This window comes from Streptococcus sp. 1453 (genome assembly GCF_013276955.1).
In the GTDB taxonomy this organism is placed as follows: domain Bacteria; phylum Bacillota; class Bacilli; order Lactobacillales; family Streptococcaceae; genus Streptococcus.
The window spans coordinates 344,857-399,863 of record NZ_VMLZ01000005.1 but is presented as its reverse complement, the minus strand read 5'-3'; the positions used below and the strand labels follow the sequence as shown (position 1 = coordinate 399,863).

General features: G+C 41.5%; 60 protein-coding genes and 1 pseudogene (2 of these 61 only partly in view). 40 read left to right on the top strand and 21 right to left on the bottom strand.

The window, feature by feature from the left end; translation table 11 throughout:
* From HW098_RS05470 to HW098_RS05460, 3 genes are all read left to right on the top strand, one after another.
* Positions 1 to 566, top strand: partial view of an OFA family MFS transporter gene (locus HW098_RS05470; RefSeq protein WP_176139504.1) — the end only. The gene continues 628 nt to the left of window position 1, outside the view; only the last 566 of its 1,194 coding nucleotides appear in the window; its start codon lies off the left edge, out of view; the stop codon is at positions 564 to 566.
* A 195-nt stretch (positions 567 to 761) separates the two neighbouring features.
* Entirely contained in the window at positions 762 to 1,748 is a 987-nt protein-coding gene (locus HW098_RS05465; RefSeq protein WP_176139503.1) for a rhodanese-related sulfurtransferase, read from the top strand.
* A gap of 227 nt (positions 1,749 to 1,975) precedes the next feature.
* Positions 1,976 to 2,836, top strand: coding sequence for a DUF4299 family protein (locus HW098_RS05460; RefSeq protein ID WP_176139502.1), 861 nt, complete (start codon positions 1,976 to 1,978; stop codon positions 2,834 to 2,836).
* Positions 2,837 to 3,011: 175 nt separating this feature from the next.
* On the opposite strand, the gene HW098_RS05455 is transcribed toward HW098_RS05460, so the two are convergent.
* The 5 genes from HW098_RS05455 to HW098_RS05435 all read right to left on the bottom strand — a co-directional run bounded on the left by HW098_RS05455 (position 3,012) and on the right by HW098_RS05435 (position 7,255).
* Complete coding sequence (locus HW098_RS05455) at positions 3,012 to 4,076, bottom strand: DUF6574 domain-containing protein (RefSeq protein ID WP_176139501.1); 1,065 nt, start codon at positions 4,074 to 4,076, stop codon at positions 3,012 to 3,014.
* Positions 4,077 to 4,138: 62 nt separating this feature from the next.
* Entirely contained in the window at positions 4,139 to 5,050 is a 912-nt protein-coding gene (locus HW098_RS05450; protein ID WP_176139500.1) for a DUF4097 domain-containing protein, read from the bottom strand.
* Complete coding sequence (locus tag HW098_RS05445) at positions 5,043 to 5,636, bottom strand: DUF1700 domain-containing protein (protein ID WP_176139499.1); 594 nt, start codon at positions 5,634 to 5,636, stop codon at positions 5,043 to 5,045. The genes HW098_RS05450 and HW098_RS05445 overlap by 8 nt, the downstream gene beginning before the upstream one ends.
* A complete protein-coding gene (locus HW098_RS05440; RefSeq protein ID WP_000273854.1) occupies positions 5,623 to 5,949 on the bottom strand; it encodes a PadR family transcriptional regulator in 327 nt (108 codons plus the stop codon). The genes HW098_RS05445 and HW098_RS05440 overlap by 14 nt, the downstream gene beginning before the upstream one ends.
* Before the next feature lie 139 nt (positions 5,950 to 6,088).
* Positions 6,089 to 7,255 carry an MFS transporter gene (locus HW098_RS05435; protein ID WP_176139498.1) on the bottom strand — a complete coding sequence of 389 codons (1,167 nt, stop codon included), beginning with the start codon at positions 7,253 to 7,255 and terminating at the stop codon, positions 6,089 to 6,091.
* Between the two features lie 57 nt (positions 7,256 to 7,312).
* Between HW098_RS05435 and HW098_RS10815 the strand changes: the two are divergent.
* The 3 genes and pseudogenes from HW098_RS10815 to HW098_RS05425 all read left to right on the top strand — a co-directional run.
* Positions 7,313 to 7,460 (top strand): annotated as a pseudogene (locus HW098_RS10815) (glycosyltransferase family 2 protein); the annotation flags it as partial.
* Positions 7,440 to 8,240: a glycosyltransferase gene (locus tag HW098_RS05430; protein WP_191995513.1), complete on the top strand. Its 801-nt coding sequence runs from the start codon at positions 7,440 to 7,442 to the stop codon at positions 8,238 to 8,240. The pseudogene HW098_RS10815 and the gene HW098_RS05430, both read left to right, overlap by 21 nt.
* Before the next feature lie 85 nt (positions 8,241 to 8,325).
* Positions 8,326 to 10,176 (top strand): nucleoside-diphosphate sugar epimerase/dehydratase, encoded by a 1,851-nt coding sequence (locus tag HW098_RS05425; RefSeq protein ID WP_176139496.1) that lies wholly within the window; start codon positions 8,326 to 8,328, stop codon positions 10,174 to 10,176.
* Between the two features lie 106 nt (positions 10,177 to 10,282).
* On the opposite strand, the gene HW098_RS05420 is transcribed toward HW098_RS05425, so the two are convergent.
* Genes HW098_RS05420 through sdaAB form a run of 3 tightly spaced genes read right to left on the bottom strand, consistent with a single transcriptional unit; the run spans position 10,283 to position 12,489 of the window.
* The gene (locus HW098_RS05420; RefSeq protein ID WP_176139495.1) at positions 10,283 to 10,915 is read right to left on the bottom strand and encodes an HAD family hydrolase; all 633 of its coding nucleotides are present in this window, start codon (positions 10,913 to 10,915) and stop codon (positions 10,283 to 10,285) included.
* A 21-nt stretch (positions 10,916 to 10,936) separates the two neighbouring features.
* Positions 10,937 to 11,809 carry an L-serine ammonia-lyase, iron-sulfur-dependent, subunit alpha gene (sdaAA, locus tag HW098_RS05415; protein WP_000500050.1) on the bottom strand — a complete coding sequence of 291 codons (873 nt, stop codon included), beginning with the start codon at positions 11,807 to 11,809 and terminating at the stop codon, positions 10,937 to 10,939.
* Positions 11,810 to 11,817: 8 nt separating this feature from the next.
* Positions 11,818 to 12,489: an L-serine ammonia-lyase, iron-sulfur-dependent subunit beta gene (gene sdaAB / locus HW098_RS05410; protein WP_000838912.1), complete on the bottom strand. Its 672-nt coding sequence runs from the start codon at positions 12,487 to 12,489 to the stop codon at positions 11,818 to 11,820.
* Positions 12,490 to 12,730: 241 nt separating this feature from the next.
* On the opposite strand from sdaAB, the gene HW098_RS05405 reads away from it, so the two are divergent.
* From HW098_RS05405 to mnmG, 11 genes are all read left to right on the top strand, one after another.
* Complete coding sequence (locus HW098_RS05405) at positions 12,731 to 13,351, top strand: LysM domain-containing protein (protein WP_176139494.1); 621 nt, start codon at positions 12,731 to 12,733, stop codon at positions 13,349 to 13,351.
* A gap of 137 nt (positions 13,352 to 13,488) precedes the next feature.
* Positions 13,489 to 14,346 carry a helix-turn-helix transcriptional regulator gene (locus HW098_RS05400; protein WP_176139493.1) on the top strand — a complete coding sequence of 286 codons (858 nt, stop codon included), beginning with the start codon at positions 13,489 to 13,491 and terminating at the stop codon, positions 14,344 to 14,346.
* Positions 14,347 to 14,676: 330 nt separating this feature from the next.
* Positions 14,677 to 15,264 (top strand): hypothetical protein, encoded by a 588-nt coding sequence (locus tag HW098_RS05395; protein WP_176139492.1) that lies wholly within the window; start codon positions 14,677 to 14,679, stop codon positions 15,262 to 15,264.
* Positions 15,265 to 15,549: 285 nt separating this feature from the next.
* Positions 15,550 to 17,658: a bacteriocin-associated integral membrane family protein gene (locus HW098_RS05390; RefSeq protein ID WP_176139491.1), complete on the top strand. Its 2,109-nt coding sequence runs from the start codon at positions 15,550 to 15,552 to the stop codon at positions 17,656 to 17,658.
* Positions 17,655 to 18,296 carry an ABC transporter ATP-binding protein gene (locus HW098_RS05385; protein WP_176139490.1) on the top strand — a complete coding sequence of 214 codons (642 nt, stop codon included), beginning with the start codon at positions 17,655 to 17,657 and terminating at the stop codon, positions 18,294 to 18,296. Before HW098_RS05390 ends, HW098_RS05385 begins: the two co-directional genes overlap by 4 nt.
* Positions 18,297 to 18,502: 206 nt before the next feature.
* Positions 18,503 to 19,309, top strand: coding sequence for an ABC transporter substrate-binding protein (locus HW098_RS05380; RefSeq protein WP_001038480.1), 807 nt, complete (start codon positions 18,503 to 18,505; stop codon positions 19,307 to 19,309).
* 16 nt (positions 19,310 to 19,325) lie between these two features.
* Entirely contained in the window at positions 19,326 to 20,522 is a 1,197-nt protein-coding gene (locus HW098_RS05375) for an argininosuccinate synthase (protein WP_176139489.1), read from the top strand.
* Positions 20,523 to 20,550: 28 nt separating this feature from the next.
* Positions 20,551 to 21,945 (top strand): argininosuccinate lyase, encoded by a 1,395-nt coding sequence (gene argH, locus HW098_RS05370; protein ID WP_176139488.1) that lies wholly within the window; start codon positions 20,551 to 20,553, stop codon positions 21,943 to 21,945.
* Positions 21,946 to 22,101: 156 nt separating this feature from the next.
* Complete coding sequence (gene mnmA, locus HW098_RS05365) at positions 22,102 to 23,223, top strand: tRNA 2-thiouridine(34) synthase MnmA (RefSeq protein ID WP_176139487.1); 1,122 nt, start codon at positions 22,102 to 22,104, stop codon at positions 23,221 to 23,223.
* A 140-nt stretch (positions 23,224 to 23,363) separates the two neighbouring features.
* Complete coding sequence (locus tag HW098_RS05360; RefSeq protein ID WP_176139486.1) at positions 23,364 to 23,819, top strand: NUDIX hydrolase; 456 nt, start codon at positions 23,364 to 23,366, stop codon at positions 23,817 to 23,819.
* 9 nt (positions 23,820 to 23,828) lie between these two features.
* Positions 23,829 to 25,742 (top strand): tRNA uridine-5-carboxymethylaminomethyl(34) synthesis enzyme MnmG, encoded by a 1,914-nt coding sequence (gene mnmG / locus HW098_RS05355; RefSeq protein ID WP_176139485.1) that lies wholly within the window; start codon positions 23,829 to 23,831, stop codon positions 25,740 to 25,742.
* Positions 25,743 to 25,938: 196 nt separating this feature from the next.
* Here the strand turns inward: mnmG and HW098_RS05350 are convergent, their stop codons facing one another.
* Together HW098_RS05350 and HW098_RS05345 are read right to left on the bottom strand one after the other, a co-directional pair.
* Complete coding sequence (locus HW098_RS05350; protein ID WP_176139484.1) at positions 25,939 to 27,618, bottom strand: ribonuclease J; 1,680 nt, start codon at positions 27,616 to 27,618, stop codon at positions 25,939 to 25,941.
* A 1-nt stretch (position 27,619) separates the two neighbouring features.
* On the bottom strand, positions 27,620 to 27,853 hold the full coding sequence (locus HW098_RS05345; RefSeq protein ID WP_000639575.1) for a DNA-dependent RNA polymerase subunit epsilon: 234 nt from the start codon (positions 27,851 to 27,853) through the stop codon (positions 27,620 to 27,622).
* Positions 27,854 to 28,132: 279 nt separating this feature from the next.
* Here HW098_RS05345 and HW098_RS05340 point away from each other — a divergent pair, with 279 nt between their 5' ends.
* Positions 28,133 to 28,348 carry a hypothetical protein gene (locus HW098_RS05340; protein ID WP_000282478.1) on the top strand — a complete coding sequence of 72 codons (216 nt, stop codon included), beginning with the start codon at positions 28,133 to 28,135 and terminating at the stop codon, positions 28,346 to 28,348.
* Positions 28,349 to 28,671: 323 nt separating this feature from the next.
* On the opposite strand, the gene cibB is transcribed toward HW098_RS05340, so the two are convergent.
* Both cibB and cibA read right to left on the bottom strand, forming a co-directional pair.
* A complete protein-coding gene (gene cibB, locus HW098_RS05335) occupies positions 28,672 to 28,824 on the bottom strand; it encodes a fratricide two-peptide bacteriocin subunit CibB (protein ID WP_000974044.1) in 153 nt (50 codons plus the stop codon).
* 1 nt (position 28,825) lies between these two features.
* Complete coding sequence (gene cibA, locus HW098_RS05330; protein ID WP_000180841.1) at positions 28,826 to 29,011, bottom strand: fratricide two-peptide bacteriocin subunit CibA; 186 nt, start codon at positions 29,009 to 29,011, stop codon at positions 28,826 to 28,828.
* A gap of 177 nt (positions 29,012 to 29,188) precedes the next feature.
* Between cibA and tsaB the strand changes: the two genes are divergently transcribed.
* The 9 genes from tsaB to HW098_RS05285 all read left to right on the top strand — a co-directional run bounded on the left by tsaB (position 29,189) and on the right by HW098_RS05285 (position 35,811).
* The gene (gene tsaB, locus HW098_RS05325; RefSeq protein WP_176139483.1) at positions 29,189 to 29,872 is read left to right on the top strand and encodes a tRNA (adenosine(37)-N6)-threonylcarbamoyltransferase complex dimerization subunit type 1 TsaB; all 684 of its coding nucleotides are present in this window, start codon (positions 29,189 to 29,191) and stop codon (positions 29,870 to 29,872) included.
* A complete protein-coding gene (gene rimI / locus HW098_RS05320) occupies positions 29,869 to 30,306 on the top strand; it encodes a ribosomal protein S18-alanine N-acetyltransferase (protein ID WP_176139482.1) in 438 nt (145 codons plus the stop codon). The genes tsaB and rimI overlap by 4 nt, the downstream gene beginning before the upstream one ends.
* Entirely contained in the window at positions 30,296 to 31,306 is a 1,011-nt protein-coding gene (gene tsaD / locus HW098_RS05315) for a tRNA (adenosine(37)-N6)-threonylcarbamoyltransferase complex transferase subunit TsaD (protein WP_061665024.1), read from the top strand. The genes rimI and tsaD overlap by 11 nt, the downstream gene beginning before the upstream one ends.
* 103 nt (positions 31,307 to 31,409) lie before the next feature.
* Positions 31,410 to 32,273 carry an XRE/MutR family transcriptional regulator gene (locus HW098_RS05310; protein WP_061665023.1) on the top strand — a complete coding sequence of 288 codons (864 nt, stop codon included), beginning with the start codon at positions 31,410 to 31,412 and terminating at the stop codon, positions 32,271 to 32,273.
* A gap of 365 nt (positions 32,274 to 32,638) precedes the next feature.
* On the top strand, positions 32,639 to 32,980 hold the full coding sequence (locus HW098_RS05305; protein WP_050242651.1) for a hypothetical protein: 342 nt from the start codon (positions 32,639 to 32,641) through the stop codon (positions 32,978 to 32,980).
* A 13-nt stretch (positions 32,981 to 32,993) separates the two neighbouring features.
* Positions 32,994 to 33,278 carry a bacteriocin immunity protein gene (locus tag HW098_RS05300; protein WP_050242650.1) on the top strand — a complete coding sequence of 95 codons (285 nt, stop codon included), beginning with the start codon at positions 32,994 to 32,996 and terminating at the stop codon, positions 33,276 to 33,278.
* A gap of 139 nt (positions 33,279 to 33,417) precedes the next feature.
* Positions 33,418 to 34,644, top strand: a complete 1,227-nt coding sequence (locus HW098_RS05295; RefSeq protein ID WP_176139481.1) for an MFS transporter — start codon at positions 33,418 to 33,420, stop codon at positions 34,642 to 34,644.
* A gap of 158 nt (positions 34,645 to 34,802) precedes the next feature.
* A complete protein-coding gene (locus HW098_RS05290) occupies positions 34,803 to 35,498 on the top strand; it encodes an AzlC family ABC transporter permease (protein ID WP_176139480.1) in 696 nt (231 codons plus the stop codon).
* Positions 35,488 to 35,811 carry an AzlD domain-containing protein gene (locus HW098_RS05285; RefSeq protein WP_004263021.1) on the top strand — a complete coding sequence of 108 codons (324 nt, stop codon included), beginning with the start codon at positions 35,488 to 35,490 and terminating at the stop codon, positions 35,809 to 35,811. The genes HW098_RS05290 and HW098_RS05285 overlap by 11 nt, the downstream gene beginning before the upstream one ends.
* 39 nt (positions 35,812 to 35,850) lie before the next feature.
* On the opposite strand, the gene HW098_RS10740 is transcribed toward HW098_RS05285, so the two are convergent.
* Positions 35,851 to 35,973, bottom strand: coding sequence for a hypothetical protein (locus HW098_RS10740; protein ID WP_041171571.1), 123 nt, complete (start codon positions 35,971 to 35,973; stop codon positions 35,851 to 35,853).
* Positions 35,974 to 36,067: 94 nt separating this feature from the next.
* Between HW098_RS10740 and HW098_RS05280 the strand changes: the two genes are divergently transcribed.
* The 5 genes from HW098_RS05280 (at position 36,068) to HW098_RS05260 (ending at position 41,124) form a co-directional block, all read left to right on the top strand.
* The gene (locus tag HW098_RS05280; protein WP_061477697.1) at positions 36,068 to 36,898 is read left to right on the top strand and encodes an amino acid ABC transporter substrate-binding protein; all 831 of its coding nucleotides are present in this window, start codon (positions 36,068 to 36,070) and stop codon (positions 36,896 to 36,898) included.
* 153 nt (positions 36,899 to 37,051) lie between these two features.
* Positions 37,052 to 37,906: a MetQ/NlpA family ABC transporter substrate-binding protein gene (locus HW098_RS05275; RefSeq protein WP_000694521.1), complete on the top strand. Its 855-nt coding sequence runs from the start codon at positions 37,052 to 37,054 to the stop codon at positions 37,904 to 37,906.
* Positions 37,907 to 38,002: 96 nt separating this feature from the next.
* Entirely contained in the window at positions 38,003 to 39,376 is a 1,374-nt protein-coding gene (locus HW098_RS05270; protein ID WP_176139479.1) for a M20/M25/M40 family metallo-hydrolase, read from the top strand.
* On the top strand, positions 39,369 to 40,430 hold the full coding sequence (locus HW098_RS05265; RefSeq protein ID WP_176139478.1) for a methionine ABC transporter ATP-binding protein: 1,062 nt from the start codon (positions 39,369 to 39,371) through the stop codon (positions 40,428 to 40,430). The genes HW098_RS05270 and HW098_RS05265 overlap by 8 nt, the downstream gene beginning before the upstream one ends.
* Position 40,431: 1 nt before the next feature.
* Complete coding sequence (locus tag HW098_RS05260) at positions 40,432 to 41,124, top strand: methionine ABC transporter permease (protein WP_176139477.1); 693 nt, start codon at positions 40,432 to 40,434, stop codon at positions 41,122 to 41,124.
* A 28-nt stretch (positions 41,125 to 41,152) separates the two neighbouring features.
* Here the strand turns inward: HW098_RS05260 and HW098_RS05255 are convergent, their stop codons facing one another.
* Positions 41,153 to 41,722 carry an MptD family putative ECF transporter S component gene (locus tag HW098_RS05255; protein ID WP_176139476.1) on the bottom strand — a complete coding sequence of 190 codons (570 nt, stop codon included), beginning with the start codon at positions 41,720 to 41,722 and terminating at the stop codon, positions 41,153 to 41,155.
* Between the two features lie 134 nt (positions 41,723 to 41,856).
* Here HW098_RS05255 and HW098_RS05250 point away from each other — a divergent pair, with 134 nt between their 5' ends.
* From HW098_RS05250 to nrdI, 5 genes are all read left to right on the top strand, one after another.
* Complete coding sequence (locus HW098_RS05250; protein ID WP_000532359.1) at positions 41,857 to 42,471, top strand: DUF624 domain-containing protein; 615 nt, start codon at positions 41,857 to 41,859, stop codon at positions 42,469 to 42,471.
* Positions 42,449 to 44,119 carry a sensor histidine kinase gene (locus HW098_RS05245; RefSeq protein WP_345789772.1) on the top strand — a complete coding sequence of 557 codons (1,671 nt, stop codon included), beginning with the start codon at positions 42,449 to 42,451 and terminating at the stop codon, positions 44,117 to 44,119. The genes HW098_RS05250 and HW098_RS05245 overlap by 23 nt, the downstream gene beginning before the upstream one ends.
* Positions 44,120 to 44,130: 11 nt before the next feature.
* Complete coding sequence (locus HW098_RS05240; RefSeq protein ID WP_176139475.1) at positions 44,131 to 45,417, top strand: response regulator transcription factor; 1,287 nt, start codon at positions 44,131 to 44,133, stop codon at positions 45,415 to 45,417.
* A gap of 60 nt (positions 45,418 to 45,477) precedes the next feature.
* Positions 45,478 to 46,011, top strand: coding sequence for an ABC transporter permease (locus HW098_RS05235; RefSeq protein WP_176139474.1), 534 nt, complete (start codon positions 45,478 to 45,480; stop codon positions 46,009 to 46,011).
* A gap of 77 nt (positions 46,012 to 46,088) precedes the next feature.
* The gene (nrdI, locus tag HW098_RS05230) at positions 46,089 to 46,559 is read left to right on the top strand and encodes a class Ib ribonucleoside-diphosphate reductase assembly flavoprotein NrdI (RefSeq protein ID WP_176139473.1); all 471 of its coding nucleotides are present in this window, start codon (positions 46,089 to 46,091) and stop codon (positions 46,557 to 46,559) included.
* A gap of 285 nt (positions 46,560 to 46,844) precedes the next feature.
* On the opposite strand, the gene HW098_RS05225 is transcribed toward nrdI, so the two are convergent.
* The 3 genes from HW098_RS05225 to HW098_RS05215 form a co-directional block, all read right to left on the bottom strand.
* Positions 46,845 to 48,107 carry an NRAMP family divalent metal transporter gene (locus tag HW098_RS05225; protein ID WP_050221585.1) on the bottom strand — a complete coding sequence of 421 codons (1,263 nt, stop codon included), beginning with the start codon at positions 48,105 to 48,107 and terminating at the stop codon, positions 46,845 to 46,847.
* A 215-nt stretch (positions 48,108 to 48,322) separates the two neighbouring features.
* Positions 48,323 to 48,781: a DUF3021 domain-containing protein gene (locus HW098_RS05220; RefSeq protein WP_176139472.1), complete on the bottom strand. Its 459-nt coding sequence runs from the start codon at positions 48,779 to 48,781 to the stop codon at positions 48,323 to 48,325.
* Positions 48,778 to 49,218: a LytTR family DNA-binding domain-containing protein gene (locus HW098_RS05215; RefSeq protein ID WP_176139471.1), complete on the bottom strand. Its 441-nt coding sequence runs from the start codon at positions 49,216 to 49,218 to the stop codon at positions 48,778 to 48,780. The genes HW098_RS05220 and HW098_RS05215 overlap by 4 nt, the downstream gene beginning before the upstream one ends.
* Positions 49,219 to 49,528: 310 nt before the next feature.
* On the opposite strand from HW098_RS05215, the gene mutL reads away from it, so the two are divergent.
* From mutL to HW098_RS05200, 3 genes are read left to right on the top strand one after another with little or no spacing between them, the layout of a single operon-like run.
* The gene (gene mutL / locus HW098_RS05210) at positions 49,529 to 51,478 is read left to right on the top strand and encodes a DNA mismatch repair endonuclease MutL (protein WP_176139470.1); all 1,950 of its coding nucleotides are present in this window, start codon (positions 49,529 to 49,531) and stop codon (positions 51,476 to 51,478) included.
* A gap of 15 nt (positions 51,479 to 51,493) precedes the next feature.
* Positions 51,494 to 52,087: a Holliday junction branch migration protein RuvA gene (gene ruvA / locus HW098_RS05205; protein ID WP_176139469.1), complete on the top strand. Its 594-nt coding sequence runs from the start codon at positions 51,494 to 51,496 to the stop codon at positions 52,085 to 52,087.
* Positions 52,088 to 52,096: 9 nt separating this feature from the next.
* Positions 52,097 to 52,660 (top strand): DNA-3-methyladenine glycosylase I, encoded by a 564-nt coding sequence (locus HW098_RS05200; protein WP_176139468.1) that lies wholly within the window; start codon positions 52,097 to 52,099, stop codon positions 52,658 to 52,660.
* Positions 52,661 to 52,743: 83 nt separating this feature from the next.
* Here HW098_RS05200 and HW098_RS05195 read toward each other — a convergent pair whose 3' ends face one another.
* From HW098_RS05195 to HW098_RS05180, 4 genes are all read right to left on the bottom strand, one after another.
* Positions 52,744 to 53,007 carry a SemiSWEET family transporter gene (locus HW098_RS05195; RefSeq protein WP_000166114.1) on the bottom strand — a complete coding sequence of 88 codons (264 nt, stop codon included), beginning with the start codon at positions 53,005 to 53,007 and terminating at the stop codon, positions 52,744 to 52,746.
* Between the two features lie 105 nt (positions 53,008 to 53,112).
* On the bottom strand, positions 53,113 to 54,147 hold the full coding sequence (locus HW098_RS05190; RefSeq protein WP_176139467.1) for a S66 peptidase family protein: 1,035 nt from the start codon (positions 54,145 to 54,147) through the stop codon (positions 53,113 to 53,115).
* A gap of 142 nt (positions 54,148 to 54,289) precedes the next feature.
* The gene (locus HW098_RS05185) at positions 54,290 to 54,967 is read right to left on the bottom strand and encodes a DUF1129 domain-containing protein (RefSeq protein WP_176139466.1); all 678 of its coding nucleotides are present in this window, start codon (positions 54,965 to 54,967) and stop codon (positions 54,290 to 54,292) included.
* Positions 54,968 to 54,978: 11 nt separating this feature from the next.
* Positions 54,979 to 55,007 carry the 3' portion of a magnesium transporter CorA family protein gene (locus HW098_RS05180; protein ID WP_000815623.1) on the bottom strand. The gene runs 916 nt beyond the window's last position, so 29 of the gene's 945 nt are visible here — the last part of the coding sequence; its start codon lies beyond the right edge, outside the window — the gene reads right to left on this strand; the stop codon is at positions 54,979 to 54,981.

Here is a 55,007-nt window from a genome sequence, read left to right as displayed (position 1 = left end):
TTCGTGATGGAAATTACTGGCTTCTATGGTTGATTTACGTTCTCGGTGCTACTGGTGGAATGATGATTATCGGTACTGCAGCATCAATTTCTGACCAGTATAAACTTGTAGGAGAAGCTACACTATTCGTTATGCTGGTATCTATCGCTAATACATTTGGTCGTATCTTCTGGGGTACGGTATCTGATAAGATTGGTCGCTATCCTACTGTTATTGCCATGTTTGGAGCGGTTGCTACTGGTTTGTTGCTCACAGCCTTATTCAAAGGTCCTGGAAGCATCTTGGCCATTCTTGGAATTATGATGGTTGCCTTGTCATTTGGAGGTTTCCTAGGTTCATTCCCAGGAATTACTGCTGAAAACTGGGGAGTTACATACGTAGGGACAAACTATGGATGGATGTTTACTGCTTATGGCGTAGCTGCTATTGCTGGTCCTCAGTTAGGAGCACGTCTTGCACAGGCAAACCAAGGAGATTATACAATGGCCTTCTTTATCGTTATCGGCATGGCTATCCTTGGTATTTTACTCCAACTGTTCTATATGGCTAAAGCTAAAAAAGTTTAAAAATGAATCCTTGGAAAATCCAAGGATTTTTTAAAATATGATTGATACTAAGTGTAGTGTACAAGAAATTTTTTTCTAAATTGAAATATAGCAATTTCCAGTCAAATAAATTGCATTCGTTTTCTCAAGCAGGTATACTAGTATGGATAAATAAAAAATTTAGAAAATTTAAGAATAGAAAAGAGAACAAATCTTATGGCAAAAGATATTCGTGTCTTACTTTACTACCTTTATACTCCAATTGAAAATGCAGAGCAATTTGCTGCAGACCACTTGGCTTTCTGTAAATCAATCGGCCTTAAAGGCCGTATCCTAGTCGCTGACGAGGGAATTAACGGAACAGTTTCAGGTGACTATGAAACAACTCAAAAATACATGGACTACGTTCACAGCCTACCAGGTATGGAAAATCTCTGGTTCAAGATTGACGAAGAAAGTGAACAAGCCTTCAAGAAGATGTTTGTTCGCTACAAGAAAGAAATTGTCCACCTTGGTTTGGAAGACAACGACTTTGACAATGACATCAACCCACTTGAAACAACAGGTGCCTACTTGTCTCCAAAAGAGTTCAAAGAAGCGCTTCTTGATAAAGATACCGTTGTCCTTGACACACGTAACGATTACGAGTACGACCTAGGACATTTCCGTGGGGCTATCCGCCCGGACATCCGCAACTTCCGTGAATTGCCACAATGGGTTCGTGATAACAAGGAAAAATTCATGGACAAGCGTGTCGTGGTTTACTGTACAGGTGGTGTTCGCTGTGAGAAATTCTCAGGCTGGATGGTTCGTGAAGGTTACAAAGATGTCGGCCAATTGCACGGAGGAATCGCAACTTACGGTAAGGACCCAGAAGTCCAAGGTGAGCTTTGGGATGGAAAAATGTACGTATTTGACGAGCGTATCGCCGTTGATGTCAACCATGTCAACCCAACTATCGTAGGGAAAGACTGGTTTGATGGAACACCATGTGAACGTTATGTCAACTGTGGAAATCCATTCTGTAACCGTCGTATCTTGACATCAGAAGAAAATGAAGACAAGTACCTTCGTGGATGCTCACACGAGTGCCGTGTTCACCCACGTAACCGCTATGTTTCAGAAAATGAATTGACACAAGCAGAAGTGATCGAGCGCCTAGCCGCTATCGGTGAAAGCTTGGATCAAGCAGCTACTGTATAAGATCAAACAGTCCTTAGGGGCTGTTTTTCTATGCTTTGTACTCAAAAATCTAATACTCAATGAAAATCAAAGAGCAAACTAGGAAGCTAGCCGCAGGCTGTACTTGAGTACGGCAAGGCGAAGCTGACGCGGTTTGAATTTGATTTTCGAAGAGTATAAAGTTTGTTTTTGTATCTTTCAGAAAAATAAGGTATACTGTATGTAAACGATTTCAAAGGAGCCCAGTTATGGCGAAAACATTTTTTATTCCAAATAAACAGAGCATTTTAGGAGAACAGGAGATTTTGACTGCCAAGTCGATCTTGGCCTTGCTAGACGGTTTGGAGTCGCATAGTTATGATGCAGTCTATCTCCGTCAGCCTCTTAACCGTCTCGAATATATCGAGTGTGCGATAGTGGGGCAATCACAATTTCTCTTTAAAGTTAGCTATGCTGATGATCAAAAGGCTTACCGTGTCGATCTTCCTGACCTACTCACGAAGACAGACTGGGAGATCATCAAGTCATTTTTAGAAGCCCTGCTTGCTTACACAGGAACTGAGATTGAAGGACTAGATGGTTTTGATTTTGAAGCTTATTTCCAAGAAAGTATTCAAGCCCATCTGGCTGATAGTGCAGCCCGTTTTACGATTTGCCAAGGAATTTTTAATCCTGTTTTCTTTAGTCATGGGGACTTGAAAAGCTTTTTAGAGGAAGACGGCTTGGCTCAGTTTGAAGCGCGTGTGCGTGCGGTTCAAGAGACAGATGCCTACTTTGCAAGAGTTTCCTTCTATCAGGATGGAGAAGGCCAAGTGCACGGTGTTTACCATCTGGCTCAAGGAGTCAAGACTGTTTTGCCGAGAAAACCATTTGTTCCTGTAGCCTATATGGAGCAATTGCTGGATAAGGAAGTCCAGTGGGAGATCGACTTGGTTCAAATTACAGGAGATGGCTCTAAACCAGAAGACTATGAAGCCATTGCTCGCTTGGAATATGCACAATTCCTAGAGTTACTACCATTAGCATCTTACCACCAACTAGACGCCAATCAATTAGAAATACAACCCATCTTAGACAAAGATTTTAAAACATTAGCACAAGAAAAGTAAAGCAGAAGCAGGTCAATCGACTTGCTTTTTTACATATAAAAAATCCTGCCATGGATGACAGGATTGCTACTCAATGAAAATCAAAGAGCAAACTAGGAAGCTAGCCGCAGGCTGTACTTGAGTACGGTAAGGCGAAGCTGACGTGGTTTGAAGAGATTTTCGAAGAGTATGAAGTTTAAAGAAAGGCTAAGATACGAAGATAATCCCCAATCAGTGCGACTTCAGCTACAAAGAAGAGGAGGATGATCACTCCGTTCACAAGGACAGACAAGAATAACTGATAGAAGGAGTCGGTTTCACTTGCTTGACTTGGTCTTGTAATGATATGGAGACTGGCAAGCAGAATGATTCCAATGCTAATCACACACAAGAGGGCTGTAAATCGTAGGCTGTCAAAGAAGGCAAAGAAACTAGCAATAGCGGTGAGGAAGATTGGAATTGCCAAGAGTTGACTATATTGTTGGAGAACCTTTTCCAGCGTCCAGTCCTTTTCTTGGTAGATAAATCGTCTCACGACGAAACTACCCAAGAGGAATGAAAAGAAGAAGAGTGTTGTCGCTACTAGGATAGAGATGATAGAAAAGAGAGTTAAAGGTGCTAGTTGCTCAGGGAAGTGGCTGTTTATAGTTGCTATATGTCCATAGTAGGCTTGTTTGATGTGGTAGATACTGAAGAAAAAGGAAGATGCAGAAAATAGAATGAGCAAGAGAAAGGCTGTGTAGCTGTGTGTGCTACTTGTTTCAAGCTTGCTTGTAGGAGATTTGATCGCTTCCACTAGCCAAGACCAAAAATCAAGTACTTGCTCTTTCCAGTTATCCGTAGATTTTGGAGCTTGGTCGGGAATATAAGGACTTTCTAAGGATTTACTGAGAAGAAAAGGCTCTTTCAAGATTGTTTTTTGCTGAGGAAGTGCTTCTTGACTCTCTTCAGTTATAGTGACTTTTTCTGTTTCTTTAGAAAGGTCTTGCTCTTCTTCAGTAGAATTAGATGCCTTCTTTTCTTCTATTTCTGTTCTCGCTTCACTGTCTTCAGGAGTTTCCATTTTCTCTTCTTGCTGGCTTTCCAGTTCGACTTCAGCTTGAGAGACTTCCTCCTCTACTTGAGTATTTTTTTCAATTGGTGTATCGAGATCGGCTATCGTTTCTTCAGCCTTGTCTGCAACCTCTTGAGCTTGCTTTTCAGGCTTGTTCTTGCTTGTTGTTTTTACAAAATCATTACTTTCAAACCATTCTTGTTTCATGGTAGAACCTCCTTTTTAGTTAGATAAATATGCTTCTATAGTAGCAGATGTAAGCGTTTTTGTCAACGTCTGCTTGGTGTGGATATTAGCTCAATATCATCATCAGATCTCGCAATGAGTTGATCCTTGACATCGGTTTTTTCAGTTTTGTAAGGGTTGCTTAATTCCGTACCTCTTGATTCAGGCTCTTCTCTTGTGAATTGGAAGATAGAACCGTAGCTACTTGAGATGTCCAAGTTAATTCGTTGGCTTTCTTTCTGGTCTAGGATGATTCGGAAATAATCTTTGGCAGTCAGTTTAACCTTACCATGGACTTGGATATTTTCAGCGTGGAAGTGATTTTCTGTTGATTCTAGCTGACTATCTGTTAGATCTGTATCAAAGATATTAACGATATTGGGGGTTGTGAGTTTACTGTTTTTGATACGGCTTCCTTCAATTCGGAGGATATAGCCGTTTGTATTGAGGGTCGCATTTTCAAGGCTAGCATTTATGATGGTGGTTTGTCCGCGATTGGCTGAGATGTTGATCCCTTTTAGAGTTCTCCCTTTCGGTAGTCCGATGATGACATCATTAAAACGATTAGATGAACTACTTACAATATGGAGAATCCCATCAATTCCAGAAGAGATAAATGGACTTTCAGACAGTTTCTTATCAGTGAGACTCAGAGTTCTATCGTTCTGATTGGTGATAAGATCATGGTGAGCAGAAAGTGATGGATGGTAAGAAATGTGGATTTGATCATCGAAAGAGTCTGTGATGGTCAGCGCGTGTTGGTGGAGAGTAATCTCTAGGTTTTCGACTTCCTTGCCAAAGGTCAGCTCTTCCATCCGACTATCATAGACAGGCTCCTTGGACATGGCAAGTAGGCTCTTAATCCCGTCAGATTGGATACCTACAAAAAGCAGGATAAATCCGATAACGGTAGTCACCACACCAAAAATGAGAAATCCTTTTGTCAATTTACGCATGCTGGTCACCTCTCTTTCCTTTTTTGAGAACAAATTGCACCAGGCGAACAATGAGTAGACCGAAGAAACGAGCTACATAGGAGATACCTAGTAAGACTAGTGAAGAAGCACCGATGGCTAGTAAACCAGAACCGAAAATCAAGATAAAGGCTGATTTGGCTTGGGCTAAGACAGTGAAACTTTCAACTAAAAATAGGAATCCGCCAATGATACCCAGTATGGAAATCGCAAAGAAAGCCAGAATGACAGTCAAGGCTGCCACAAGGATTGCGAACAGGGTCACGAGGATGGCGATTCCCAGAGGAATGCCGATGGGTGCTGCAAGGAGGGCTAACAAGGCGATATGTAAAATTTGTCGGTTATTTTTTTGAGCGGGTGCTTCATTGATTTTTTTATCGAGAAGATTGGAGAGGACTTCGTGAGCCGCTTCTTTGGGAGTTCCCAAGCTAGCGATGAGTTCTTCTTCTCCTTCGACTCCAGCATCGTCAAAGAGTTCTCTGAAATAGTCCATGGCTTCGATACGGTCAGCTTCAGGTAGTTTCTTGAGATAGAGTTCTAGCTGAGTCAGGTATTCAGTTCTTGTCATGGCGGATACTCCCTTCTATGATGCCATTGATGGTGTCTGTATAGAGTGCCCATTCATCTTTTAGGGTCAAGAGCTGCTCTATACCACCATTTGTCAAGGAGTAGTATTTGCGCATGCGACCTTGGAACTCTCTAGAATAGGTTGTCAGAAAGCTATTGCCCTCCAATTTTTTGAGAATGGGATAGAGTGTGGATTCTTTGATATTAGCGATCAGCTTAATGGTCTGGCTAATCTCATAACCATAAGAATCTCCTTTTTCCAGTACGGCCAAGATGAGAAATTCAATCAAGGCAGAGGATGTTGGAAAGTACATGAGAAACCTCCTTTTCTAATGTGTAGGATTTTTATATATAATTTTTCTACACATACATTGTACATCTAAAAGAAAGCCCTGTCAAGAGAAATGTGTAAAATTTTTATATATAAAAAAACTTCTAGGAAAAACTAGAAGTTTAGAGAATTTTATCAGCTCTGTCTACTGTAAAGAGGGCTACAGTCATCAGAATATCGACGAGCAAGAGGGCAGCTACAGCTGGTACCCAAGAGTGGAAAAGGTCAAAACTGTAACCAAAGAGGGTTGGTCCAAAGGCTGCTAGGATATAGCCTCCTGTTTGAGATAGACCGGACAATTGGGCTGTCTTTTCAGGAGCGCTTGTCTTGAGTGAAAAATTGACCATGAGATAAGGGAAGAGGGCGCTGGTTGCGGTTCCGATGAGGAGATGGATGGCAAGCCAGTAAAAGAAATTACCGATTGGGAAAAAGAGCATGGAAATGCCGACCACACCAGCTAGTGAAACCAGAGTGAGCATGAGCTGACGGTTGCGAGTAGACAAGCTGGTTGTTAGGCTGGGGATGGTCATTGAAAAAGGAATGCTAATCAGCGAGAAGATAGAAGTTAGCAAGCCAGCTTCGTGACTGGATAGACCTGCATGAATAGCCATGGTAGGTAGCCAGGTCATAGCGGTGTAAAAGATCAAGGATTGAAAACCTGCAAAGATAATAATTGCCCAGACCTGTTTATTATGCATGACCTTTGTTTGGCTTTTTTGTTTGGTTTGAGGAGCCAGTCTGTGATTATAGCGGTGATTAGGCAGCCAAACCAAAAAAGTTGCTAGACAGAGCAGGGTGAGGAGGATGATAAGTCCTTTCCAAGAACTGGCTTGTGTAATGGGCACAGCCAGATAGGAGGCCAGAGCCGTTGCAATCCCCATAGAGGTTACATATAAGGTGGTCAGAAAACCAATCTTCTTTGGTTGATTGGCTTGGATGAGACTAGGAAGCAGCACATTGATGACTGCGATACTTGCCCCAACCATCAAGGTTCCTAGATAGAGCAGGGGCAGATTGATTAGTCGAATAAGTGAGCCAATGGTCAAGAAGAAGAGGCTGTAGGTAAAGAGATGCTCCAAGCCGATTTTCTGAGCTAGTCGGGTAGAAAAGAGTGAGAAGAGGGTAAACATGAGGAGAGGAAGGCTGGTCAAGACACCAAGTGAACTAACTTCTACCCCCAGCCCTTGCGAAATATCTCCCAAAATAATGGGTAGAACAGTAAAAGGAGTCCGCAAGGAAACACCAATCAGGATAATACCTGGAACAAAAAAGAGTGATTGTTTTTTCATATAATACCTCTTCTAACTGATTTTAATAACAGCTTATTTTAAGGCTTTTTCACTATAATGTCAAGTAAGGTTTCTGGCTTTCAAGATAAAAATGGGAAAGTCTTGAAAATTATGATAAAATAGTGGAAGGAAATCTATACATTGGAGAAAAACTGTGTCTGAAAAGCAAAAAATCAGCGTATTGATGTCGGTCTATATCAAGGAAAATCCGACATTTTTAAAGGATGCTATTAAGAGTGTTCAAAATCAGACCCTGAAACCGAGCGAGTTGGTTCTAGTTGAGGATGGGCCTTTGACACCTGAGCTCTATCAGGTGTTAGACCAGGTGGAGGCTGAGTCTGAAATTCCAGTGAAACGCTGTCCTCTTGAGCAGAATCAAGGTTTGGGTCTGGCTCTTCGACAGGGTGTTTTGCAGTGTCAGTACGATATTATTGCCCGTATGGATACGGATGATATAGCTGTTCCAGATCGTTTTGAGAAACAGGTTCAGCTAATGGAGAAGGACAATCTCGACTTATTAGGTGGACATATTGCAGAATTTATTGATAATCCTGATGAGATTGTTTCTTACCGTCGTGTTCCAACTCAGCATGCAGATATTGTAGCTTATCAAAGGATGAGAAGTGCCTTTAACCACATGACTGTCATGTTCAAGAAGGACATGGTTCTCAAGGCAGGCAACTATGAAGATGGCCTTTATATGGAGGATGACCTCCTCTGGCTCAACATGATTGCTGCAGGAGCCAAGACTGGAAATCTGGATCAAATCTTGTGTAAGGTTCGTGTCGGAGCAGGGATGTTTGAGCGTCGTGGGGGACTGCGTTATCTCAAACTCTATCGTCAGGCTCGTCAACGAATGCTGAAGAGAGGGCAGATTTCTTACATGGAGTATGCCAAGAGTGTTGCGATTCAGATGGTTGTTGCTCTTTGTCCAGGATTTGTCCGACAGTTTATTTTTATGAAACTGTTACGAAAAAGCAATTAAAAGATTGTAGCAAATCGTAAACTAGAGAAAAAGTGTTATAATAACAATGTAATCATCCAGCTCTTTTAAGGAGGAGTAAATTTCTATGAATAAAAAACTCACAGATTATGTGATTGATCTGGTGGAAATTTTAAATAAACAACAAAAACAAGTCTTCTGGGGCATATTTGATATTTTCAGTATGGTGGTTTCCATCATTGTATCTTATATCTTATTTTACGGACTAATTAACCCAGCACCTGTTGACTACATTATCTATACGAGTTTGGCCTTCTTGTTCTATCAATTGATGATTGGATTTTGGGGGTTGAACGCTAGTATTAGTCGTTACAGCAAGATTACGGATTTTATGAAAATCTTTTTTGGCGTGACTGCCAGCAGTGTCTTATCATATAGTATTTGCTATGCCTTCTTGCCACTCTTCTCCATCCGTTTCATCATTCTCTTTATCTTGTTGAGTACCTTCTTGATTTTATTGCCACGGATTACTTGGCAGTTAATCTACTCCAGACGCAAAAAAGGCAGTGGTGATGGAGAGCACCGTCGGACCTTCTTGATTGGTGCTGGTGATGGTGGGGCCCTCTTTATGGATAGTTACCAACATCCAACCAGTGAATTAGAACTGGTCGGTATTTTGGATAAGGACGCTAAGAAAAAGGGCCAAAAACTTGGTGGTATCCCTGTTTTGGGTTCATATGATGATCTGCCGGAATTAGCCAAACGCCACCAAATCGAGCGTGTCATCGTTGCGATTCCGTCACTTGACCCGTCAGAATATGAACGTATCTTGCAGATGTGTAATAAGCTGGGTGTCAAATGTTACAAGATGCCTAAAGTTGAAACTGTTGTTCAAGGACTTCACCAAGCAGGTGGAGGCTTCCAGAAGATTGATATCACAGACCTTTTGGGTCGTCAGGAAATTCGTCTTGACGAATCGCGTCTGGGCGCAGAACTGACAGGTAAGACAATCTTGGTTACAGGTGCTGGAGGTTCAATCGGTTCTGAAATCTGTCGCCAAGTTAGTCGCTTCAATCCTGAACGCATCGTCTTGCTTGGTCATGGGGAAAACTCAATCTACCTTGTTTATCATGAATTGATTCGTAAGTTCCAAGGGATTGATTATGTACCTGTGATTGCTGACATTCAAGACTACGGCCGTCTCTTGCAAGTCTTTGAGCAGTACAGGCCAGCTATTGTTTATCATGCAGCTGCCCACAAACACGTTCCTATGATGGAGCGCAATCCAAAAGAAGCCTTCAAAAACAATATTCGTGGAACCTACAATGTTGCTAAGGCTGTTGATGAAGCCAAAGTACCTAAGATGGTTATGATTTCGACAGATAAGGCGGTTAATCCACCAAATGTTATGGGAGCAACCAAGCGCGTGGCTGAGTTGATTGTCACTGGCTTTAACCAACGTAGCCAATCGACTTACTGTGCGGTTCGTTTTGGGAATGTTCTTGGTAGCCGTGGTAGTGTGATTCCAGTCTTTGAACGTCAGATTGCTGAAGGTGGGCCTGTAACGGTGACAGACTTCCGCATGACCCGTTACTTTATGACCATTCCAGAAGCTAGCCGTTTGGTTATCCATGCTGGTGCTTATGCCAAGGATGGAGAAGTCTTTATCCTTGATATGGGGAAACCAGTCAAAATTTATGACTTGGCTAAGAAAATGGTGCTTCTAAGTGGACACACTGAGAGCGAAATTCCAATTGTTGAAGTTGGAATCCGTCCAGGTGAAAAACTCTACGAAGAACTCTTAGTATCAACTGAACTTGTTGATAACCAGGTTATGGATAAGATTTTCGTTGGTAAGGTTAATGTCATGCCTTTAGAATCCATCAATCAAAAGATTGAAGAGTTCCGAACTCTCAGTGGAGATGAATTGAAGCAAGCCATTATCGCCTTTGCCAATCAAACAACCCACGTTGAATAAAAAAGAAAAACGCATATTATCAAGTCTTGAAACCTTGGTAGTATGCGTTTTGTTATGTATAGATTGCCTCATTTTCTTCTGAAATAGGGTTGTCGCTCAGTCTATGTTATTGAAAATACTCTAAAACTTCTATGGGTTTGTGAGCGATATAATCAGGATGATAGTTTAGTAGATCTGCTTGCTCCCCAAATCCCCAAGTGACGGCCAATTTCTGAATGCCTGTTTCTTGAGCTCCCAGCATATCAAACTTGGTATCTCCGATGATGATGGCTTGTTCCGGTGCTAGTTGATGTGTCTGCAAGGCTTGGCGAATGACATCTGCCTTATGGGGTGCTTCAGGGCTGGAACCATAAATGCCATCAAAGAAATGATGGATTCCCAAGTTTTTAGTCATGTCTTGAGCGGTGGGTGTATTCTTTGTAGTGGTGATATAAAGAGGGTAATTGCTCGATAACTTCTCTAGCAAGTCTACAATCTGAGGAAAGAGTTGAGCTTCATGGATGCCTTTTGCCTTGTAGTAAGAACGGTATATCTGCACGGCTTCAGAGATTAGTTCTTTGGGAAGGCAGGTCGCAAAACTACTTTCAAGAGGCGGTCCCATAAAACTACGAATCGTTTTGGCATCAGGGCTAGGCACCCCCAGCTCCTTAAAGGTATGGGTAAAGGCATTGTGAATCCCGATAGAACTGTCAACAAGGGTTCCATCTAGGTCGAAAAAGATAGCTGAGATAGAGGTCATGATTTCTCCTATTTGATAAGCTTATTCTCCGAAAATTTCTTTTTGGAGGCGTCGACCAGTTGGGGTAGCAGCGAGTCCACCTTCAGCTGTTTCACGAAAGGCAGTTGGCATGCTTGCTCCTACTTGGTACATGGCATCGATAACTTCATCCACAGGGATTTTAGATTCGATCCCTGCCAGGGCCATGTCTGCTGCGATAAAGGCAAAGCTGGCTCCCATGGCATTGCGCTTTACACAGGGAACTTCGACCAAGCCGGCAACAGGGTCACAGATGAGGCCAAGCATATTTTTAATGACAAAGGCAATGGCCTGACTGGCCTGATAAGGTGTTCCACCCGCAGCTAGAGTCAAGGCAGCAGCACTCATAGCAGAGGCCGAACCAACCTCGGCCTGACAGCCACCTTCAGCACCTGAGATAGAGGCATTGTTTGCGATGACTAGTCCAAAGGCACCGGCAGCAAAGAGGAAATCCAGCTGTTGCTCGTGGCTGAGGTCTAATTTTTCAATAGCAGCAGTGAGAACGGAGGGCAAACAGCCTGCGCTTCCTGCTGTCGGAGTGGCACAGACCAAGCCCATTTTGGCATTGTGTTCATTGACTGCGATGGCATTTCGGGCAGCCGAGAGAATCGTATAATCTGACAGAGTTTTTCCGTTTTTAATGTAGTGATCCAATTTGGCAGCATCTCCACCTGTCAGGCCACTACGAGATTTATTTTCATTGAGGCCAAGTTGGACAGAGGCTTTCATGACTTCCAGATTGCGTTCCATGAGAAGGAAGACTTCTTCACGTTCGCGACCGGTCAATTCAAACTCTGTTGTAATCATGAGTTCTGCGACATTTCCTTGAAAGTCCAGTTCTGCCTGCTCGACCAATTCTTTGATAGAATAAAACATGCTTCCTCCTATTTAAAGAAATTGACATTGTGGAGATGAGGGATTTTTCGAATTTCTTCGATAGCCTCATCACAGTTGCGACTATCAACTTCGATAATCATAATGGCTTTTTCACCAGCTTTTTCACGAGTAACATTCATCTGAGCGATATTGATACCATAGCGTGAAAGAGCCTCCGTTACGAGGGCAATCATACCTGGAATATCTTGATGAACAATGATGATAGTCGGTGTATTCATATTGAGAGAGACGGCAAAGCCATTGAGTTCGGTTACCTGAATATTTCCTCCACCGATAGAAATACCAGTCACGCTGATGGTCTTGTGGGCATTTTTGACGGTAATTTTAGTAGTATTAGGATGCGGAGCATTGCTGTCTTTCTGAATGGTCCAGACAATCTTAATACCACGCTTGTGGGCAATTTCCAGGCTGTTTGGGATTTCAGGATCATCTGTATCCATGCCCAAAATACCTGCAACAAGGGCTAGGTCTGTCCCGTGACCACGATAGGTCTTGGCAAATGAGTTAAAAAGTTGGAATTCGACTTCTGTCGGAGTATCATCAAAAATGGAAGAGACAATCTTCCCAATACGAACAGCACCAGCGGTATGACTACTAGATGGGCCAATCATAACTGGTCCGATGATATCAAAGACAGATTGAAAACGAAGTGATTTCATCAGTTTCCCCTTATAAAAATTCTTATCTCTATTATATCAAAGAATGAAGGTCTTGACTTTAATTGTGGATGAAAACCTTTCTAATACCTCAAATAGCATAAAAATAGTATCTTTTATGACAAAAAACACATTATTTAGGGAAATAAAAAATAATTTTGTAATATTTCTACATAAAAGTGTCAAGAAACGGTAATATTTAAAGGGTATGATAGAACTATAGAAAGAAGGAGAATTTTCAAATATGAAATCAACAACTAAAAAGATTAAAACAACTCTTGCAGGAGTAGCTGCCTTGTTTGCAGTATTTGCTCCATCATTTGTATCTGCTCAAGAATCATCAACTTACACTGTTAAAGAAGGTGATACACTTTCAGAAATCGCTGAAACTCACAACACAACTGTTGAGAAATTGGCAGAAAACAACCACATTGACAACATTCATTTGATTTATGTTGGTCAAGAGTTGGTTATCGATGGCCCTGTAGCGCCAGCAGCACCAGCTTCAACGACTTATGAAGCTCCAGCAGCCCAAGACGAGGCTGTTTCAGCTCCAGTGGCAGAAACTACAGAGGTAGAGGAAGAAGCTCCAGTAGTAAGCGAAACAGTAGCAGAAGAAACGGTTGCTTCAACTGTCAGCGGATCTGAAGCAGAAGCCAAAGAATGGATCGCTCAAAAAGAATCAGGCGGTAGCTACACAGCTACAAACGGACGTTATATCGGACGTTACCAATTGACAGATTCATACTTGAACGGTGACTACTCAGCTGAAAACCAAGAACGTGTAGCAGATGCCTACGTTGCAGGACGTTACGGTTCATGGACAGCCGCTAAAAACTTCTGGCTTAACAACGGCTGGTATTAAGAAATAGGGAAGGAGCTTTGAATGGCTCTTTTTTCTTACATTTTGAGAAGTCTGTTCACTCTTTGTAGACAATACGACATAATTTTCTTAAAAAAGTAGTATAATGTTTTTATAGAATATAAATAGTGGTGGTTAGCATGCATGCATTATTAGCAACAAGATTAAAAAATAAGCGAAAAGAGCTGGGCTGGTCGCAAAAAGAATTGGCAGAAGGAATTTGCCAACAAACTCAGATAAGTCGTATGGAACAAGGTAAATATATGCCAGGAGCAGATTTGTTATATAAATTATCTGAAAAAATGGGCTTAAATATGGACTATTTCTTTTCAGGAGAAATTTCGAAAGAGTTTCTAGGCTTATCTGCTTTCAAGAGGTTGTCTGAAACATTGTTGGAAAATCAAGATTATGCCTCTTTGAAATATGCTTTTGAGGGAGAAAGAAAGCAACAGACTTCTTTATCTTTTGATGAAAAGATTTATCTGGACTGGATAGATGCCATTCTAACCTATCAATGTGAACATCAATTAAAACTAGCTATTTCAAAAATAGAGGACATCCTCAGTAGGATTAGTATTGATAAAGTGGATTATTTGTATATTTTGAATACCCTGCTGATTTTCTTAGGCTATGATGAGGATAAGGAGAAATTTGAGCGACTATATGATCAGGTTTTCGTAGCCCTTTCAAAAATCGATACCAGTGTGCGTGAACAAATTGAGTTGTATATCAAAATAAAATACAATTATTGTTACCACCTTTGGAAACAGGAGGAGATGGATAAGTCCAGAGCGCTATTATTGGAGATGATTGAATTTTGTAACAAGTATCATAGTAGCTTTAGGCTAGCCGATTTATATTGTTTGTTGGGAAATGTAACAGAAAATCTTGATATTTCTGTTGCTAAGGACTATTATATAAAAGCTAAGGTGCTCTATCTAATTGAAAATAATGAAGTTATGGCACTCAAGGTAGAACAATATCTGATGGATAAGTAGTCAGAGAATGTATAAGGATAGCAGAAGCTATCTTTTTTATGTGCAGAATATAACTATAATTCTTCTTTTTGAAAACATTTAGATTATTACTTAAATTACTTGACAGTTTATATATGTTGATTTATAATATAGGTAAAGCAAGAATTTTGTAAGCGTTAATAAATACAGTGCCCTTAACTTTGTATTCAGCAAAGAATTATGATGTAGCTAGAAAAGAAAGAATTCTAGCTTGATATAATGTTACCAGTCTTATTTAAAGTTATTATGGAACTATTTTCAAAATAAATAGGCCTCTGTTTTAGGCAGAAGCGTGAATCAGGAGGTTAAGTGATGAACTACAATGTAAAATATCTCTTATCAGGAATATTTATTATAGTCTTTATATATTTTCTAGTCTGGATGCGTTATTTTAATCAGAAGAAGGAAGAAGCGCATTCGGATGTGTCTTTTGAAACGAGGTTAGATAGTGAGGTCAAGGACTTATATAAACAACTAGGATTGGGTGAGGAGCCTCATTATTTCTTAGCCTATCGCTACCTACATCCCTGGTTTGATTTGGCGATTTTACCACCAACAGTTGAAATTTTCTTAACTAAAATAGCGCTGGTGATGGTAACTCCAGATGAACTACTGATAAGAAATCTTGGGAATGGGATGACTTTCACAAGTGAGCATCATCGTGATTTGCGGCAAGGACTTATCCGCATTCCAAAATCAGAGATGAAAGAATTTGAGATTCGTAACTGGAAAAAATTTTTTGTATTTGGCGATTTTTTGACAATTAAAACAAGCCAACATAGCTATTATTTACAGGTTAGAGATGATGGACTTCAAAAAGGAAGTCTTTCTACCAAACATTTCTCAGACTTGAAACGACAAGATTTTCTCGGATTATTGACAGATAAAAGGACATTCTGAGAGACAATTGCCCTAGAGGCTTATTGTAAACTTTACAAATAAGCCGTAAATACTAGAATCCATTCAGAAAGGCAATTCCTATGAAAAATAAAATTTTAATCATTGTCTATCTTTTAGCCTCGCTAATCATCAGTTTTATAATCTTTTCACTTTTGCATATTGATTTTAAATGGTGGACAACTTTGGCTATAAGTGCAGGATTTATTTACACCTACTTAAAATTTAGTAAAAAATAAAAAGTACCTGCACCTATCTCGCTTTCGTCTCTTCACGGGAGGTATCTCTATGAAAAAAATCAGTCATCTTTGTATGCTCCTGCTCTTGCTGTGTACTACGTTTTTTGTCCTGAATGTAAATGTTACACGTGAAATAGTGCGGATTCAGGAGATGGGCAAGACAACCTATTCATTTGACTTGTACTTGAAAGATGTCACTAAACCGACAGAAACGATTCTCCAATTTTTTGAAGAGGTTGCAAATCAAGACAAGGTCTCTATTATCAAAGTAGATAATGGCGATGAAGCCGTCAAGGCTGGTGTTTTTAATAAGGAAACCTTCCCCTATCAGGAGTTCGGTCTGACTTCTCTTGATTTTTCAAAGAATGAGAAGGGAGTCTACAGCAACCAGGATCTTCCCAATAATCTAGGAACCATTCCCACCTTTTTAAAGGTGAAACTCATTCGACTCCAGACCTTCCAATCCTATATTGAGGATAAATCCCATACTGTAAATGGGCGCTACATGATTACCTCCAGCAAAGAGATAGATCGCGATACCATTCTACAAAAGTGGAGTGATTTTTTCCAGATAGATAAGACGATTTTATTAGAACCCACTTACCGAAGTCAGGTTGGAGTGCTAAATCAAGAGTTGTTACTATCTATCATTATCTTTATCTTGGCAATCTTGCTTGTGATTTTAATGACAGTTTATCAGCCGATGATGGAGATGAAACGAGTGGGGGTTCAAAAGTTACTTGGTTTCCAAAGCAGGGCGATTTTAGCTGGTTTTGTAAAGACTAATTTTTATCTTCTCTTGGGTGGAAGTCTTATCATTGACTTGGGACTATTTTTAGTGCTGGACTACAGACCAAAACTTCTGTTCCCAAGTTTACTCTTATCCCAATTTCTGCTTTTACAGTTGTATTTATTCATCAGTTGGCTGACCTACCTGATGATTCAGAAAATGACAGTCAGTTCCATGTTGAAGGGTTTTTCATCTGTCAAACTTGGTCTTATCTTCAATTATGTGATGAAAATAGGGACAACTATTTTACTGACGGCCTTACTGATTGGGGTGGGCAGAAGTTTAGAACAAGAAAACAAAGAACTTGCTTATCAGCAACAGTGGGTAAGTCAAGGTAATTACCTGACCTTAGAAACCTTCAAACTCAATGATAATCTGTGGCAAGAAGAGCTAGCAGGGTCAGGGAAATCTACAGATTATTTCTATCGATTTTATCAGGATTTGGTAGAAAAAACGCAGGCGGGCTATGTGCAGAGTAGCAGTCTTCCTGTAAAAAATTTTGTCCAATCAGAACAGATTCAGCAATATCAGTTAACAGATACGGTGGATGTTTACTATGCCAATCGCAATTTTCTAAAGAGCAAGGGATTCAAGCTACCAGATACCGGTATTAAAAAAGTTATTTTGATGCCAGCAAGTACGAAAGGTGAAGAAGATAAAAATCAGCTCTTGGGGAAGTTAATTGCCTTTCATTCGATGAAGTATGAAGAGCAGCAAAAACGAACGATAGAGGAGATGGATGTCGAGATTGCCTATTATGAAGGAGATTGGTCATTTTTCCCATATAGTGATAAGCGAAAGGAAAATCTCTCCAATCCAATTATTAGCTTGGTCAATGATTCTGATATGATGTGGGATGAGAAAGCCTCCCTGTCAACAACTGGCTTAAATAATCCGATGAAAATTGAAAATACGGTTCAACATCAAAAAGAGATTACAGAGTTAGTTGAGAAATTGTCAGATGGAAATTATTTAAAATTTTCATCGATTCAAGCAATTCAAGAGGGGATAGTTGATACCTATCGGGATTCTGTTCGTAATTTTAACGTTCTTTTTGCCTTATTTGCTCTTCTCAGTATGATTGTCTCCTACTTTTTACTCGTTACTACTTTCTTGTTGAAGCGCAGGGATATTATCACCAAGAAGTTTATGGGGTGGAAACTGGTCGATCGCTACCGTCCTCTCCTCGTTCTGCTCTTGCTGGGCTATAGTCTCCCTCTTCTAGTATTGATTTTCTTTGCCCATGCGCTCTTACCACTCCTGCTGTTTGCAGGCTTTACATGTTTGGATATACTATTTGTGCTAATCTTGGCTTCTAGGATGGAGAAAAGAAGTTTAGTAGAGTTATTGAAAGGGGGCATCTTATGATTGAGTTGGAAAATATTACCAAAGCCATTGGGGGAAAAGTGATTTTGGATCACTTGTCTCTCAGGATTGATCAGGGGGATTTGGTAGCTATTGTTGGCAAGAGTGGTAGTGGTAAGTCGACCTTGTTAAATTTATTAGGTTTGATAGATGGTGATTATAGCGGACGGTATGAGATTTTTGACCAGACAAATCTAGCGGTTAATTCTGCCAAGTCACAAACAATAATCCGTGAACATATCTCTTACCTATTTCAAAATTTTGCCCTGATTGATGATGAAACGGTCGAGTACAATCTTATGCTGGCGCTGAAATATGTAAAATTGTCTAAGAAAGACAAGCTCAAAAAGGTGGAAGAGATTTTAGAGAGAGTAGGTTTGTCAGCTACTTTGCACCAAAAGGTCTCTGAGTTATCTGGTGGCGAACAACAACGAATTGCAGTTGCTAGAGCCATATTAAAACCCAGCCAGCTGATTTTAGCCGATGAACCAACAGGTTCGCTGGATCCTGAAAATAGAGATTTGGTCTTGAAGTTTCTCTTAGAGATGAATCGCGAGGGGAAAACAGTTATTATTGTGACCCACGATGCTTATGTAGCCCAACAATGTCATCGGATCATTGAATTGGGCGAGGGAAAATGAGTTCGTTCAGCTTCATTTGACTGACTGAATACTCATGTTTTCCAGAGAGAAATAGCATAAATACGCCTAGGAATGACATTTTTATGTAATATTTCTAGGTTTTTTTGTTTTAAATTGAAAAAAATTACAATTTAGGCTTGACAAATGATGAGTATAGGAGTATTATTTATACAAATAAAAAGAATAAACATAAAGGAGGCTTTGTTATGAATAAGATGAAGAAGGTGTTGATGACGATGTTTGGTTTAGTGATGCTCCCCCTACTATTTGCTTGTAGTAACAATCAATCGGCTGGAATTGAAGCCATCAAGTCCAAAGGAAAATTAGTTGTAGCCCTCAATCCAGATTTTGCTCCATTTGAATACCAAAAAGTGGTTGATGGGAAAAATCAGATTGTGGGTTCAGATATCGAATTAGCCAAGGCTATCGCAACAGAACTAGGTGTCGAATTGGAACTATCTCCCATGAGTTTTGACAATGTACTGGCTAGTGTTCAATCAGGAAAAGCCGATCTTGCCATATCTGGTGTTTCTAAGACAGATGAACGGAGCAAGGTGTTCGATTTTTCAACTCCCTACTATACTTCAAAAAATAAGCTCATTGTCAAAAAATCTGACTTAGCCACTTATCAGTCTGTAAACGACTTGGCGCAGAAAAAGGTTGGGGCGCAGAAAGGTTCGATTCAAGAGACGATGGCGAAAGATTTGCTACAAAATTCTTCCCTCGTATCTCTGCCTAAAAATGGGAATTTAATCACAGATTTAAAATCAGGACAAGTGGATGCCGTTATTTTTGAAGAACCAGTTGCCAAGGGATTTGTGGAAAATAATCCTGATTTAGCAATCGCAGACCTCAATTTTGAAAAAGAGCAAGATGATTCCTACGCGGTCGCCATGAAAAAAGATAGCAAGGAATTGAAAGAGGCAGTCGATAAAACCATTCAAAAGTTGAAGGAGTCTGGGGAATTAGACAAACTCATTGAGGATGCCTTTAAAGCATCCATTGAAAAATAGAAAGAAGGAAAAGAACATGAGTAAAGAAAAAGTAATTTTGGCCTATTCTGGCGGTTTAGACACATCAGTTGCTATTACCTGGTTAAAGAAAGACTATGATGTTGTTGCAGTTTGTATGGATGTGGGTGAAGGGAAAGACTTAGATTTCATCCATGATAAGGCTCTCAAGGTTGGGGCAGTCGAATCTTATGTCATTGATGTTAAGGACGAATTTGCTACAGATTATGTGCTAGTAGCTCTCCAGTCACATGCCTATTATGAACAAAAGTACCCCTTGGTATCTGCCTTGAGCCGCCCTCTTATTTCTAAAAAATTGGTTGAAATAGCGCATCAGACAGGAGCGACTACAATTGCTCATGGTTGTACAGGTAAGGGGAATGACCAAGTGCGTTTTGAAGTATCGATTGCAGCCTTGGATCCCAATTTAAAAGTGATTGCACCAGTTCGTGAATGGAAATGGTCTCGGGAGGAAGAAATTCATTATGCCAAGGAAAATGGGGTACCTGTTCCTGCTGACCTTGACAATCCCTACTCTGTCGACCAAAATCTTTGGGGACGTGCCAATGAGTGTGGTATTTTGGAAAATCCATGGAATCAGGCTCCAGAAGAAGCCTTTGGCATCACAACTTCTCCAGAGCAAGCTCCAGATATGCCAGAATACATTGAGATTGAGTTTAGTGAAGGCGTTCCAGTTTCCCTCAATGGAGAAGAGCTAAAATTGGCAGATTTGATTCAAAAACTCAATGAAATAGCTGGAAAACATGGGGTCGGACGGATTGACCATGTGGAAAATCGTTTGGTTGGGATTAAATCAAGAGAAATCTATGAATGCCCAGGGGCGGTGACCCTGCTGACAGCTCATAAGGAAATTGAGGACTTGACGCTTGTGAGAGAAGTGGCTCATTTTAAACCAATTATAGAAAATGAATTATCAAATCTCATTTATAATGCTTTGTGGTTTAGCCCGGCTACACAAGCCTTGATTGCTTATATTAAAGAGACTCAAAAAGTTGTCAATGGAACTGCAAAAGTTAAACTCTATAAGGGGAGCGCTCAGGTCGTGGCTCGGAAATCACCAAATTCTCTTTACGATGAAAATTTGGCGACGTATACCAGTGCAGATACCTTTGACCAAGATGCAGCTGTTGGCTTTATTAAGTTGTGGGGACTTCCAACCAAGGTTCATTCTGAGGTTCAAAAAAGCGCCAAATAGGACGATTGGATAGAGAGGTGGATGTGATATGGCTAAGAATACAAAATTATGGGGTGGTCGCTTTGAAGGTACTGTCGAAGACTGGGTAGAACGCTTTGGTGCGAGTATATCTTTTGACCAGAAATTAGCTAAATTTGATGTGATTGGTTCTTTAGCCCACGTTCAGATGTTGGGTCAGACGGGCATTTTGAGTTTGAAGGAGTCAGAAAAGATTCAAGCAGGCTTGAAAGAGCTCCTAGAAGAGCTAGAGGCAGGTCAACTTGACTTTGATATTGCAAACGAAGATATTCATATGAATATGGAAGTGTTGCTGACAGAAAAAATTGGTCCCCTTGCAGGGAAGCTACATACGGCTCGTTCTAGAAATGACCAAGTTGCGACAGATATGCACTTGTATCTCAAGGAACAACTAGGCCATGTTCTAGATAAACTGGCTCATCTCAAGGGTGTTTTATTAGACTTGGCGGAAAATCATGTGGAGACGATCATGCCGGGCTATACCCATCTGCAACATGCCCAGCCTATTAGTTTTGCCCACCATCTGATGGCTTACTACAATATGTTTCAAAGAGACAGTGAACGTTTTGAATTCAACCAGAAGCATACAGACTTATGCCCTCTAGGTGCAGCAGCTTTGGCAGGGACGACTTTCCCCATTGATCGCCAATTGTCTAGCGATTTGCTGGAGTTTAAGCAACCTTATACAAATTCTTTGGATGCTGTTAGTGACCGCGATTTTATCTTAGAATTTCTATCAAATGCCAGCATACTCATGATGCATATGAGCCGTTTTTGTGAAGAAATGATCAATTGGTGTAGCTTTGAGTACCAATTCATTACCTTGTCAGATACGTTTACAACAGGCTCCTCTATTATGCCCCAAAAGAAAAATCCAGATATGGCTGAGTTGATTCGAGGAAAGACTGGCAGAGTTTATGGGAATCTGTTTGGATTATTGACAGTCATGAAGTCCTTGCCTTTAGCTTATAATAAGGATTTGCAAGAGGATAAGGAAGGAATGTTTGACACGGTCGAAACGATTTTAAATTCCCTTGATGTATTGGCAGGTATGTTATCCAGCTTGCAGGTGAACAAAGAAAAAATGCAAGAGTCGACAGAGAAGGACTTTTCAAATGCGACTGAGTTGGCAGATTATTTGGCAGGAAAAGGCTTGCCATTTAGAGAAGCTCATGAGGTTGTGGGAAGATTAGTGCTAGACTCTATCAAGTCTGCTAAAAATATTCAAGATTGGACTTTGGAGGAATTACAAACCTATCATTCCCTCATTGCCGAGGATATTTATGTCTACTTGCAACCTAAAACTGCTGTTCAAAGACGAAATTCCTTGGGAGGTACAGGATTTGACCAAGTGAAATACCAGATTGCAGTTGCTAAGAAAGCGAATGAAGCTAGAAAGTGCTAGAGTGATAGGTTCAGAATAAGAGGTTGGTCTATTGACAGCCTCTTTCTTGTCTTCTCCAACCAAGCATGTTATAATGAATACTGCTCAAGCGACCTTCAATCGTTAAAGCACACACGACCTTCAATCGTGAATAAACGAATAGATGGGAGACTTACCATGAGTGATAACTCTAAAACACGTGTTGTCGTGGGGATGAGTGGTGGTGTTGATTCGTCGGTGACGGCTCTTTTGCTCAAGGAGCAGGGCTACGATGTGATCGGTATCTTCATGAAGAACTGGGATGACACAGATGAAAACGGCGTCTGTACGGCGACCGAAGATTACAAGGATGTGGCTGCGGTGGCAGACCAGATCGGCATTCCTTACTACTCTGTCAATTTTGAAAAAGAGTACTGGGATCGCGTTTTTGAGTATTTCCTAGCGGAATACCGTGCAGGGCGCACGCCAAATCCAGATGTTATGTGCAACAAGGAAATCAAGTTCAAGGCCTTTTTGGACTATGCCATGACCTTGGGGGCAGACTATGTAGCGACTGGGCACTATGCCCGAGTGGCGCGTGATGAGGATGGCATCGTTCACATGCTTCGTGGCGTGGACAATGGCAAGGATCAGACCTATTTCCTCAGTCAACTTTCGCAAGAACAACTTCAAAAAACCATGTTCCCTCTGGGACATTTGGAGAAGCCTGAAGTTCGCAGACTAGCAGAAGAAGCAGGACTTGCGACTGCTAAGAAGAAAGACTCGACAGGGATTTGTTTTATCGGAGAAAAGAACTTTAAAAACTTCCTCAGCAACTACCTGCCAGCTCAGCCTGGTCGCATGATGACTGTGGATGGTCGCGATATGGGCGAGCATGCAGGTCTTATGTACTATACGATTGGTCAGCGTGGCGGTCTGGGTATCGGTGGGCAACACGGCGGTGACAATGCCCCTTGGTTCGTTGTCGGAAAAGACCTAAGCAAGAATATCCTCTATGTCGGTCAAGGATTCTACCATGATTCGCTCATGTCAACCAGCCTAGAAGCCAGTCAAGTCCACTTTACTCGTGAAATGCCAGAAGAGTTTACGCTCGAATGTACGGCTAAATTCCGCTACCGTCAGCCTGATTCTGAGGTGACCGTCCATGTCAAAGGAGATAAGGCAGAGGTTATATTTGCAGAACCGCAACGCGCGATTACACCAGGACAGGCAGTTGTCTTTTACGATGGCGAAGAGTGTCTAGGTGGCGGTTTGATTGACAATGCTTACCGCGATGGACAAGTTTGTCAGTACATTTAGATTGACAAATTTTCTCAATTTGCTACAATAATAAAAGCAATAGAAATGATGGTCAAAGCTCATGGATGTTGCAGGCTTTTTTGTCCTGCACTTCTCTGGAGTTTTGACTGTTTTTGTGTCGTTTAAGGGAAAGGACAAAAATGACTCAGCAAGACTTTCGGACAAAAGTAGGAAATACAGTTTTTGGTGTTCGGGCGACAGCCTTGATTCTCCAAAATCGCAAGCTCCTAGTCACCAAAGATAAGGGCAAGTATTACACTATTGGCGGTGCGATTCAAGTCAATGAAAGCACGGAAGAAGCGGTAATCCGCGAAGTGAAGGAAGAATTGGGTGTCGAAGCTCAAGCTGGGCAGCTAGCTTTTGTGGTTGAAAATCGTTTTGAACAGGACGGTGTTTCCTATCACAACATCGAGTTTCATTACTTAGTGGATTTGCTTGAAGATGCCCCATTGACCATGCAGGAAGATGAGAAGACGCAGCCCTGTGAATGGATTGACTTGGATAAGCTTGAGGATTTTCAACTAGTTCCAGCCTTTTTAAAAACAGCCTTACCCGATTGGAACGGCCAACTAAGACACATCCATCTTGAGGAATAGGAGAGAAATATGACTTATAATTTTACTGAAGAATACGATATTATTGTAATCGGTGCGGGACACGCTGGGGTAGAAGCATCCCTAGCAGCTAGCCGTATGGGCTGCAAGGTCTTACTTGCGACCATCAACATTGAAATGCTGGCTTTCATGCCTTGTAACCCTTCTATCGGTGGTTCTGCCAAGGGAATTGTCGTGCGTGAAGTTGATGCCCTCGGTGGCGAGATGGCCAAAACCATTGACAAGACTTACATCCAGATGAAGATGCTCAACACAGGGAAGGGGCCAGCTGTCCGTGCCCTTCGTGCGCAGGCTGACAAGGAGCTTTACTCTAAGGAAATGCGCAAGACGGTTGAAAATCAAGAAAATCTGATCCTTCGTCAAACCATGATTGATGAGATTTTGGTTGAAGATGGTAAGGTTGTCGGTGTTCGTACAGCTACCCATCAAGAATACGCTGCTAAGGCTGTTATTGTGACGACAGGGACTGCTCTCCGTGGGGAAATTATCATCGGAGACCTCAAGTATTCATCAGGTCCTAACCACAGCCTAGCTTCTATTAACCTTGCTGATAATCTCAAGGAATTGGGCCTCGAAATGGGTCGTTTCAAGACAGGAACCCCCCCACGTGTCAAGGCTTCTTCTATCAATTACGATGTGACCGAGATTCAGCCAGGAGACGAAGCGCCTAATCATTTCTCCTACACTTCACGTGATGAGGATTATGTCAAGGATCAGGTGCCATGCTGGTTGACCTATACCAATGGTACCAGTCATGAAATTATCCAAAATAACCTCCACCGTGCGCCTATGTTTACAGGTGTGGTCAAGGGAGTGGGGCCTCGTTACTGTCCATCGATTGAGGACAAGATTGTGCGCTTTGCGGACAAGGAACGCCACCAACTCTTCCTTGAGCCAGAAGGGCGCAATACAGAGGAAGTCTATGTCCAAGGACTTTCAACCAGTCTGCCTGAGGATGTCCAACGTGACTTGGTTCATTCTATCAAAGGTTTGGAAAATGCAGAGATGATGCGGACAGGTTATGCCATTGAGTATGATATGGTCTTGCCTCACCAGTTGCGTGCGACTCTGGAAACCAAGAAAATCTCCGGACTTTTCACTGCTGGTCAGACTAATGGAACGTCAGGTTACGAAGAGGCAGCAGGCCAAGGGATTATCGCTGGGATCAATGCGGCTCTGAAAATCCAAGGCAAGCCTGAATTGATTTTGAAGCGCAGTGACGGTTATATCGGGGTGATGATTGATGACTTGGTGACCAAGGGAACGATTGAGCCTTATCGCCTTTTGACCAGTCGTGCTGAATACCGCCTCATTCTCCGCCATGACAATGCTGATATGCGTTTGACTGAGATGGGCCGTGAGATTGGTCTTGTGGATGATGAACGCTGGACTCGCTTTGAAATCAAGAAAAATCAATTTGAAAATGAGATGAAACGCCTAGACAGCATCAAACTCAAGCCAGTCAAGGAAACCAATGCTAAGGTTGAGGAGATGGGCTTCAAGCCGTTGACAGATGCAGTGACAGCTAAGGAATTCCTTCGCCGTCCAGAAGTTTCTTACCAAGATGTGGTGGCCTTCATCGGACCAGCTGCAGAGGACTTGGATGACAAGATTATCGAATTGATTGAAACAGAAATCAAGTATGAAGGCTATATTTCCAAAGCCATGGACCAGGTTGCTAAGATGAAACGCATGGAAGAAAAACGCATTCCATCCAATATAGACTGGGATGACATTGATTCTATCGCGACAGAAGCCCGTCAGAAGTTCAAACTCATCAATCCAGAAACCATCGGCCAAGCCAGCCGTATTTCGGGAGTAAACCCAGCAGATATTTCTATTTTGATGGTGTATCTTGAAGGTAAAAATCGTAGTATTTCTAAAACTCTTCAAAAATCAAAATGATACGTCGTCGGCTTCTTACGAATGAGTTCAAAGCTTGGCTTTGATTCATCTACAGCCTCCCATAGTTCCCCGAACTATGGGAGCTAACTCAAGTTATGCTTTCGCCTAGCCTTCTAGTCTGATTTCGATTTTTATTGAGTTTTAATCTAAAAAGAAAGCATAGAAAAAACAGCTCCGTCGGGGCTGTTTTCTTGCTTTATTCTTCATCTGGTGTGAGGATCATCGGGATGATAATCGGTTCACGTTCGGTATTTTCATAGAGGAAGGGGCGAATAGCGTTGACAATGGCACCATTGACAGATTGAACGCTAGCGTCCTTGTTTTTCAGTGCGATACGAATGGCATTGAAGAGGATTCGCTGGCTTTGGCGAATCAAGTCGCCAGATTCTCTCATGTAGACAAAGCCTCGGCTGAGGATGTCTGGACCAGATAGAATCATCTGTGATTTGAAGTCAACAGTTGCGACTGCCAGAACGACACCGTCTTCAGATAGATCACGACGATCTTTGAGGACAGCAGCACCGATTTCACCGATACGATTTCCATCGACATAGATATCTTGGGCGTTGAAATGACCTGCAATACGAGCTGAGTCAGCAGTAAGGGCAAGCACATCACCATTGCTCATGATAAAGATATTGTCCTTCTCAACACCAGTATCTACCGCTAGTCCAGCGTGGACTTTTTGCATGCGGTATTCACCGTGGACAGGCATGAAGTATTTTGGCTTAATCAAGCGGAGCATGAGTTTTTGCTCTTGCTGACCACCGTGTCCAGATGTATGGATATTATTCACTTTACCGTGGATAACTTCGACACCAGCTTCAGAAATGATGTTAATCAGCTTGTTGACGCTAGTCGTATTTCCAGGGATTGGACTTGAAGAGAAGATAACTGTATCACCTGGTTGGAGTTGTACCTGACGGTGGGTTCCGTTGGCGATACGAGAGAGGGCTGCCATCGGCTCACCCTGACTACCTGTACAGAGGATCAGAATTTCTCCTGCAGGGTAGTCTTTGATTTCATTTGGATCGATAAAGGTTCCCTTAGGAGCTTTGATGTAGCCAAGATCGATTCCGTTGACAATGGCCTTTTCCATAGAACGACCAAAGACAGCGATCTTGCGCCCAGTCTTAACAGCAGCTTCTGTTGCTTGCTGGAGACGGAAGATATTTGAGGCAAAGGATGCAAAGATGATACGTCCCTCTATGCCTTGGATAATCTTCATGATGGACTGGCCAACGACTTTTTCAGAGTTGGTAAAGGTTGGAATTTCTGCATTTGTCGAGTCCGAAAGAAGACAGAGAACGCCTTCTTCACCAAGAGATGCCATACGGTGCAAGTCTGCTGGTTCACCAACTGGAGTAAAGTCGAACTTAAAGTCACCCGTACAAACGATTTTTCCTTGAGGAGTATGAATGACAATCCCCAAAGGCTCTGGAATAGAGTGAGTGGTTCTAAAGAAAGTTGCCTTGAGATTTTTAAAGGTCAACTCAGTATTGTGGTTGATTTCGTAAAGTTTGGCGTTGCGCAAGAGGCCGTGTTCTTCGAGTTTTCCACGGATCAAAGCCAAGGCAAGTGGTCCAGCATAGATAGGGACATTTGCTTGCTTGAGTAGGAAAGGAATGCCACCGATGTGGTCCTCGTGTCCGTGGGTAATCAAAACAGCCTTGACGCGGTCGATATTGTCTACGATGTAAGAATAATCAGGAATGACATAGTCGATACCAAGCAAGTCATCTTCTGGGAATTTAATCCCAGCATCGACGATGACAATCTCATCTTGGTATTCAATTCCGTATGTGTTTTTCCCGATTTCTCCCAGACCACCGATGGCAAAAACGCCGACTTCTTCAGGTTTAAGAGTATAGGCCATATTAGAACTCCGTGATTTCGAAGGCGCCAGTTTCTTTTTCGTAATCTAGCAATTTGTCAGACAAGCGTTCGATATACTCGATGTTGTACTCTGGGCGATTTTCTTCGACAAGTTGGCGAGCAGCGATACGGCCCTCGAGTTCTGAGCTGGCATCGATGTCTAGGTAAAGTGCGCGTGTTGTTTCACGACGTGGGCTACGTTCTTTTGTTTCTTGATAAAAAACTTTGTAAATCATATAGTTCCTTTCTATTTACAGGTCAGCTTATTCCAAACTTTTAACATAGATTTGCTTGATTTCATTCCATTTTGTGTCTAGATTGACCTTGATTCGTTACAATTATTTCAATTATACCACAAAATGAAAAATTAGTAAAAGACGGAAACGAGAAAGTCATAGGGCGATTTCTTTGGTAAGCGCTTGCAAAAACAAAGAAAATGTGTTATGTTGATAATGGAAGTGAAATTTATTGCTTGTCATAATTCCATATAGTTTTTAAGTCAAGGAGGTTGCCCTATGTATAACTTATTTGCTTTTGCTATCGGAGCTCGCTTGGTAGCTTTTATTGTTTTTGTTGCTTGCGTTTATGCGGGGAATCTTCTATTTGCCAAACTGGAACGACGACAAACCAAGTTCTTGTGGAAAATTACCTTTGTGACTCTCTACTCGCTTTTTCTCCTCCTCGTAACCTATGTCGTTTGGTTTGTATTTTACTTTGGATTAAATGCTTAGATGCTCTGCTTATGCTGGGGCATTTTTGTTTGGGGATATAGAGATAGTAGATTTACGACACGAAAATTCCACCCCATCTATCAAGATGAGGTGGTCTTTGCATTTTTCTAAAATGACATGACAATCGAATTTTCATAGCTTATTAGTTTTATGTTAATGATTCTTCTGTTCAAAAATAGAGTTGAAGCATAAAAATAAAACAATACAAACAGATAAATCAATTGGTAAAGGGATAGTAGTCATGTTTAAATCATTGAGAATGCTGAGCAAACTGTAAGAGATAAAGATAATAAAATTTATCTTTCTAAAAATGTGTTTTTTATTTAGCATGACTTACCAAATTTTTTACGAAGGTCTTTTCCAATGGTATAACCTGCCATAAATAAAGCGATACCAACACCTACACCAAAGCCCCCCTTTATTTCTTGCAATTCCTTATTAGAAATTTCACAATAGTTGTTCAAATCTTTCATCATATTAATCTCCTCCTAAAAAATAACCAGCTGCCAAACCAGAACCTATAAGTGCTGTTCCACCTGCAATAGCTTTCCAAGATACTGCTACTCCAAAGATAACCAAGGGAGCGAGACCGCCATCAATATCTGATAATTCATTTTCAGATAAGGATAAAAATTGATTGTCAAGAACGTCAAAATTTGTCATTGAACTTTCCTCCTTTTTTCTTGTTCACTTTTATATTCGTAAAAGAAAAGGAAAAGTGAACATTTTTTTAAATTATTTTTAGTTAAGTGAGGGCATTTTTGTTTGGGGATAAAGAAAATTCCCATGTGCCAGCTTTTGTAGTATAATAGTAAGCAGACAAAAAGATAGGAATGTGTTATGAAAGTATTAGCTTTTGATACGTCCAGCAAGGCTCTTTCTCTCGCTATTTTAGAGGACAAGCAGGTTCTTGCTGAGACTACTATTAACATCAAGAAAAATCACAGTATTACCCTCATGCCTGCCATCGATTTTTTGATGGCAAGTTTGGACTGGACGCCCAAGGATTTGGACCGAATCGTGGTGGCAGAAGGGCCAGGTAGCTACACAGGCTTGCGAATTGCGGTGGCAACTGCCAAGACCTTAGCTCATACCCTGAACATCGAGTTGGTTGGTATGTCTAGCCTCTTGGCTCTGGTGCCATACCAACAAGAAGGCTTGTTCGTCCCTTTGATGGATGCGCGTCGCAACAATGTTTACGCAGGATTTTATGAAAATGCTAAACCTATCATGCCAGAAGCACACCTGCCTTTTGAGCGAGTGATTGAGCTAATCAAGGGGGCTAGTCAGGTAACCTTTGTTGGAGAAGTTGGCACCTTTGTGGAGCAGATTCAAGAACACTTGCCAAGGACTGATTACAAAGAAACCTTGCCTAATGCAGCCAATCTTGCTCTTTTGGCCTGGGACAAGGAAGCAGACTCCTTACACGACTTTGTGCCGAACTACCTCAAGCGTGTCGAGGCTGAGGAAAACTGGCTCAAGAACCATACCGAGTCTGGCGAGTCTTACATTAAACGCCTATGATAGAAATCAAACGAATCCAACAGCAGCCTGATCTAGCTAAAGCCATCTACGCTGTTATGATAGCTGTTTACCCAGTCAGTCCTTGGACTCTGGAACAAATCCAAGCAGACCTGGCTCAAGATCAGACTTGGTATGCTCTGGTTTATGATGGGGCAGAAGTGATTGGTTTTCTAGCTGTTCAGGAGAATCTTTTTGAGGCAGAAGTCCTGCAAATCGCTGTCAAAGGAGCCTATCAGGGTCAGGGAATTGCGTCAGCCTTGTTTGCTCAATTGCCGACAGACAAGGAGATTTTCCTCGAAGTCAGAAAGTCAAATCAACGAGCGCAAGCATTTTACAAGAAAGAAAAGATGGCGGTCATCGCTGAGCGAAAGGCCTACTACCATGACCCAGTCGAGGACGCCATCATCATGAAGAGAGAAATAGATGAAGGATAGATATATTTTAGCATTTGAGACATCCTGTGATGAGACCAGTGTTGCCGTCTTGAAAAACGACGATGAGCTCTTGTCCAATGTCATTGCTAGTCAAATTGAGAGTCACAAACGTTTTGGGGGCGTAGTGCCAGAAGTAGCCAGTCGCCACCATGTCGAGGTCATTACAGCCTGTATCGAGGAGGCGCTAGCAGAAGCAGGGATTACCGAAGACGATGTTACAGCTGTTGCAGTTACCTATGGACCTGGCTTGGTTGGAGCCTTACTCGTTGGTTTGTCAGCGGCTAAGGCCTTTGCTTGGGCACATGGACTTCCCCTGATTCCCGTTAACCACATGGCTGGTCATCTCATGGCAGCTCAGAGCGTGGAGCCTTTGGAGTTTCCCTTGTTAGCCCTCTTGGTTAGCGGTGGGCACACAGAGTTGGTTTATGTTTCGGAGGCTGGAGATTACAAGATTGTTGGGGAAACGCGAGATGACGCGGTTGGTGAGGCTTATGATAAGGTCGGCCGTGTCATGGGCTTGACCTATCCTGCAGGTCGCGAGATTGACGAGCTAGCTCATCAGGGGCAGGATATTTATGATTTTCCTCGTGCCATGATTAAGGAGGATAATCTGGAGTTTTCATTCTCTGGTTTGAAGTCTGCCTTTATCAATCTTCATCACAATGCTGAACAAAAGGGAGAAAATCTGTCTACAGAGGACTTGTGTGCGTCCTTCCAAGCAGCTGTCCTGGATATTCTCATGGCAAAAACCAAGAAGGCTTTGCAGAAATATCCTGTTAAAACTTTAGTCGTGGCTGGAGGTGTGGCAGCCAATAAAGGTCTCAGAGAACGCCTAGCAGCCGAAATCACAGATGTCAAGGTCATCATTCCCCCTCTGCGCCTCTGCGGAGATAATGCAGGTATGATTGCCTATGCCAGCGTCAGCGAGTGGAACAAAGAAAACTTCGCAGGCTTGGACCTCAATGCTAAACCAAGTCTCGCTTTTGATACTATAGAATAAAGAGTCAGCTTAAGGCTGGCTTTTTTGTCCTCTTAAATGTCAGAATATTTTGACAAAACTATAAAAATAATGATATAATATGCAAAAGCTAGGAGGTGGTCAGATGATTGAGAGAATGGAATTGGGGGAATTTTACAAGGAATTGCGCTTGGCTAGAAAGCTCAAGCAGTCAGATGTAGCTTGTGCTGGACTAACAGCTTCTCAGCTATCCAAGTTCGAACTAGGGCAGTCTATGCTATCTGCGGACAAGCTAATCCTAGCTATTCAAGGAATCAATATGAATTTTGATGAGTTTGGGCACAAGCTCAACAACTATCAAGAATCTCCACATATGCAGATTGGTAGGAGGGTTGTGGATCGCTTTGCCCACCAAGATATAGCTGGCTTAGAGCAACTGTTGGAGGAAGTCGAGCAAGGACAGATGGCAGAGACCTATCGTTGTTTAAATGCCATTGTGATTAAAAATGCTATTCATTCCTTAAATAAGAGCTATCTGCTAACAGAGGAGGATAGGGAGTTTTTGACTACTTATCTCTATGCTATTGAGTCTTGGACCTGGTTTGAACTTTATCTTTTTTGCAATACTATGCCCTTCTTGAGCAATCAAGACCTAATCTTTTTATCAACCTCTTTGCTTGAAAAATCCAAGGAATTTAAAGAGTTGGTACATAATAGACTGTATATGAAGCAAGGACTCTTAAATATCTTATCAGAACTCATGGAGCGAAAACTTTTCTCATACATCCCAATCTTCGAAGCCGAGTTGGAGAGCATGTTGCGTCCGTACGATGTTTTTGAGAAAGTATCGTGGCAATTTTTAAAGAAAATGAGTGTCTTTCTTCAAACTAAAGGAAGCAATCAAAAAGAGATTGAACACTTTATCCAATCTCTGCAAGTATTAGAAAATCCACAATTAACAGCTCTATTCGAATTGCGTTTTCAGCAATACAAAGAACTTATCGATTGATTAGAAACGGGAAGACGATAACCCACTCCGAAATAAGCAGGAGTATCAGTTGGATTTTTCTTTTTTTCATCATTATATCCCTCCTTGTTAGTAGTAACTTTATTATACCAGGGAAATAATCAAATCCACCAAAATCGCAAATCTGAAATTTCTATAAGAAAAAATATCAAATATGCGATTTTTTAAAATAAGCCAATTTTCGTGTTATACTGTACTTGTAAAGCACTTGAAGCAAATCCTAGGTAGCAGAAGTGGTTTACAAATGAAGAAAGATTTTCCTACAATCAAAGTGCAATCTTACTATTGATATTGGAAATGATAGTTTATATTTACGTCAAATTACTTATTAGAAAGGTGCAACTAATATGAGAGTTAAATTTTTACTAAAAACGGGAATTATTCTAGCTGGCTTTGTTTTCGTAAATACAGTAGCATTGAACACAACAACTGTCTTTGCTGACAGTCCTTCGGTTGAAGAAGTAGAGTCCAGAGCCCGAATTCAAGATAGAACTGTTGTCTTAACTTATGATCTAGTGGATAACTCAGAGGATTATTGGGTTTATAAATATAGAGCAGCACCCTACGACTTTTACTATAATACAAAGACTAAGAAATGGAAGTCTGTACAATATATTTCTAATTTGGAACACACTGTAAATGTTATGGTGGATGGTTGGGCTAAATATGGTCCTTGGCGTCCTAGATAAGATGAGGTAAACGATGGAAAAGCAGAGTCAGTTACAAATTTTAATTCATTCCCTGTACAATAATAAAGAAATCAGCTTGACGGAAGAATTTAGGAAGCAATTGCTAGAAACAGCGAAACAGTTTTCTAGTAGTAGTGAAGATTTGCTAGCTGTACGTCTCTCATTTGCCGTCTCTAAAGAATTATTGAACTTTAAAGGTGAACCGCCGACAGAGTTGTTGGATTTAGCAAAATTTGTCCAAAAGAAAGAAGCTAAATACAAGCAGGGAATAGTGTGGTCTGGTATTTTTAAGATATGATTTATTATAAAATACGGTATGAGTATCGCATAATGGATGAATCTGAATATGAGCAAGACTTGGATTTCAATGCCAAACCAAGTCTTGTTTTTGATACACTGGAATAAAAATTCTAACTGGAATTTAAAAAGGAGTTATAATGAAAGTATTTCTTCAAAATAGAGATTTTAGGCAATTAACCATCAACCAGTGGATTTCGACGCTTGGGGATACGATTTTTTATCTGGCCTTTTTGAATTATGTGGCAGATGCTTCTTTTGCTCCTTTGGCGATTTTACTCATCACGATTTCAGAAACTCTTCCCCAAGTTCTACAAATCTTTCTGGGAGTTTTGGCGGATTTTCAACATCATCGTGTCTTGAAATACACAGTCATTAGTTTTGCAAAATTTTTGCTTTACTCTATAGTGTCCCTGTCGCTTTCAGGGCAGTCTTTCTCCTTGTTGCTAGTAACCTTTATTTGTCTGATTAACCTCTTGTCTGACACATTGAGTTACTTTTCAGGCGCCATGCTCACTCCTATTTTCATTAGAATTATTGGGCAAGACCATCTGGCAGAAGCTATTGGATTTAAACAGTCAACTGTTAGTTTAGTGAAAACAATCAGTAATATTCTAGGAGGAGTCTTACTAGGTATTCTTTCCATCCAGTTTATTTCCTTACTGAACGCTCTTACATTTTTAATCGCATTTTTAGGTATCCTATTCATAAAAAATGATCTCTTGAAAGTAGAAAAAACGATTAGCTATCAAGAAGGACTCTCTGTAAAATCCTTTTGCCAGCATTTGCTCCAATCATCGAAATTGATATGGAATATGAATAAGGTGCTCTTGGTTTTGTTTATTATTTCTATTAGTCAAGCAGTGATAAATGTTACAGTTCCTGTTTCTACTCTGTTTTTGAGGAATCACCCCTTTTTGAATTTACAAACAGGTCAATCTCTTGCCTTGTTATCCACTTTTGAACTGTCAGCCCTGATTGTCGGAAGCCTTGTAAGTGGCTATCTGAAAAATATGATTTCTATAAAAACAGCTCTCTATGCCTCACTTGTCATCCAATTGCTTCTTCTAGTAGGATTTGCCACAGTTCGTTTTGACTGGATTCTCATCTTTAGTACCTTGGATGCCTTTTTCGCAGGTATTCTCTCTCCTCTATTACAGGAACTTGTTTTTAAACAAATACCTGAGGAGTCAATGGGAGCAGTTCAATCCTCTATCGGTGCTATTACGGTTGTTTTACCTAGTTTATTTACAATAGCTTTGGTAACCATTGCTACTAGCTTTGGAACTCTGGCAGTTAGCTTTGTTTTATTGCTATTTCTTCTAGTTGCCTTTTTCATGCTCTTGAATATTCGTGAAAGTATCTAGCGAAGAATTTGTATAATATATGTTTGAGACTGGATTGCCAGTCTTTTTATGATGGTCAAAATCAGCAGACTTTTTTCTCTTTCCTGAATGTGTTATAATAGTCCATGCTGTGGCTGGAGCCTTTTCAGCCCATTTATTAAAACAATATGAGGAGAAAGATGAAAGAAAAAGGATTTTGGGAGGGGGCGCAGGCAGCCATGCCAACGGCCCTTGGTTATGTCAGTATCGGACTTGCCTGTGGGATTATCGGTGCGCCCTATGTGACACCTGTTGAGATGGGCTTGATGAGCCTCTTTGTTTATGCTGGGAGTGCTCAGTTTGCCATGTTGGCTCTGATTGCGGTTCAAGCACCTGTGGCGGCCATTGCCATGACGGTTTTTCTAATCAATTTGCGTCTCTTTTTGTTGAGCTTGCACGCATCGACTTATTTCCGTCATACCAGTCTCTGGCACAATATCGGTATGTCTAGCCTCTTGACGGATGAGACTTATGGCGTTTTGATGGGCGAATTGGCCCATGCAGACAAGGTCAATCCTATGTGGATGCACGGAAACAATCTCAACAGCTATGTGGCTTGGTTTGTGGGAACAGTGGTCGGAACGGCTCTAGGTGGCCTGCTGCCAAATCCAGAAATCTTTGGGCTGGACTTTGCTTTGGTTGGGATGTTTATCGGCATTTTTGCTTCGCAATTCCAGATTATGCAAAGACGGATTCCTGTCCGCAATCTGTTCATCATCCTAGCGGTTGTTGCGGTGTCCTTCTTTTTGCTCTTGACAGTGGTGTCTCAGTCACTAGCTGTTCTGTTTGCGACCTTGCTAGGTTGTACAATGGGGGTGGTTTTAGATGGTCAGTAAGTATCTTTTATTAGCAGTTATTTTCTCTGGCTTGGTGACTTGGATTCCCCGTATGATTCCCTTCATCTTAGTCAAGTATAAGGGTTTGCCTGCAATCGTTGAGCGTTTTTTGAAATTTTTACCCGTTTCTATTATCTTCGCCTTGATTCTTTCAAGCGTAGTGACAGGTAAGGTTGGGAGTTTTCCTCAAATCAAATGGCTGGACTTCTTAGCAGTCTTTCCAACGGCTTGGGTAGCCTTTCGCTACCGCAATCTAGTCGGAACGGTTCTCTTTGGAGTGGTCTTAATTGCAGTTTTACGTTTGGTCTTTTAATACTCTTCGAAAATCTCTTCAAACCGCGTCAGCTTCGCCTTACCGTAGGTATATGTAACTGACTTCGTCAGTCTTATCTCCAACCTCAAAACAGTGTTTTGAGCAACCTGCGGCTAGCTTCCTAGTTTGCTCTTTGATTTTCATTGAGTATAAATCAGCCATAAAGAAAACCTATCACAGAGATAGATATCATATAATGGCGTAAATGCTCTTTTTCTGTTAAGATTATAAGGTATTCTATTTTGGAGGAAATGACATGAAAAAAATCGTTAAATACTCATCTCTTGCTGCCCTAGGGCTTGTTGCTGCAGGTGTGCTTGCGGCTTGCTCAGGTGGTGCTAAGAAAGAAGGAGAAGCAGCTAGCAAGAAAGAAATCATCGTTGCAACCAATGGCTCGCCAAAACCATTTATCTATGAAGAAAATGGCGAATTGACTGGTTACGAGATTGAAGTGGTTCGCGCTATCTTTAAAGATTCTGACAAATATGATGTCAAATTTGAAAAGACAGAATGGTCAGGTGTATTTGCTGGTCTTGACGCTGATCGTTACAATATGGCTGTCAACAATCTTAGCTACACTAAAGAACGTGCGGAGAAATACCTATATGCCGCACCAATTGCCCAAAACCCTAATGTCCTTGTAGTGAAGAAAGACGACTCTAGCATCAAGTCTCTCGCTGATATCGGTGGAAAATCGACGGAAGTCGTTCAAGCCACTACATCAGCTAAGCAGTTAGAAGCATACAACGCTGAACACCCGGACAACCCAACTATCCTTAACTATACTAAGGCAGACTTCCAACAAATCATGGTACGTTTGAGCGATGGCCAATTTGACTATAAGATTTTTGATAAAATTGGTGTTGAAACAGTGATTAAGAACCAAGGTTTGGACAACTTGAAAGTTATCGAACTTCCAAGCGACCAACAACCTTACGTTTACCCACTTCTTGCTCAAGGTCAAGATGAGTTGAAATCATTTGTAGACAAACGCATTAAAGAACTCTACAAAGATGGAACGCTTGAAAAATTGTCTAAACAATTCTTTGGAGACACTTACCTACCAGCAGAAGCTGATATTAAATAATTTCTTGAAATCATCCATTCTGAATAAGATGGGTGATTTCTCAGTTTTTAGGGATATAGTTTTAAACTATATATCTGATTATCTAATAACAATTTGTGCAATTGAAGAAAGTATGAGATACTAGTACGGTATTATTTTTAAGGAGAAAGAATCATGAAAATCAAAAAATGGTTAGGCGTAGCAGCCCTTGCTACAGTCGCAGGTTTGGCTCTTGCAGCTTGCGGAAACTCAGAAAAGAAAGCAGACAATGCAACAACTATCAAAATTGCAACTGTCAACCGTAGCGGTTCTGAAGAAGCTCGTTGGGATAAGGTCCAAGAATTGGTTAAAAAAGACGGTATCACTTTGGAATTTACAGAGTTCACAGACTACTCACAACCAAACAAGGCAACTGCTGATGGTGAAGTAGACTTGAACGCTTTCCAACACTATAACTTCTTGAACAACTGGAACAAAGAAAACGGGAAAGACCTTGTAGCGATTGCAGATACTTATATCTCTCCAATCCGCCTTTACTCAGGTTTGAATGGAAGTGACAACAAGTACACTAAAGTAGAAGACATCCCAGCAAACGGAGAAATTGCTGTACCGAACGATGCTACAAACGAAAGCCGTGCGCTTTACTTGCTTCAATCAGCTGGCTTGATTAAATTGGACGTTTCTGGAACTGCTCTTGCAACAGTTGCTAACATCAAAGAAAATCCAAAGAACTTGAAAATCACTGAATTGGACGCTAGCCAAACAGCTCGTTCATTGTCATCAGTTGACGCTGCCGTTGTAAACAATACCTTTGTTACAGAAGCAAAATTGGACTACAAGAAAGCACTTTTCAAAGAACAAGCTGATGAAAATTCAAAACAATGGTACAACATTATCGTTGCGAAAAAAGATTGGGAAACATCACCAAAAGCTGATGCTATCAAGAAAGTTGTTGCAGCTTACCATACAGATGAAGTGAAAAAAGTTATCGAAGAAACATCAGACGGTTTGGATCAACCAGTTTGGTAATAAGAAACAGGGAGGTGGGAGAGAGAATTCCACCTCTTGCTTTTGTATAGAGCATGGATTGTCAGGAAGAGTAGTTCATAGAAAGGTAGAGAGAATATGGTTTTTCCTAGCGAACAAAAACAGATTGAAAAATTTGAAAAGGATCATGTAGCCCAGCATTATTTTGAGGTTTTGCGTACCTTGATTTCTAAGAAGTCGGTCTTTGCCCAACAGGTGGGTCTCAAAGAAGTTGCCAACTATCTGGGTGAGATTTTCAAGCGTGTTGGAGCTGAAGTGGAGATTGATGAGAGCTATACAGCGCCCTTTGTCATGGCGCATTTCAAGAGTTCGCGTCCAGATGCCAAGACCTTGATTTTCTATAACCACTATGACACTGTGCCAGCGGATGGGGATCAGGTCTGGACAGAGGATCCCTTTACGCTTTCGGTCCGCAATGGCTTCATGTATGGGCGTGGGGTTGACGATGATAAGGGTCATATCACAGCTCGTTTGAGTGCTTTGAGAAAATATATGCAGCACCACGATGACCTGCCTGTCAACATCAGTTTTATCATGGAGGGAGCGGAGGAATCGGCTTCGACAGACCTAGATAAGTATCTGGAAAAACATGCGGATAAACTCCGTGGTGCAGATTTATTGGTCTGGGAACAAGGGACTAAAAATGCCTTGGAACAGCTAGAAATTTCTGGTGGAAACAAGGGGATTGTGACCTTTGATGCCAAGGTAAAAAGTGCTGATGTGGATATCCATTCTAGTTATGGTGGGGTTGTGGAATCAGCTCCTTGGTATCTCCTCCAAGCCTTACAGTCTCTTCGCGCTGCAGATGGCCGTATCTTGGTTGAAGGCTTGTACGAAGAAGTTCAAGAACCAAATGAACGAGAAATGGCCTTGCTAGAAACTTATGGTCAACGAAACCCAGGGGAAATTAGTCAGATTTATGGTTTGGAATTGCCTCTCTTACAAGAGGACCGTGCAGCCTTTCTAAAACGTTTCTTTTTCGAGCCAGCCCTTAATATCGAAGGGATTCAGTCAGGTTATCAAGGACAGGGTGTTAAGACTATTTTGCCTGCAGAAGCCAGTGCCAAGCTAGAGGTTCGTCTGGTTCCGGGCTTAGAACCGCATGATGTTCTGGAAAAAATTCGGAAACAGCTAGACAAAAATGGCTTTGATAAGGTAGAATTATACTATACCTTGGGAGAGATGAGCTATCGAAGCGATATGAGCGCGCCAGCCATTCTCAATGTGATCGAGTTGGCCAAGAAATTCTATCCACAGGGCGTTTCAGTCTTGCCGACGACAGCGGGGACAGGACCTATGCATACGGTCTTTGATGCCCTAGAGGTGCCAATGGTTGCATTTGGTCTAGGAAATGCCAATAGCCGAGACCACGGTGGAGATGAAAATGTGAGAATCGCCGATTACTATACCCATATTGAATTAGTAGAGGAGCTGATTAGAAGCTATGAGTAGAGATATTATCAAGTTAGATCAGATCGATGTGACTTTTCATCAAAAGAAGAGAACCATCACAGCGGTCAAGGATGTGACCATTCACATCCAAGAAGGGGATATCTACGGAATCGTTGGATATTCTGGAGCAGGGAAATCAACCCTTGTACGGGTGATTAACCTCTTGCAAAAACCATCTGCAGGGAAAATTACCATTGACGACGATGTGATTTTTGATGGTAAGGTGACCTTGACGGCAGAGCAGTTACGTCGTAAACGTCAAGATATTGGAATGATTTTCCAGCATTTTAACCTGATGAGCCAAAAGACGGCAGAGGAGAATGTAGCCTTTGCCCTTAAACACTCTGGACTCAGCAAGGAAGAAAAGAAGGCTAAAGTAGCTAAGTTGTTGGACTTGGTTGGCTTGGCAGATCGTGCTGAAAACTACCCTTCACAACTATCTGGAGGGCAAAAACAGCGTGTGGCCATTGCGCGTGCCTTGGCAAATGATCCAAAAATCTTGATTTCAGATGAGTCAACGTCTGCCCTTGACCCTAAGACAACCAAGCAGATTTTGACCTTGTTGCAAGATTTGAACCAAAAATTAGGCTTAACTGTTGTCTTAATTACGCATGAAATGCAGATTGTCAAAGACATTGCCAACCGTGTAGCAGTTATGCAGGACGGACATTTGATTGAAGAGGGTAGTGTCCTTGAAATCTTCTCAGACCCTAAACAACCTTTGACTCAAGACTTTATCTCAACAGCTACAGGTATTGACGAAGCCATGGTCAAAATCGAGAAGCAAGAAATCGTGGAACACTTGTCTGAAAACAGCATTTTGGTGCAGCTCAAGTACGCAGGTGCTTCAACAGACGAGCCACTTTTGAATGAATTGTACAAGCACTACCAAGTAACGGCTAATATCCTCTATGGAAATATCGAAATTCTCGATGGTACTCCTGTTGGAGAATTGGTGGTGGTCTTGTCAGGTGAAAAAGCAGCGCTAGCAGGTGCCCAAGAAGCCATTCGTCAAGCAGGTGTACAACTAAAAGTATTGAAGGGAGGACAGTAAGATGGAATCATTGATTCAAACCTATTTACCAAATGTCTATAAGATGGGCTGGGCTGGTCAAGCAGGCTGGGGAACAGCCATCTACCTAACTCTTTATATGACAGTTCTGTCCTTTATCATCGGAGGTTTCTTGGGGCTAGTGGCAGGCCTTTTCCTTGTCTTGACAGCGCCAGGTGGTGTCTTGGAAAATAAAGTCGTTTTCTGGATTTTGGATAAAATCACCTCTATTTTCCGTGCGGTTCCCTTTATCATTCTCTTGGCAGTCTTGTCACCCTTCTCTCATCTAATCGTAGGAACAAGCATTGGTCCAAATGCAGCTATCGTACCCCTATCTTTTGCAGTCTTTGCCTTCTTTGCCCGTCAGGTGCAGGTTGTCTTGGCTGAATTGGATGGCGGTGTCATTGAGGCGGCTCAAGCGAGCGGAGCGACCTTCTGGGATATCGTAGGTGTTTACCTATCAGAAGGTCTTCCAGATTTGATTCGTGTGACGACTGTGACCTTGATTTCCCTTGTTGGGGAAACAGCTATGGCTGGTGCGGTTGGAGCTGGTGGTATCGGTAACGTAGCCATCGCTTATGGATTTAACCGCTACAATCACGATGTGACCATCTTGGCAACAATCATTATCATTTTGATTATCTTTGCAATCCAATTCTTGGGAGATTTTTTAACTAATAAATTGAGCCATAAATAAAAAGAGCCGTGCGGCTCTTTTTAAGTAATCAGATTTTCTGTGCAAATTTTTTACTCAAGGCTTGTCCAATCAAAGCACCCACTAGGGCTCCGATGACAACACTTGCGATAAATAAAAGGATGGTTCCAGGATTTGGCGCAACCATGATACGGTCGATATATTCTTGGGATTTTCCTCTTGCTAGAAGGGTTGTCATATAGGCTTTGGGCGCAATCCACATAAGTAGGATTGGTCCTGATGTGCTAAAGGCAAAAATAAGGAAAGAAAGGAAGTTCTTTGTTTGGTCCTTGTATTTTCCGAGGCTAGCTACTCCATCTGCTAGGAGACCACAGATAATTCCAGGAAGGAAGGCACCGGCACCGTGTTTAGTTCCCAAGAAAAAGAGGGCAATGACAAGACCGATAGTTGTAATGGCTCCAAAACGCGGAACTTTTGAGACCAGAATCATATAGACGCTACCGCCGACAAGGGCAGTAAAGGCAGGCGCATAAAACATGTTTCCAGTTTGGTCAAAGAGATTGCCCAAAAGGACACCAATCCCCATGCAGAGGAAGTAAAGAATTGCAAAAAGCAGTGTAGTTAAGATAGATTTTTTCATGAATTGTCTCCTGATAATTTTTTCACAATTCTCATTGTACCACTGTTTGATGGGATTGTAAATGGATACTAGAAGTTTTTGAAAACGCTTGAAATATGATATAATAGTTTCATAGTTATTTTTAGGAGGATATCATGGGGAGATTTTTAGACTTTGTCTTTAATCGTTTCTTTTTAGGGATGATTGCGACAGCCTTCTTTTGGCTATTAACTTTAGTAGGAGGGATTATCCTTGGTCTAGCGCCAGCTAGTGCTACCTTGATGAGCCTATATGCAGAACATGGTTATAGCTTTCGGGAATACAGTTTGAAGGAGGCGTGGTCTCTTTATAAGCAAAATTTTGTCTCAAGCAACCTGATCTTCTATAGCTTTTTAGGAGTGGATCTAGTTTTGGTCTATGGTTTGTATCTTTTGGTGCAGTTGCCTCACCAGACTATCGTTCATTTGATTGCTACCTTTTTAAATGTTCTAGTAGTTGCCCTGATCTTTTTGGCTTATACAGTATCTTTGAAATTACAAGTTTATTTTGACTTGTCTTATCGAAATAGTCTCAAACTATCCTTGATTGGCATCTTTATGAGTCTAGCAGCTGTGGCCAAGGTTCTCCTTGGAACTGTGCTACTTGTGGCAATTGGTTACTATATGCCTGCCCTACTTTTCTTTGTAGGAATTGGGATGTGGCATTTCTTTATCAGTGATATGTTGGAACCGGTCTATGAAAGTATCCATGAAAAATTGGCGACAAAATAGAATGAAGCAGTTTTGGCTACATACGCTTCTGCGAACATACAGTTCAGTTATGATCATTATTATTGCGAGTTTTGCAATCTTACTCTCTTACGCTGACTGGGATTCACGGGAAAAGGAAGCCCAGAGAGTAGCCCAGCGTGTAACTGCTAGAACAGTGAGTGAAATTGAATATTACCATAGAGAGTCAACCCAGATAGCTCAGGCTTTAGTTGAAAATCAAGCTCGTATTGAGGGAATCTATAAATACTTTAGCCTTAGCATGCCAGACTATTTTTACTGGCAATTAGAGCGGAAAGCTTCGCCTTATGTATCAGTCTCTCTGCATGAAAATGTTGATGACCTCTATGTTCGAAATGATTTTGTAACTGGAGTGGCCATTGCTTTTCAAGATTACAAGGAAGTCTATGTTTCTACTAAAGACAAACGTAGTGGAGAAAAAATCAGGGCTGAGGATTTCAAACCAGCAGGAAATAGTTTTGCCATTCCGGTGTCAGATCCAGTGTCAGATCAAGACTTAGGAGTGATTTACATCTCCTTGGATCCTGCTGTTTTATACCATGCCATTGATAATACTAGAGGTCATACTCCGATGGCAGTAACATTGACCTCACCTTTTGATACGGAGATTTTTCATATTGGTGAGACAGTTGATAAGGAGAGTGAAAGTTGGCTAGTTGGCTTAACTTCTCATGGTTATCAGGTTCAGGTGGCAGTTCCCAAAAACTTTGTTTTACAAGGAACAGTGACTAGCTTTGCTTTGATTGTGAGCTTGAGCCTTCTCTTTATTGTCATTCTTTATCTGACTTTGAGGCAGACCTTTGCTAACTACCAAAAGCAGGTAGTGGATTTGGTGGATTCTATTCAAGCTATTGCCCAAGGAGAGGAAGGTCTTCGTATTGACACACTTGAAAAGGATCAGGAATTGCTCCTAATCGCGGAGACGACCAATGATATGTTAGATCGTTTGGAAAAGAACATCCATGATATTTATCAGCTAGAGCTTAGTCAAAAAGATGCCAATATGCGGGCCCTGCAGGCGCAAATCAATCCTCATTTTATGTATAATACGCTGGAGTTCTTGCGCATGTATGCAGTTATGCAGAGTCAAGATGAGTTGGCAGATATCATTTATGAATTCAGTAGTCTCTTGCGTAACAATATTTCCGACGAAAGAGAGACCCTCCTCAAACAGGAATTGGAATTTTGCCGTAAATACAGCTATCTCTGCATGGTTCGCTATCCCAAGTCCATTGCCTATGGTTTCAAGATAGATCCAGAGTTAGAGAATATGAAGATTCCCAAGTTTACCTTGCAACCGTTGGTAGAAAATTATTTCGCGCATGGTGTTGACCACAGACGGACAGATAATGTGATTAGCATCAAGGCGCTTAAACGAGATGGTTTTGTGGAAATTTTGGTGGTCGATAATGGCCGTGGAATGTCGGTTGAAAAACTGACAAGTATTCGAGAAAAATTAAGTCAGAGACATTTTGATCACCAAGCCAGTTACAGTGAACAAAAGCAGTCTATCGGGATTGTCAATGTCCATGAGCGTTTTGTGCTCTATTTTGGGGACCGTTATGCCATTAGTGTAGAGTCTGCAAAGCAAGCAGGTGTTCAGTATCGTATTACAATTCAAGATGAGTAGAAAGGGAGAAAATGTATAAAGTATTATTAGTAGATGATGAGTACATGGTGACAGAAGGTCTGAAACGTTTGATTCCCTTTGATAAGTGGGATATGGAGGTCGTCGCAACAGCCAGTCATGCCGATGAAGCTCTAGAATATGTTCAGGAAAATCCTGTCGATGTCATCATTTCAGATGTCAATATGCCCGACAAAACAGGGCTTGATATGATTCGGGAAATGAAAGAGATTTTACCAGATGCATCCTATATCCTGCTTTCAGGTTATCAGGAGTTTGATTATGTAAAAAGAGCTATGAACCTTAGTGTGGTGGACTATCTGGTTAAGCCTGTTGATAAGGTAGAGCTAGGAAATCTGCTGGAGAAGATTGCAGGTCAGCTCGGCGAGAGAGGAAAGAAAAGTCAGACCCTCAGTCAAGATTTAGACGAGGCTGGATTTGTTAGTTATCTAGGAGGTAAGGAGAATTGGTGGATAGGTCTATCCAAGGAAAAACAAGGTTCCTTCACCATTCCCTACTATGTCTTGGGTCAAGACTGGCAGATTTTCATTTCTGACCAACCCCTAGATGGGTTAGTTGTTACACCTTTTGAAGCTCCCTATCAAGAACACTTTGAACGCTGGAAGCTGAATGCTGAGAAAGCCCTCTTTTACGGTTCTGTAAATCTAAAACAGTCTGAGAGTCTCTTTGCCTATTACGAACCGATTTATAGGGTTATCATTCAGGGGAATCTCAATCAAATCGTTGAAGAATTGAACCTTTTGGAGAAGGTGGTTCTTGAAAATACGCCGCGTGTTCCGATTACCAAACAGCTTTTTATCCAGTTTGTCATGGATGTCTTCCACTTGTTTGAACACCTCAAAGCTGATGATATGACGGACATTGTCAAAACCATTCATGCTATTCAATCCTTCGATGAATTGGTTTCTTATATCAAGGAAACTCTGACCAGCTTTTTCGGTCAATACCGCATGAATGAAAATGTGGTCAGTGTGCTGGAAGTCATTGGTCGTGATTACCAAAAGGAGCTTTCCCTCAAGGATATCAGTAAGGCCCTCTTTATCAATCCTGTCTATCTGGGGCAGTTGATTAAGCGAGAAACCGATTCGACCTTTGCAGAATTACTAAACAAACAACGTATTAAGGCTGCTCAGCAGCTCTTGCTTTCAACCAGTGACAGTATCGAAGATATTTGTTATGCTGTTGGTTACAGTAACCTTGGATATTTCTATAAAGTGTTCCGAAAATTGTGCGGAAAATCGCCAAAAGCCTACCGAAAACAGGTAGAAACGATACTATAAGATTTGTATTCCTTTACAAAAAGTGCTATAATATAAATAATATTATCAGGAGGTTCTATCATGAAAAAGAAACCGATTTATCTATGGGTCTTGTTAATCTTGTCTGCCCTTATTTCAGTTCCGTCTCTGTTTGGGATTGTGAGTCCCTTGCCTAGTAAAGAAGCCCTTCGTGCTGCTCAGAAACAAGTTGCAGGGGTCAGTGCTCAGCAATTAGAAGACCAGCTTAATTACAACTATGGAGTAGCAGAAGCGTATCATTCTATTTTTAATATGGCCCTGATTGTGCTATCTGTTATTTTAGTGGTCGTAGCGATTGTCTTCCTTATTCGTAAGAATTTGCAATATGCAAACTATACTTATGTTGGCTATGTTTTGTTAGCTATTATCGGTTCGATTTATGGCTATGTTGGTTTACAGGACGCTGTGCAGTTGGTTCAAGATGAAAGCATGCGTTTGACGATGAGTATTGGTTCAAAAGCTGTCAGCATTTTCTATATCGTCATCAATGTTCTCTTCCTAGCTCTTGTCTTCTATAAGATGTGGCGACAACAGAAAGCCTTGGCAGAAGAAGAGGAAGCAGAAAATCTTGCCTAAGTATTGACAAAAAAGAACTATCAAGATACAATCTTGGTAGTTCTTTTTCGATTAAAAATAAAATCATGGAGGTACATATGAAGACAATTTCTTTAGTTTATATTAGTTTGAGTGGCAACACTGAAAGTTTTGTGACGCGCTTGAAAGACTATCTCTTGTCCCAGTACAAAGGGATTGAGGTTCAAAAGATTCATATCAAGGATTTGGTCAAGGAAGGTCACGATTTCTATGAAATGGACCATCCCTATGTCGCTTTTTTGCCGACCTATCTCGAAGGTGGGAATGGCGTTGATAACGGAGATGTCGAGATCTTGACGACACCCGTTGGGGATTTTATCGCCTATGGTGACAATGCTAGTAAGTGTTTTGGCGTAGTTGGTTCAGGAAATCGTAACTTTAATAACCAATACTGCCTGACAGCTAAGCAATACAGTCAACGTTTTGGTTTCCCTGTCTTGGCTGACTTTGAAATGCGAGGCATGCTGGAAGATATCAAACATGTCGCAGCGATTATTGCAGATTTGTATGAGTTGGAGAGGGAGAATTAAAGTTGATATAAGAGGCACTTGGGATTTTTCAACTGTTTTTTTGAGTATAAATAGTCTTTGAGAACGTAAAAAAGCATAAGTTCAGGTCTTTAAAACCTTGTTCTTATGCTTTTTATTATAGAAATATTTGCTGAATGTTCTCTTGAAATGAAACCTTATACTCAATGAAAATCAAAGAGCAAACTAGGAAACTAGCCGCAGGCTGTACTTGAGTACGGCAAGGCGACGTTGACGTGGTTTGAATTTGATTTGCGAAGAGTATTATCTTCATCTCGCGCTTGTCAGTTAACCTGCTTTTCCGATTGCGAGTGCGTAGATAAAGAAGATGGCGAAGCCAAAGAGGAAAATCAATCCTGCAATGGCAAGGTGTTTGAGCCAAGAAGGAAGATTTTTGTTTTCACGCGTTACCAAGGCGTAGTTTAAAAGAGCGAAGAATGGTGTTGTCAGGAAAGAACCAATCATGGCAAAGCGGAGCATGGTTGACACCTGACCAGCGAAGAACTTGATAATGACGATACCGATGATAGCAGTGATGGTCATCCAGATGTTCAAAGATTTACGATTGTCTTCTTTTTGACTGATTAGCAGTCGGAGAGATTCCTGATTAACGCGAGAATAGCCATCAATAACAGTGATAACTGTTCCAAAGATACACAGGAAGGCAATAAAGGTAATCAAGTAACGGGACCATTCGCCAAGAACAGAGGCATACATGCCCACGAATTGAGAGATGTATTTGGCTGAAGCAGCTTCAACCGCCTGCCCTGTAGGATACTGAATCAGTGCTCCCAGTGCCACAAAGAAGACGGCTAGGATAGCTGTTCCAATATAACCAGTGTTAAAGTCAAACAGAGCGTCTTCTGTGTTAAAGTTGACGGTCTTTCTCTTTTCAGCTGACCAAAGTGAATTGATAGCTGAAATTTCAATAGGAGCCGGCATCCATCCTAGGAGGGAGACGATGAAGGGCAGAGCTGCCATTTGCCAAGGTGTCTTCTCGACAAAATCAGAACTGTATTCTGGATGCTTGACCGCTGCAATGATAACTGCAAGAACAGTCGCAATGGTCAAAGCAGACATAATCCATTTGACCATACCATCTAAGAGTTTGTAGCCTCCAAAGAGTAACATAGCCCAAATAATTGCAACGAGAATGAGGGACCACTGAGTGATGCTAAGACCAATCATTGGGAAGGCGCTGGCGATGATAGCTGAGCACAGAATGGCAACACCAGCCGTGTTGACCATAGCCGAAAAGACATTGAGGATAAAGAAAATCCAGAGATAGAGTTTTCCTTTTTCGGCATAACCTTCAACCAAAGTCTTTCCAGTATCAGCTGTGTATTCAGCACCAAAACGGAAAAATGGATATTTAAAGACATTGGCTAAGATGACCAAGAGAAGTAGAGACCAACCGTAAGAACCGCCAGCTTGAGTGGAGGATACAATGTGGGAACCTCCAACAGCGGCAGTTGCCATTAGGATTCCAGGGCCCATTGCTTTTAGTTTACTTGTCCAGGTTGATTGATTTAACGAAATAGCTTGCGACATGATAGATGCTCCTTTTTGAATTTTCAGAATAATCTGGATATGTAATCTATATTCTACAAAAAACTTTGGGAAAATGCAAGAATATTTTGAAAAAAGATAGAAAATTACAGAAAATTTACAAAGAAGATCTGAAAATAACTGCTATGATAGCAAGGTGCAGCAGGATAAAGAAAAACCGAGAAGTTTCTTTCTCGGATTTGCTTATTATGAGGTTCTTACTTTTTATGCTTCAAGAGTTGATTGATATGGTCTACTTTTTTTGACGCTCTTTTATAGGAAATAGTCCAAATGATGAGGTAGACAATCGCAAACTCGATAATGAGCTGGAGATAGAAGAACCAGTGGAAGGGGAACCAACCTGCCATAGTGGCTAGTGGGACAAAGCCAGCCAGCATAAGGAAGAAATGGGAAAGCGTTGCACGGAGCAAGCTCCAGTCACGGATGAATAATCGTTTACCAAAGTTGAAGAGAATACCGATGGCTGCCCAGATAAGAGTACAGTAGAGCAAGATTAGGGCACCGTGAACTTGATGTTGAGTCATTACTTGGCCGACGAGAGATTCAGGGCTAAGTGGAGCGTAGGTATTTGGTGCATAAATGAGTGAAAAGATGATAGAGAGGATGAGGCCGATGAGGACACCAGTAGCTGCGTCGTGGAAGATTTGTTTTTTCATAGTTCTAATTTCTCCTTGATGGTTTTTAGGTAACGGCGTGAAGAGTAGGTGAAGCTTTCGTTTTTCAAGAAAATTTCTACTAGGCCGTTGGGGGTGAGCTTGAGATGAGAGATGGAGTTGATATTGATGATTTCTGATTGGGAAATTTGGATAAAATTGGTTGGCAGAATTTCAAGGACCTGATAGAGTCGTAAGTCAATGGTGTAGGTCTGACTTGCTGTTTCTGCTAGAACCTTCCGATTCTCGATATAGAAGCGCTGAATCTTGCCAATCTCAACGAGATAGACCTGATTATCGATTTTCCCTTTGATTGTTTCTGTTCGGTCCAGATTTTCTGCGAACTCGATGACTTTTTGGACTTTTTCGGTTTCTTGAGGTGCTTGGACAATCAGCTTTTCCTCCTTGTAAGTTTCACTAATCTGTAGTTCTACTTTCATAAATTTCTCTCCTTGTTTTTCATACAAAATTAATCTCACTTCTTGTACATCTTTATTAATACTCTTCAAAAATCAAATTCAAACTACGTCAGCGTCGTCTTGCCGTACTAAAGTACTGTCTGCGCCTAGCTTTCTAGTTTGCTCTTTGATTTTTATTGAGTATACCACTATTTTATGCCCCCTGGCAAGGGACTTTGTCTATGTGGAGGGATTTGGCTCCTATGTGGTGGAGCTTTTCTGTCCTTTCTGAAATATGGTATAATAGCACTAATCAATTTCTAGGAAAATAGATACGGAAGGGGGCTGAAAGATGTCTCATATTATTGAATTGCCAGAGGTGCTGGCAAACCAGATTGCAGCTGGAGAGGTTATCGAGCGTCCAGCTAGCGTTGTTAAGGAGCTGGTAGAAAATGCCATTGACGCTGGCTCTAACCAGATTATCATTGAGATTGAGGAAGCTGGTCTCAAGAAAATCCAAATCACAGATAATGGTCATGGAATTGCCCACGATGAGGTGGAATTGGCCCTGCGTCGTCATGCGACCAGTAAGATAAAAAATCAGGCAGATCTCTTTAGGATTCGGACGCTTGGTTTTCGAGGTGAAGCCCTGCCTTCTATCGCTTCTGTTAGTGTCTTGACTTTGTTGACTGCGGTGGATGGCGCAAGTCACGGGACCAAGCTCGTCGCGCGTGGGGGTGAAGTTGAGGAAGTCATCCCAGCGACTAGTCCTGTGGGAACTAAGATTTGTGTGGAGGACCTCTTTTTCAACACGCCTGCCCGTCTCAAGTATATGAAGAGCCAGCAAGCAGAGCTGTCTCATATCATTGATATTGTCAACCGTCTGGGCTTGGCCCATCCTGAGATTTCTTTCAGCTTGATTAGTGATGGCAAGGAAATGACGCGGACAGCAGGGACTGGACACCTGCGCCAAGCTATCGCAGGGATTTACGGTTTGGCGAGTGCCAAGAAGATGATTGAAATTGAGAATTCTGATCTTGATTTCGAAATTTCTGGCTTTGTGTCCTTGCCTGAGTTAACTAGAGCCAACCGCAACTATATCAGTCTCTTCATCAATGGCCGTTATATCAAGAACTTTTTACTCAATCGTGCAATTCTTGATGGCTATGGCAGTAAGCTCATGGTGGGCCGTTTTCCACTGGCTGTCATTCACATCCATATCGACCCTTATCTAGCAGATGTCAATGTGCATCCAACCAAGCAAGAGGTGCGGATTTCCAAGGAAAAAGAATTGATGGCCTTGGTTTCAGAAGCTATTTCTAATAGTCTCAAGGAGCAAACCTTGATACCAGATGCCTTGGAAAATCTTGCCAAATCGACCGTGCGCAATCGTGAGAAGGTGGAGCAGACCATTCTCCCACTCAAAGAAAATACGCTCTACTATGAGAAAACAGAGCCGATAAGATCCAGTCAAGCTGAGGTGGCTGATTATCAGGTAGAATTGACTGAGGAAGGACAGGATTTGACTTTATTTGCCAAGGAAACCTTGGATCAGCTAACCAAGCCAGCAAAACTGCATTTTGCAGAGAGAAAACCAGCTAACTATGACCAACTAGACCATCCGGAGTTAGACCTAGCTAGTCTTGATAAGGCTTATGACAAACTGGAGCGAGAAGAATCATCCAGCTTCCCAGAGTTGGAATTTTTCGGGCAAATGCATGGAACCTATCTCTTTGCCCAAGGGCGAGATGGACTCTACATCATAGACCAGCATGCGGCTCAGGAACGGGTCAAGTACGAGGAGTACCGTGAAAGCATTGGCAATGTTGACCAGAGCCAGCAGCAACTATTAGTGCCCTATATCTTTGAATTTCCAGCGGATGATGCTCTGCTTCTCAAGGAAAGAATGGCACTTTTGGAGGAAGTGGGCGTCTTTCTAGCAGAGTACGGAGAAAATCAATTTATCCTGCGTGAACATCCTATCTGGATGGCAGAGGAGGAAATCGAGTCAGGCATCTATGAAATGTGCGACATGCTCCTTTTGACCAAGGAGGTTTCTATCAAGAAATATCGAGCAGAGCTAGCTATCATGATGTCCTGCAAGCGGTCTATCAAGGCTAACCATCGTATCGATGACCATTCGGCCAGACAGCTTCTTTATCAACTTTCTCAATGTGACAATCCCTATAACTGTCCCCACGGACGTCCTGTTTTGGTGCATTTTACTAAGTCGGATATGGAAAAGATGTTCCGACGTATTCAGGAAAATCACACCAGTCTCCGTGAGTTGGGGAAATATTAAACTAAAAGGAAAACTATGTACGAATATTTAAAAGGAATCATTACCAAAATCACTGCTAAATACATTGTTCTTGAAACCAATGGTATTGGTTATATCCTGCATGTGGCCAATCCTTATGCCTATTCAGGTCAGGTTAATCAGGAGGCTCAAATTCATGTGCATCAGGTCGTGCGTGAGGACGCCCATCTACTTTATGGATTTCGCTCAGAAGATGAGAAAAAGCTCTTTCTCAGTCTGATTTCGGTTTCTGGTATTGGTCCTGTGTCAGCTCTTGCTATTATCGCTGCCGATGACAATGCTGGTTTGGTTCAAGCTATTGAAACCAAGAATATCACCTATTTGACCAAGTTCCCTAAAATTGGTAAGAAAACAGCCCAGCAGATGGTGCTGGACTTGGAAGGCAAGGTAGTAGTTGCAGGAGATGACCTTCCTGCCAAGGTGGCAGTGCAAGCTAGCGCTGAAAACCAAGAATTGGAAGAAGCTATGGAGGCCATGTTGGCTCTGGGCTACAAGGCGACAGAGCTCAAGAAAATCAAGAAATTCTTTGAAGGAACGACAGATACAGCTGAGAACTATATCAAGTCGGCCCTTAAAATGTTGGTCAAATAGGAGCAGAGCATGACAAAACGTTGTTCGTGGGTCAAGATGACCAATCCGCTCTACATCGCCTATCATGATGAGGAGTGGGGGCAGCCCCTCCATGATGACCAAGAATTGTTTGAGTTGTTGTGTATGGAAACTTATCAGGCAGGCCTGTCTTGGGAAACGGTGCTCAACAAACGTCAAGCTTTCCGAGAAGCATTTCATGGCTATCAAATTCAAGCGGTCGCAGAGATGACCGACACTGAATTGGAAGGCTTGCTGGATAATCCAGCCATCATCCGAAATAGAGCCAAGATTTTTGCTACACGCGCTAACGCCCAAGCATTTTTACGACTACAGGAAGAATATGGCTCTTTTGATGTCTATCTTTGGTCTTTTGTTGAGGGGAGAACGATCGTTAACGATGTTCCCGATTACCGCCAAGCCCCAGCTAAAACACCTTTGTCTGAAAAATTAGCCAAAGATCTCAAAAAACGAGGCTTCAAGTTTACAGGACCAGTCGCCGTTTTATCCTTTATGCAGGCTGCAGGTCTGGTTGATGACCATGAGAATGATTGTGAGTGGAAAAACAGCAATTAGTGGGTGTAGGTAACTAGAATATCTGAGAATATAGAAAAAGCTGAGAAATTCTTCCCAGCTTTTTATATATACTATTAGATTTGTTAGAGTGAAGTCAAAAAAGTGATTCCACCTAAAATAACACCAGCTGAATTTGGAATGATTAGTATCCAATCCTTCTTAGGTTCCTTTGTCCATCCATAAATAACCCAGATTAAGCAAGATATAGCAGCTGATAAAGGTTGAAATGGTTGAGCTTTATTTCCCTGTAAATTAGCGATAATTTGAGGTATGTAGGCAATAAATACTATAATTCCAATAAAGGCACCAATAGAACCTACGATTCGATTAATTTTTTGTTTTGTCATATACACCTCCTTCAAAAGGATAACATAGAAATTAGCGAAATGCAATAAATTCAGATACAAATTGTAACGAAAACGAATACAAAAGCACAAAAATAGAGAAACTATTTATTTTTTGTTATAGTCAAAGCGAATGACTTGCTCCTGTGCATCTACATGGGCATGGACGCCAAAGGGGACAATTGCTCTTGGAGTTGCGTGGCCAACATATAGATTATAGAGAATCGGGATATTGCTGTCAATAATATCCAATAGTGCCTCTTTATAGTCGCCATAGAAAGTTTCATCCATAGGTTTTCCGACCAGGAGTCCACTGATGACCGCGAATATGCCAGTGTCCTTTAAAGTCCGCAACATCTTTTTGAAGTCTTCCGGCTCAGGCTTTTCTTCGCTTGTTTCTAGCAAGAGGATTTTTCCTTCCCAGTCTGACAAGTCAGGGAAAAGTCTGTATTTTTGGCAGAGCTCCGTGCTATCTGCGTATCGAGAGTTGTCAAAGATATCGTAGAGGGATTCGAGGCAACCGCCGAGGATTTCCCCCTCGAACTGGGCATTTCCTTGTAACAAGTCAAAACCAGTATTTGTATGACTGATACGAGGTGTTCCTAGAGCCTTGGGACTAAAATCAGTTCGTTCCTCATACCAAACGTCACTAGGGCGGATTTCTGAGATTCTTCCCGTCTCAATCAATTCTTTAAAGTAGTGAAGGCTATAGGGCAACATCTCCTTGTCTAATTCACAAATGTCTGCTAAGAAGGATTGACCATAAAAAGTCTTGATTCCTAGTTTATGCAACATGAGATGGTTCATAGTTGTATCCGAGAAGCCAAGAAAAATCTTTTGTTTGATAACCTTTTGTAGTTGCTCATTTTCAAAAAGATAAGGTAGTAAGCGATAGGTATCGTCTCCACCGATGGCGCATAGGATCATGTCGATGCTATCATCAGAAAAGGCATGAATCAAATCCTCTGCACGCGCTTCAGGATGGTCCTTGATAAAGTCTAATCCATTTAGCGAATGGGGCAAAAAGATAGGATTGAGTCCCAGGTCCTTGAGACGTTGGACACCCAAGTCCACTTCGTGTTTGACAAAGTCCTCTCCGATAATGCCACTAGATAAACTAACAATACCAATAGTAGAAATCATATTTTATCCTCCTAGAAATAGATTGAGCCTATTTTATCACAAAAGAGAAGAGAAGACTATAGGGATTAGAGTCAGAGGTTCTATTGTATATCAAGAAAGCAAGAAAAAGCAACCGCATCTGCAGTTGCTTTTATCATTCTTCTTAATAACGTGTTGGTCCTGCACTTGCGCTGCGGATATTCAAGCGTTTCTTGAGATAGAAGCGAAGGGCTAGGAGAACTGCTCCGATAATAGCCAGTGGCACTGGAGCAAGTACGGGGTTAAGGCTAGCTGGTAGGAAGCTTGTTGCAAAGAAGACAAGCAACCAAAGGAACATAGAAACTAGGATAACCAGTACAGATTTCCAGAAAGGTGGACGTTGACTGCGGTCCATGTCTGGTCCATAGTATTGGTAAACAAAGTAGTACATCAAGTAGAAGGCAAATCCACCAACCAGTCCAACTAGCAGGAGAGTGACAAGTCCATAGCCGAAAGCCTGATCTGCTGCAAAGAAAGTTGTGAGGGCGCTGACGAGGGCAAAGAGGCTAGTGATGAAAAGGGCTGAGTCCATAATCATGAGTTTCGGATCGTCATTTTCTTTTGGATGCTCTTTTTCATATTGTTCCTTGACAGTGAAGCTGTGCGCCCAGTGAGTTGGTGCGCCATAGAGGGAACGAGCAGTCGTACCTTTGGCTTGCTCTTCAAGAATTTGGGGAATGACCTCCTCAAAAATAGTCTTGATTTCAGCGTCTGTTTTCCCATCTTTGATGAATTGTTGGGTAGCGATGTGGACAAATTCTTGGTTTTTCTTAGTTAATTTTTGTAGATCAATCTGAGACATAGGAACTCCTCTTAGAACCATTTTTTATGGATGAGATAGA

Excerpts from the sequence above, each read along its gene's own strand:
- HW098_RS05225 (WP_050221585.1), bottom strand. The coding sequence starts at position 48,107 with ATGTCGCAAGCTATTTCGTTAAATCAATCAACCTGGACAAGTAAACTA.
- HW098_RS05360 (WP_176139486.1), top strand. The coding sequence starts at position 23,364 with ATGACTCAGCAAGACTTTCGGACAAAAGTAGGAAATACAGTTTTTGGT.
- HW098_RS05235 (WP_176139474.1), top strand. The coding sequence starts at position 45,478 with ATGAAAAAGAAACCGATTTATCTATGGGTCTTGTTAATCTTGTCTGCC.
- HW098_RS05405 (WP_176139494.1), top strand. The coding sequence starts at position 12,731 with ATGAAATCAACAACTAAAAAGATTAAAACAACTCTTGCAGGAGTAGCT.
- HW098_RS05305 (WP_050242651.1), top strand. The coding sequence starts at position 32,639 with ATGAGAGTTAAATTTTTACTAAAAACGGGAATTATTCTAGCTGGCTTT.
- rimI (WP_176139482.1), top strand. The coding sequence starts at position 29,869 with ATGATAGAAATCAAACGAATCCAACAGCAGCCTGATCTAGCTAAAGCC.
- HW098_RS05250 (WP_000532359.1), top strand. The coding sequence starts at position 41,857 with ATGGGGAGATTTTTAGACTTTGTCTTTAATCGTTTCTTTTTAGGGATG.
- HW098_RS05465 (WP_176139503.1), top strand. The coding sequence starts at position 762 with ATGGCAAAAGATATTCGTGTCTTACTTTACTACCTTTATACTCCAATT.
- HW098_RS05195 (WP_000166114.1), bottom strand. The coding sequence starts at position 53,007 with ATGACAAAACAAAAAATTAATCGAATCGTAGGTTCTATTGGTGCCTTT.
- HW098_RS05295 (WP_176139481.1), top strand. The coding sequence starts at position 33,418 with ATGAAAGTATTTCTTCAAAATAGAGATTTTAGGCAATTAACCATCAAC.
- HW098_RS05285 (WP_004263021.1), top strand. The coding sequence starts at position 35,488 with ATGGTCAGTAAGTATCTTTTATTAGCAGTTATTTTCTCTGGCTTGGTG.
- HW098_RS05215 (WP_176139471.1), bottom strand. The coding sequence starts at position 49,218 with ATGAAAGTAGAACTACAGATTAGTGAAACTTACAAGGAGGAAAAGCTG.
- HW098_RS05430 (WP_191995513.1), top strand. The coding sequence starts at position 7,440 with ATGTCGGTCTATATCAAGGAAAATCCGACATTTTTAAAGGATGCTATT.
- HW098_RS05380 (WP_001038480.1), top strand. The coding sequence starts at position 18,503 with ATGAATAAGATGAAGAAGGTGTTGATGACGATGTTTGGTTTAGTGATG.
- HW098_RS05190 (WP_176139467.1), bottom strand. The coding sequence starts at position 54,147 with ATGATTTCTACTATTGGTATTGTTAGTTTATCTAGTGGCATTATCGGA.
- HW098_RS05340 (WP_000282478.1), top strand. The coding sequence starts at position 28,133 with ATGTATAACTTATTTGCTTTTGCTATCGGAGCTCGCTTGGTAGCTTTT.
- mnmA (WP_176139487.1), top strand. The coding sequence starts at position 22,102 with ATGAGTGATAACTCTAAAACACGTGTTGTCGTGGGGATGAGTGGTGGT.
- sdaAA (WP_000500050.1), bottom strand. The coding sequence starts at position 11,809 with ATGTTTTATTCTATCAAAGAATTGGTCGAGCAGGCAGAACTGGACTTT.
- HW098_RS05450 (WP_176139500.1), bottom strand. The coding sequence starts at position 5,050 with ATGCGTAAATTGACAAAAGGATTTCTCATTTTTGGTGTGGTGACTACC.
- mutL (WP_176139470.1), top strand. The coding sequence starts at position 49,529 with ATGTCTCATATTATTGAATTGCCAGAGGTGCTGGCAAACCAGATTGCA.
- mnmG (WP_176139485.1), top strand. The coding sequence starts at position 23,829 with ATGACTTATAATTTTACTGAAGAATACGATATTATTGTAATCGGTGCG.
- HW098_RS10740 (WP_041171571.1), bottom strand. The coding sequence starts at position 35,973 with ATGGCTGATTTATACTCAATGAAAATCAAAGAGCAAACTAGGAAGCTA.
- cibA (WP_000180841.1), bottom strand. The coding sequence starts at position 29,011 with ATGACAAATTTTGACGTTCTTGACAATCAATTTTTATCCTTATCTGAA.
- HW098_RS05460 (WP_176139502.1), top strand. The coding sequence starts at position 1,976 with ATGGCGAAAACATTTTTTATTCCAAATAAACAGAGCATTTTAGGAGAA.
- HW098_RS05445 (WP_176139499.1), bottom strand. The coding sequence starts at position 5,636 with ATGACAAGAACTGAATACCTGACTCAGCTAGAACTCTATCTCAAGAAA.
- ruvA (WP_176139469.1), top strand. The coding sequence starts at position 51,494 with ATGTACGAATATTTAAAAGGAATCATTACCAAAATCACTGCTAAATAC.
- HW098_RS05435 (WP_176139498.1), bottom strand. The coding sequence starts at position 7,255 with ATGAAAAAACAATCACTCTTTTTTGTTCCAGGTATTATCCTGATTGGT.
- HW098_RS05425 (WP_176139496.1), top strand. The coding sequence starts at position 8,326 with ATGAATAAAAAACTCACAGATTATGTGATTGATCTGGTGGAAATTTTA.
- nrdI (WP_176139473.1), top strand. The coding sequence starts at position 46,089 with ATGAAGACAATTTCTTTAGTTTATATTAGTTTGAGTGGCAACACTGAA.
- HW098_RS05255 (WP_176139476.1), bottom strand. The coding sequence starts at position 41,722 with ATGAAAAAATCTATCTTAACTACACTGCTTTTTGCAATTCTTTACTTC.
- HW098_RS05395 (WP_176139492.1), top strand. The coding sequence starts at position 14,677 with ATGAACTACAATGTAAAATATCTCTTATCAGGAATATTTATTATAGTC.
- HW098_RS05270 (WP_176139479.1), top strand. The coding sequence starts at position 38,003 with ATGGTTTTTCCTAGCGAACAAAAACAGATTGAAAAATTTGAAAAGGAT.
- tsaB (WP_176139483.1), top strand. The coding sequence starts at position 29,189 with ATGAAAGTATTAGCTTTTGATACGTCCAGCAAGGCTCTTTCTCTCGCT.
- HW098_RS05275 (WP_000694521.1), top strand. The coding sequence starts at position 37,052 with ATGAAAATCAAAAAATGGTTAGGCGTAGCAGCCCTTGCTACAGTCGCA.
- HW098_RS05290 (WP_176139480.1), top strand. The coding sequence starts at position 34,803 with ATGAAAGAAAAAGGATTTTGGGAGGGGGCGCAGGCAGCCATGCCAACG.
- HW098_RS05385 (WP_176139490.1), top strand. The coding sequence starts at position 17,655 with ATGATTGAGTTGGAAAATATTACCAAAGCCATTGGGGGAAAAGTGATT.
- HW098_RS05300 (WP_050242650.1), top strand. The coding sequence starts at position 32,994 with ATGGAAAAGCAGAGTCAGTTACAAATTTTAATTCATTCCCTGTACAAT.
- HW098_RS05345 (WP_000639575.1), bottom strand. The coding sequence starts at position 27,853 with ATGATTTACAAAGTTTTTTATCAAGAAACAAAAGAACGTAGCCCACGT.
- HW098_RS05310 (WP_061665023.1), top strand. The coding sequence starts at position 31,410 with ATGATTGAGAGAATGGAATTGGGGGAATTTTACAAGGAATTGCGCTTG.
- HW098_RS05350 (WP_176139484.1), bottom strand. The coding sequence starts at position 27,618 with ATGGCCTATACTCTTAAACCTGAAGAAGTCGGCGTTTTTGCCATCGGT.
- HW098_RS05220 (WP_176139472.1), bottom strand. The coding sequence starts at position 48,781 with ATGAAAAAACAAATCTTCCACGACGCAGCTACTGGTGTCCTCATCGGC.
- HW098_RS05455 (WP_176139501.1), bottom strand. The coding sequence starts at position 4,076 with ATGAAACAAGAATGGTTTGAAAGTAATGATTTTGTAAAAACAACAAGC.
- argH (WP_176139488.1), top strand. The coding sequence starts at position 20,551 with ATGGCTAAGAATACAAAATTATGGGGTGGTCGCTTTGAAGGTACTGTC.
- HW098_RS05420 (WP_176139495.1), bottom strand. The coding sequence starts at position 10,915 with ATGACCTCTATCTCAGCTATCTTTTTCGACCTAGATGGAACCCTTGTT.
- HW098_RS05280 (WP_061477697.1), top strand. The coding sequence starts at position 36,068 with ATGAAAAAAATCGTTAAATACTCATCTCTTGCTGCCCTAGGGCTTGTT.
- HW098_RS05260 (WP_176139477.1), top strand. The coding sequence starts at position 40,432 with ATGGAATCATTGATTCAAACCTATTTACCAAATGTCTATAAGATGGGC.
- HW098_RS05400 (WP_176139493.1), top strand. The coding sequence starts at position 13,489 with ATGCATGCATTATTAGCAACAAGATTAAAAAATAAGCGAAAAGAGCTG.
- HW098_RS05200 (WP_176139468.1), top strand. The coding sequence starts at position 52,097 with ATGACAAAACGTTGTTCGTGGGTCAAGATGACCAATCCGCTCTACATC.
- HW098_RS05390 (WP_176139491.1), top strand. The coding sequence starts at position 15,550 with ATGAAAAAAATCAGTCATCTTTGTATGCTCCTGCTCTTGCTGTGTACT.
- tsaD (WP_061665024.1), top strand. The coding sequence starts at position 30,296 with ATGAAGGATAGATATATTTTAGCATTTGAGACATCCTGTGATGAGACC.
- HW098_RS05265 (WP_176139478.1), top strand. The coding sequence starts at position 39,369 with ATGAGTAGAGATATTATCAAGTTAGATCAGATCGATGTGACTTTTCAT.
- cibB (WP_000974044.1), bottom strand. The coding sequence starts at position 28,824 with ATGATGAAAGATTTGAACAACTATTGTGAAATTTCTAATAAGGAATTG.
- HW098_RS05240 (WP_176139475.1), top strand. The coding sequence starts at position 44,131 with ATGTATAAAGTATTATTAGTAGATGATGAGTACATGGTGACAGAAGGT.
- sdaAB (WP_000838912.1), bottom strand. The coding sequence starts at position 12,489 with ATGAAATCACTTCGTTTTCAATCTGTCTTTGATATCATCGGACCAGTT.
- HW098_RS05245 (WP_345789772.1), top strand. The coding sequence starts at position 42,449 with ATGAAAAATTGGCGACAAAATAGAATGAAGCAGTTTTGGCTACATACG.
- HW098_RS05375 (WP_176139489.1), top strand. The coding sequence starts at position 19,326 with ATGAGTAAAGAAAAAGTAATTTTGGCCTATTCTGGCGGTTTAGACACA.
- HW098_RS05185 (WP_176139466.1), bottom strand. The coding sequence starts at position 54,967 with ATGTCTCAGATTGATCTACAAAAATTAACTAAGAAAAACCAAGAATTT.
- HW098_RS05440 (WP_000273854.1), bottom strand. The coding sequence starts at position 5,949 with ATGTACTTTCCAACATCCTCTGCCTTGATTGAATTTCTCATCTTGGCC.